Source organism: Bradyrhizobium sp. BLXBL-01, assembly GCF_051853025.1.
Taxonomy (GTDB): Bacteria; Pseudomonadota; Alphaproteobacteria; order Rhizobiales; family Xanthobacteraceae; genus Bradyrhizobium.
In genome coordinates this window covers 3,121,651-3,177,380 of sequence record NZ_CP182471.1, presented here as the reverse complement: position 1 = coordinate 3,177,380, position 55,730 = coordinate 3,121,651, and the positions used below count along the sequence as shown (strand labels likewise).

Annotated in this window: 54 protein-coding genes and 1 riboswitch (1 of these 55 running past the window's edge); of the genes, 24 read left to right on the top strand and 30 right to left on the bottom strand. The window is 64.1% G+C overall.

Translation table 11 applies throughout. The features are described from left to right. From murI to ACNJYA_RS14445, 7 genes are all read left to right on the top strand, one after another. A protein-coding gene (gene murI / locus ACNJYA_RS14475) for a glutamate racemase (protein ID WP_439366709.1) crosses the window boundary here: on the top strand, positions 1–70 show its end. Its footprint begins 728 nt before the window's first position; only the last 70 of its 798 coding nucleotides appear in the window; its start codon lies off the left edge, out of view; the stop codon is at positions 68–70. Between the two features lie 61 nt (positions 71–131). Continuing rightward, positions 132–905, top strand: coding sequence for an HpcH/HpaI aldolase family protein (locus ACNJYA_RS14470; RefSeq protein WP_271507513.1), 774 nt, complete (start codon positions 132–134; stop codon positions 903–905). Positions 906–1,123: 218 nt separating this feature from the next. After that, positions 1,124–1,891, top strand: a complete 768-nt coding sequence (locus ACNJYA_RS14465; RefSeq protein ID WP_439403143.1) for an acyltransferase — start codon at positions 1,124–1,126, stop codon at positions 1,889–1,891. Positions 1,892–2,112: 221 nt separating this feature from the next. After that, positions 2,113–2,730, top strand: a complete 618-nt coding sequence (gene rpsD / locus ACNJYA_RS14460) for a 30S ribosomal protein S4 (protein ID WP_439366707.1) — start codon at positions 2,113–2,115, stop codon at positions 2,728–2,730. A gap of 69 nt (positions 2,731–2,799) precedes the next feature. After that, positions 2,800–3,015 carry a hypothetical protein gene (locus ACNJYA_RS14455; RefSeq protein WP_210268087.1) on the top strand — a complete coding sequence of 72 codons (216 nt, stop codon included), beginning with the start codon at positions 2,800–2,802 and terminating at the stop codon, positions 3,013–3,015. Continuing rightward, on the top strand, positions 2,993–3,304 hold the full coding sequence (locus ACNJYA_RS14450) for a type II toxin-antitoxin system RelE/ParE family toxin (RefSeq protein ID WP_246571517.1): 312 nt from the start codon (positions 2,993–2,995) through the stop codon (positions 3,302–3,304). The genes ACNJYA_RS14455 and ACNJYA_RS14450 overlap by 23 nt, the downstream gene beginning before the upstream one ends. Before the next feature lie 20 nt (positions 3,305–3,324). Further along, positions 3,325–4,392, top strand: a complete 1,068-nt coding sequence (locus ACNJYA_RS14445) for a threonine aldolase family protein (RefSeq protein ID WP_439403142.1) — start codon at positions 3,325–3,327, stop codon at positions 4,390–4,392. Positions 4,393–4,455: 63 nt separating this feature from the next. Here ACNJYA_RS14445 and ACNJYA_RS14440 read toward each other — a convergent pair whose 3' ends face one another. The 4 genes from ACNJYA_RS14440 to grxD are packed head-to-tail and all read right to left on the bottom strand — an operon-like array spanning position 4,456 to position 7,930. Further along, positions 4,456–5,715: a serine hydrolase domain-containing protein gene (locus ACNJYA_RS14440; protein WP_439403141.1), complete on the bottom strand. Its 1,260-nt coding sequence runs from the start codon at positions 5,713–5,715 to the stop codon at positions 4,456–4,458. A gap of 1 nt (position 5,716) precedes the next feature. Next, the gene (locus ACNJYA_RS14435) at positions 5,717–7,003 is read right to left on the bottom strand and encodes a serine hydrolase domain-containing protein (protein WP_212258028.1); all 1,287 of its coding nucleotides are present in this window, start codon (positions 7,001–7,003) and stop codon (positions 5,717–5,719) included. Positions 7,004–7,045: 42 nt separating this feature from the next. Beyond that, positions 7,046–7,600 carry an O-acetyl-ADP-ribose deacetylase gene (locus ACNJYA_RS14430; protein WP_212258027.1) on the bottom strand — a complete coding sequence of 185 codons (555 nt, stop codon included), beginning with the start codon at positions 7,598–7,600 and terminating at the stop codon, positions 7,046–7,048. Between the two features lie 3 nt (positions 7,601–7,603). Next, complete coding sequence (gene grxD / locus ACNJYA_RS14425; RefSeq protein WP_212258026.1) at positions 7,604–7,930, bottom strand: Grx4 family monothiol glutaredoxin; 327 nt, start codon at positions 7,928–7,930, stop codon at positions 7,604–7,606. Positions 7,931–8,169: 239 nt separating this feature from the next. Between grxD and egtB the strand changes: the two genes are divergently transcribed. Beyond that, positions 8,170–9,468, top strand: coding sequence for an ergothioneine biosynthesis protein EgtB (gene egtB / locus ACNJYA_RS14420; protein ID WP_439403140.1), 1,299 nt, complete (start codon positions 8,170–8,172; stop codon positions 9,466–9,468). 49 nt (positions 9,469–9,517) lie between these two features. Beyond that, positions 9,518–10,489 carry an L-histidine N(alpha)-methyltransferase gene (gene egtD, locus ACNJYA_RS14415; protein ID WP_172782962.1) on the top strand — a complete coding sequence of 324 codons (972 nt, stop codon included), beginning with the start codon at positions 9,518–9,520 and terminating at the stop codon, positions 10,487–10,489. A gap of 190 nt (positions 10,490–10,679) precedes the next feature. Here the strand turns inward: egtD and ACNJYA_RS14410 are convergent, their stop codons facing one another. Next, complete coding sequence (locus ACNJYA_RS14410; protein WP_439403139.1) at positions 10,680–11,873, bottom strand: low temperature requirement protein A; 1,194 nt, start codon at positions 11,871–11,873, stop codon at positions 10,680–10,682. A gap of 41 nt (positions 11,874–11,914) precedes the next feature. After that, entirely contained in the window at positions 11,915–12,151 is a 237-nt protein-coding gene (locus ACNJYA_RS14405; RefSeq protein WP_011088461.1) for a BolA family protein, read from the bottom strand. A gap of 195 nt (positions 12,152–12,346) precedes the next feature. Here ACNJYA_RS14405 and ACNJYA_RS14400 point away from each other — a divergent pair, with 195 nt between their 5' ends. Beyond that, on the top strand, positions 12,347–12,706 hold the full coding sequence (locus ACNJYA_RS14400) for a DUF427 domain-containing protein (protein ID WP_260371385.1): 360 nt from the start codon (positions 12,347–12,349) through the stop codon (positions 12,704–12,706). A 124-nt stretch (positions 12,707–12,830) separates the two neighbouring features. Here ACNJYA_RS14400 and ACNJYA_RS14395 read toward each other — a convergent pair whose 3' ends face one another. Further along, positions 12,831–13,004 (bottom strand): DUF1328 domain-containing protein, encoded by a 174-nt coding sequence (locus ACNJYA_RS14395; protein WP_172782960.1) that lies wholly within the window; start codon positions 13,002–13,004, stop codon positions 12,831–12,833. A gap of 154 nt (positions 13,005–13,158) precedes the next feature. Between ACNJYA_RS14395 and ACNJYA_RS14390 the strand changes: the two genes are divergently transcribed. Continuing rightward, entirely contained in the window at positions 13,159–14,346 is a 1,188-nt protein-coding gene (locus ACNJYA_RS14390; RefSeq protein WP_172782959.1) for an acyltransferase family protein, read from the top strand. Between the two features lie 121 nt (positions 14,347–14,467). Here the strand turns inward: ACNJYA_RS14390 and purL are convergent, their stop codons facing one another. Next, a complete protein-coding gene (purL, locus tag ACNJYA_RS14385; protein ID WP_439366699.1) occupies positions 14,468–16,678 on the bottom strand; it encodes a phosphoribosylformylglycinamidine synthase subunit PurL in 2,211 nt (736 codons plus the stop codon). Positions 16,679–16,863: 185 nt separating this feature from the next. Between purL and ACNJYA_RS14380 the strand changes: the two genes are divergently transcribed. Both ACNJYA_RS14380 and ACNJYA_RS14375 read left to right on the top strand, forming a co-directional pair. After that, entirely contained in the window at positions 16,864–17,343 is a 480-nt protein-coding gene (locus ACNJYA_RS14380; RefSeq protein WP_439366698.1) for a PaaI family thioesterase, read from the top strand. A 74-nt stretch (positions 17,344–17,417) separates the two neighbouring features. Then, on the top strand, positions 17,418–18,383 hold the full coding sequence (locus ACNJYA_RS14375; protein ID WP_439366697.1) for a DMT family transporter: 966 nt from the start codon (positions 17,418–17,420) through the stop codon (positions 18,381–18,383). Between the two features lie 7 nt (positions 18,384–18,390). Here the strand turns inward: ACNJYA_RS14375 and ACNJYA_RS14370 are convergent, their stop codons facing one another. Beyond that, positions 18,391–19,128 (bottom strand): tetratricopeptide repeat protein, encoded by a 738-nt coding sequence (locus ACNJYA_RS14370; RefSeq protein WP_439366696.1) that lies wholly within the window; start codon positions 19,126–19,128, stop codon positions 18,391–18,393. 143 nt (positions 19,129–19,271) lie between these two features. Then, positions 19,272–19,850: a TetR/AcrR family transcriptional regulator gene (locus ACNJYA_RS14365; RefSeq protein ID WP_439403138.1), complete on the bottom strand. Its 579-nt coding sequence runs from the start codon at positions 19,848–19,850 to the stop codon at positions 19,272–19,274. A gap of 160 nt (positions 19,851–20,010) precedes the next feature. Between ACNJYA_RS14365 and ACNJYA_RS14360 the strand changes: the two genes are divergently transcribed. Then, positions 20,011–20,409, top strand: coding sequence for a RidA family protein (locus tag ACNJYA_RS14360; RefSeq protein ID WP_212258017.1), 399 nt, complete (start codon positions 20,011–20,013; stop codon positions 20,407–20,409). A 48-nt stretch (positions 20,410–20,457) separates the two neighbouring features. Here ACNJYA_RS14360 and ACNJYA_RS14355 read toward each other — a convergent pair whose 3' ends face one another. Beyond that, entirely contained in the window at positions 20,458–21,447 is a 990-nt protein-coding gene (locus ACNJYA_RS14355; RefSeq protein ID WP_439366694.1) for a tripartite tricarboxylate transporter substrate binding protein BugD, read from the bottom strand. Then, complete coding sequence (purQ, locus tag ACNJYA_RS14350) at positions 21,444–22,145, bottom strand: phosphoribosylformylglycinamidine synthase subunit PurQ (protein ID WP_439366693.1); 702 nt, start codon at positions 22,143–22,145, stop codon at positions 21,444–21,446. The genes ACNJYA_RS14355 and purQ overlap by 4 nt, the downstream gene beginning before the upstream one ends. A gap of 165 nt (positions 22,146–22,310) precedes the next feature. Between purQ and ACNJYA_RS14345 the strand changes: the two genes are divergently transcribed. After that, complete coding sequence (locus ACNJYA_RS14345) at positions 22,311–23,327, top strand: magnesium and cobalt transport protein CorA (protein ID WP_260379884.1); 1,017 nt, start codon at positions 22,311–22,313, stop codon at positions 23,325–23,327. A 15-nt stretch (positions 23,328–23,342) separates the two neighbouring features. Here the strand turns inward: ACNJYA_RS14345 and ACNJYA_RS14340 are convergent, their stop codons facing one another. From ACNJYA_RS14340 to purC, 3 genes are read right to left on the bottom strand one after another with little or no spacing between them, the layout of a single operon-like run. Further along, positions 23,343–23,597: a hypothetical protein gene (locus tag ACNJYA_RS14340; RefSeq protein WP_439403137.1), complete on the bottom strand. Its 255-nt coding sequence runs from the start codon at positions 23,595–23,597 to the stop codon at positions 23,343–23,345. A gap of 12 nt (positions 23,598–23,609) precedes the next feature. Further along, entirely contained in the window at positions 23,610–23,852 is a 243-nt protein-coding gene (purS, locus tag ACNJYA_RS14335) for a phosphoribosylformylglycinamidine synthase subunit PurS (protein ID WP_036012950.1), read from the bottom strand. Positions 23,853–23,865: 13 nt separating this feature from the next. Further along, complete coding sequence (purC, locus tag ACNJYA_RS14330) at positions 23,866–24,633, bottom strand: phosphoribosylaminoimidazolesuccinocarboxamide synthase (RefSeq protein ID WP_172782948.1); 768 nt, start codon at positions 24,631–24,633, stop codon at positions 23,866–23,868. A gap of 320 nt (positions 24,634–24,953) precedes the next feature. On the opposite strand from purC, the gene ACNJYA_RS14325 reads away from it, so the two are divergent. Next, positions 24,954–25,277 carry a DUF1476 domain-containing protein gene (locus ACNJYA_RS14325; RefSeq protein WP_172782947.1) on the top strand — a complete coding sequence of 108 codons (324 nt, stop codon included), beginning with the start codon at positions 24,954–24,956 and terminating at the stop codon, positions 25,275–25,277. Between the two features lie 120 nt (positions 25,278–25,397). On the opposite strand, the gene cynS is transcribed toward ACNJYA_RS14325, so the two are convergent. From cynS to ACNJYA_RS14305, 4 genes are all read right to left on the bottom strand, one after another. Next, positions 25,398–25,886, bottom strand: a complete 489-nt coding sequence (cynS, locus tag ACNJYA_RS14320; RefSeq protein ID WP_025037304.1) for a cyanase — start codon at positions 25,884–25,886, stop codon at positions 25,398–25,400. A 16-nt stretch (positions 25,887–25,902) separates the two neighbouring features. Then, a complete protein-coding gene (locus tag ACNJYA_RS14315) occupies positions 25,903–26,826 on the bottom strand; it encodes an ABC transporter ATP-binding protein (protein ID WP_439403136.1) in 924 nt (307 codons plus the stop codon). Positions 26,827–26,831: 5 nt separating this feature from the next. After that, the gene (gene ntrB, locus ACNJYA_RS14310) at positions 26,832–27,671 is read right to left on the bottom strand and encodes a nitrate ABC transporter permease (RefSeq protein ID WP_439403135.1); all 840 of its coding nucleotides are present in this window, start codon (positions 27,669–27,671) and stop codon (positions 26,832–26,834) included. Positions 27,672–27,819: 148 nt separating this feature from the next. Continuing rightward, entirely contained in the window at positions 27,820–29,199 is a 1,380-nt protein-coding gene (locus tag ACNJYA_RS14305) for a CmpA/NrtA family ABC transporter substrate-binding protein (RefSeq protein ID WP_439403134.1), read from the bottom strand. Between the two features lie 160 nt (positions 29,200–29,359). Here ACNJYA_RS14305 and ACNJYA_RS14300 point away from each other — a divergent pair, with 160 nt between their 5' ends. Then, the gene (locus ACNJYA_RS14300) at positions 29,360–31,294 is read left to right on the top strand and encodes a sigma 54-interacting transcriptional regulator (RefSeq protein WP_439403133.1); all 1,935 of its coding nucleotides are present in this window, start codon (positions 29,360–29,362) and stop codon (positions 31,292–31,294) included. A 225-nt stretch (positions 31,295–31,519) separates the two neighbouring features. Here ACNJYA_RS14300 and ACNJYA_RS14295 read toward each other — a convergent pair whose 3' ends face one another. From ACNJYA_RS14295 to ACNJYA_RS14285, 3 genes are all read right to left on the bottom strand, one after another. Next, positions 31,520–32,398 carry a sulfurtransferase gene (locus ACNJYA_RS14295; RefSeq protein WP_439366684.1) on the bottom strand — a complete coding sequence of 293 codons (879 nt, stop codon included), beginning with the start codon at positions 32,396–32,398 and terminating at the stop codon, positions 31,520–31,522. 64 nt (positions 32,399–32,462) lie between these two features. Beyond that, positions 32,463–33,575 (bottom strand): acyl-CoA dehydrogenase family protein, encoded by a 1,113-nt coding sequence (locus ACNJYA_RS14290; protein WP_439366683.1) that lies wholly within the window; start codon positions 33,573–33,575, stop codon positions 32,463–32,465. 36 nt (positions 33,576–33,611) lie between these two features. Then, positions 33,612–34,154: an OsmC family protein gene (locus ACNJYA_RS14285; RefSeq protein WP_027576569.1), complete on the bottom strand. Its 543-nt coding sequence runs from the start codon at positions 34,152–34,154 to the stop codon at positions 33,612–33,614. 247 nt (positions 34,155–34,401) lie between these two features. On the opposite strand from ACNJYA_RS14285, the gene ACNJYA_RS14280 reads away from it, so the two are divergent. Both ACNJYA_RS14280 and ACNJYA_RS14275 read left to right on the top strand, forming a co-directional pair. Continuing rightward, the gene (locus ACNJYA_RS14280; protein WP_172782940.1) at positions 34,402–35,049 is read left to right on the top strand and encodes a TetR/AcrR family transcriptional regulator; all 648 of its coding nucleotides are present in this window, start codon (positions 34,402–34,404) and stop codon (positions 35,047–35,049) included. A gap of 158 nt (positions 35,050–35,207) precedes the next feature. Further along, positions 35,208–36,911: an amidohydrolase gene (locus ACNJYA_RS14275; protein ID WP_439403132.1), complete on the top strand. Its 1,704-nt coding sequence runs from the start codon at positions 35,208–35,210 to the stop codon at positions 36,909–36,911. Positions 36,912–37,047: 136 nt separating this feature from the next. Here the strand turns inward: ACNJYA_RS14275 and ACNJYA_RS14270 are convergent, their stop codons facing one another. Next, entirely contained in the window at positions 37,048–38,247 is a 1,200-nt protein-coding gene (locus ACNJYA_RS14270; RefSeq protein WP_439403131.1) for a TrmJ/YjtD family RNA methyltransferase, read from the bottom strand. A gap of 355 nt (positions 38,248–38,602) precedes the next feature. On the opposite strand from ACNJYA_RS14270, the gene ACNJYA_RS14265 reads away from it, so the two are divergent. Beyond that, a complete protein-coding gene (locus ACNJYA_RS14265) occupies positions 38,603–39,817 on the top strand; it encodes an NADP-dependent isocitrate dehydrogenase (protein WP_439366679.1) in 1,215 nt (404 codons plus the stop codon). A 124-nt stretch (positions 39,818–39,941) separates the two neighbouring features. Next, on the top strand, positions 39,942–40,442 hold the full coding sequence (locus ACNJYA_RS14260) for a DUF3455 domain-containing protein (RefSeq protein WP_439366678.1): 501 nt from the start codon (positions 39,942–39,944) through the stop codon (positions 40,440–40,442). Between the two features lie 4 nt (positions 40,443–40,446). Here ACNJYA_RS14260 and ACNJYA_RS14255 read toward each other — a convergent pair whose 3' ends face one another. Next, the gene (locus tag ACNJYA_RS14255) at positions 40,447–41,673 is read right to left on the bottom strand and encodes a cyclic nucleotide-gated ion channel (protein WP_439403130.1); all 1,227 of its coding nucleotides are present in this window, start codon (positions 41,671–41,673) and stop codon (positions 40,447–40,449) included. A 7-nt stretch (positions 41,674–41,680) separates the two neighbouring features. Then, positions 41,681–44,359, bottom strand: coding sequence for an alanine--tRNA ligase (gene alaS, locus ACNJYA_RS14250; RefSeq protein ID WP_439366676.1), 2,679 nt, complete (start codon positions 44,357–44,359; stop codon positions 41,681–41,683). Positions 44,360–44,593: 234 nt separating this feature from the next. Next, positions 44,594–44,684: riboswitch (glycine riboswitch) on the top strand. A gap of 145 nt (positions 44,685–44,829) precedes the next feature. On the opposite strand from alaS, the gene gcvT reads away from it, so the two are divergent. The 3 genes from gcvT to gcvP are packed head-to-tail and all read left to right on the top strand — an operon-like array spanning position 44,830 to position 49,239. Next, positions 44,830–45,975, top strand: coding sequence for a glycine cleavage system aminomethyltransferase GcvT (gene gcvT / locus ACNJYA_RS14245; RefSeq protein ID WP_439403129.1), 1,146 nt, complete (start codon positions 44,830–44,832; stop codon positions 45,973–45,975). A 10-nt stretch (positions 45,976–45,985) separates the two neighbouring features. Beyond that, positions 45,986–46,354 (top strand): glycine cleavage system protein GcvH, encoded by a 369-nt coding sequence (gene gcvH / locus ACNJYA_RS14240; RefSeq protein ID WP_172782933.1) that lies wholly within the window; start codon positions 45,986–45,988, stop codon positions 46,352–46,354. Between the two features lie 17 nt (positions 46,355–46,371). After that, positions 46,372–49,239 (top strand): aminomethyl-transferring glycine dehydrogenase, encoded by a 2,868-nt coding sequence (gene gcvP / locus ACNJYA_RS14235; RefSeq protein ID WP_439403128.1) that lies wholly within the window; start codon positions 46,372–46,374, stop codon positions 49,237–49,239. Positions 49,240–49,374: 135 nt separating this feature from the next. On the opposite strand, the gene ACNJYA_RS14230 is transcribed toward gcvP, so the two are convergent. The 5 genes from ACNJYA_RS14230 to recA form a co-directional block, all read right to left on the bottom strand. Beyond that, a complete protein-coding gene (locus ACNJYA_RS14230; protein WP_439403127.1) occupies positions 49,375–50,433 on the bottom strand; it encodes a hypothetical protein in 1,059 nt (352 codons plus the stop codon). A gap of 78 nt (positions 50,434–50,511) precedes the next feature. Continuing rightward, a complete protein-coding gene (locus ACNJYA_RS14225; protein ID WP_439403126.1) occupies positions 50,512–51,486 on the bottom strand; it encodes a hypothetical protein in 975 nt (324 codons plus the stop codon). A gap of 54 nt (positions 51,487–51,540) precedes the next feature. Next, positions 51,541–52,539, bottom strand: a complete 999-nt coding sequence (locus ACNJYA_RS14220; protein ID WP_439403125.1) for a hypothetical protein — start codon at positions 52,537–52,539, stop codon at positions 51,541–51,543. Then, positions 52,536–53,534 carry a hypothetical protein gene (locus tag ACNJYA_RS14215; protein WP_439403124.1) on the bottom strand — a complete coding sequence of 333 codons (999 nt, stop codon included), beginning with the start codon at positions 53,532–53,534 and terminating at the stop codon, positions 52,536–52,538. Before ACNJYA_RS14215 ends, ACNJYA_RS14220 begins: the two co-directional genes overlap by 4 nt. Before the next feature lie 100 nt (positions 53,535–53,634). Continuing rightward, complete coding sequence (gene recA / locus ACNJYA_RS14210) at positions 53,635–54,723, bottom strand: recombinase RecA (RefSeq protein ID WP_027577058.1); 1,089 nt, start codon at positions 54,721–54,723, stop codon at positions 53,635–53,637. Positions 54,724–55,730: the final 1,007 nt, after the last annotated feature.

Below are 55,730 nucleotides of genomic sequence, written 5' to 3'. Positions count from 1 at the left end.
TACATCGAACCGCGTGCATGGTCTCAGCGCCACGCTGACGGCGTTCTTCGGCGGACGCGCGCTGGCCTGAGCTTGCGCCCTAACGGCGCGCTGCTAGGCTTTGTCGTCGCCATCGTCCCGCAGGTTTTTCCATGTCGGTCCCCGCAAAGCCGCTGAACCGCCTCCGTCAATTGTGGCGCGAGGGCCGCCCCGCCTTCGGCGCGATCGCGACCATCCCGAGCGTGCAGATGGTGCAGATCATGGCGCGCTCGCTGGACTGGATCATCGTCGATCTCGAACACGGCCCGATTGGATTGACCGAAGCACATGCGATGATCGCCGCGACCACGGGCACACCGTGCACACCCCTGGTGCGGATCGCCGCGAACGAGCCGTGGCTGGCGAAAGCGCCGATGGACATCGGTGCCTTCGGCATCAACTTCCCGATGATCACGAGCCGGGCGGATGCCGAGAAGGCAGTGCGCAGCGTGCGCTACCCGCCGCGCGGCGACCGGCTCTGGGGCCCCTTCCACGCGCCGTTCCGCTGGGGCCAGTCGATGCCTGATTACATGGCCTCTGCCGACGAGGAGATGATCTGCATGATCACGATCGAGCACGTCGATGCGGTCGATCGCATCGACGAGATCATGGCAACGCCTGGTATCGACGTCGCGGTGATCGGTCCCGGCGATCTCGCCACCTCCATCAACAAGCGCGGCCAGATGGACGATCCGCAATTGCTGGACCTGATCGCGCGCGCCGAGGCCGGCATCCTTAAGAGCGGCGTGCCGATCGGCGGGGTGGCGCGCAGCGCCGACCAGGCCAATGCGCTGATCGACCGCGGCTACCGCGCGATCGCGCTGGGCTTCGACTGGTCGCTGTTCCAGCGCGGCATCATGGCGGCATACGAGGGGGTCAGGCGCTGAACGAGCCGATTGACTCATTACCGCGGCATCGCCAGGACCGCGCGCTCAAGATATAAACAATTGAAAATAGATGATTTTTTGGTCTAAGTGAGGTTCGTCTTTGGCGATGCCTAGTGCGGCGAACCGACCGGCCCCAAGCGGATTGGTTCATGCTAGAGCGAGCGGGCGGGCTCCGCTCGCTGCACATATTTTGATCTTTGATTTGGAACCGGAGGCCTATGCGCGGGACGCCCAAAACCATTTCGCTGCGGCGCCGTCTGATCTGCGACCTCATGCACGCCTCGATGGGCGTACCTTTCGTTTCACTGGCCCGTTCGCTCAATATCCGCCCCCTGCTGGAGGCCCGCGCGGGCGCAACCGCGCCCGCCGGTTGGGCCGCGATGTTCGTCAAGGCTTTCGCCCTGGTTGCAAAGGACGAGCCGATCCTGCGCACGGTTTACACAAAATGGCCCTGGCCGGCCCTCTATGAGCTGCCGAAGAGCGTGGCGACGGTCGCGATCGCGCGTGTCGATGATGGCGAGGAATATGTGCTGCCGCAGCGAATCGCCGCTCCTGAGGCTCTTTCGCTGGCAACCATCGATGCGGAAATCCGCCGCGGCAAGACGGCCCCGATCGAGGACGTCCCGATGTTCCGCAAGATCATGCGGGCGACGCGCCTGCCGCTGCCATTGCGGCGCCTGTCCTGGGCCGTCGGTCTGAATTTGGGCCGTCAGCGCGGCAACTGGTTCGGCAGCTTCGGGGTGAGCTCGGTGGCGGCCTATGGCGGCGGCGAGCTTCACCCGATCACGCCGGGCCCCTTTGTCGTGAGCTATGGGCTGGTCCTGCCGGACCAGACCATCCACGTCGTGATCCGCTGGGACCACCGCGTCACCGACGCCGCCCCGATCGCGCGGGTCCTGACCCGGCTGGAACAGGCCCTGAACACTGAAATTGCTGCCGAATTGCGGGCGGCGGGGTCAAAGCCGGTCCGGGCGGTCAGGACATAAGAATACCGTTGTCGCACGCCCAGGACTGACCGGCTAAAGAATTGACAGCCAACCCCAAACTCCCCTAAAAGCCGCCTGCTCGCGGGCCGTTTCGGCCCGCGAAGCGTTTCGCGACCCGTGGTCCTCTCCCTTAAGCTTTGGGGATCGGACCTGTCGGTGCCGGGACCATCCCGTCACACAGGAGGGCGCGTTTCCTCAAACCATGACCTGAAGAGGACGCGATGACTAAGCGCAGTGAGGCGAAGTACAAGATCGATCGCCGTATGGGCCAGAACATCTGGGGCCGCCCGAAGAGCCCCGTGAACCGCCGCGAGTACGGCCCCGGCCAGCATGGCCAGCGCCGCAAGGGCAAGCTCTCCGACTTCGGCGTGCAGCTGCGCGCCAAGCAGAAGCTGAAGGGCTATTACGCCAACATCAGCGAGCGCCAGTTCCACGGCATCTATGTCGAGGCCAGCCGCCTCAAGGGTGACACCGGCGAGAACCTGATCGGCCTGCTGGAGCGTCGTCTCGACGCGGTCGTGTACCGCGCCAAGTTCGTCTCCACGATCTTCGCCGCACGCCAGTTCATCAACCACGGCCACGTCAAGGTGAACGGCCGCAAGGTCAACATCTCGAGCTATCAGCTCAAGGTCGGCGACGTGATCGAGGTCAAGGAAAGCTCCAAGCAGCTCGCCCACGTGCTCGAAGCCAGCCAGCTGCCCGAGCGCGAGGTCCCGGACTATCTCGAAGTCGACCACGGCAAGATGACCGCGAAATACGCCCGCATCCCCGGCCTCTCCGACGTACCGTTCCCGGTGCAGATGGAGCCGCATCTGGTCGTCGAATTCTATTCGCGCTGATAGCTTCGGCAGAACGACATTCAAAGGCCCCGGTTTCCGGGGCCTTTTTGTTGTGGTATCGTGCTGTCGATGTCCCAGACGACCGACCAGCTCGCCAACATCAGCCCGTCGGCAACGCCTTCCGAGGCGGAGCTTGAAGCATGGGCTAAGCTGCCCCGCGACGAGCAGGTCCGCCGTTATCAAGCGCTGTTCGCTCAGGCAGATTGCAACAAGTTCACCTTGGACACCCCTGACGACATCCTCGCCGCCGCGCGCGAACGCGTTGCTCAACGCCGCCATGGCTGAGTACCGGTTATCGGAGCGCACCCGGGCCGATTTGATCGACATCTACGACTTCACCGAGAGCCGTTTCGGCAAATATCAGGCAGAGGCCTACTACGCGGGCCTGATCCGTTCCTTCGGACTTCTGGCCGACTTCCCCCTGATCGGCCAACAAGTGGACGAGCTTGCGGCAGGCTATCGACGTTTCCGCTTCCAATCCCATCTGATTTTCTACACGGTGCAATCCGACCACGTCGAAATCCGTGCCATTCTTCACGGCGCGCAAGACATCAGACCGCAGCTGTTCGACTAGATAAAATGACGAGACAAGCCATGCTCTACACCCCTCCCGCCGTCGATCCCAAGGCGCCGCCGGTGCGAATCAATCTGCTGTCGGACACGCAGACCAAGCCGACGGCGGGGATGCGCGAGGCGATGGCGCGCGCGGAGGTCGGTGACGAGCAGGTCGGCGACGATCCGACCGTGAACGCGCTGTGCGAACGCGTGGCCGATCTGCTCGGCAAGGAGGCGGCGGTCTACATGCCCTCGGGCACGATGTGCAACGTCACCGCGACGCTGGTGCATTGCCGCCCCGGCGACGAGATCCTCGCCCATGAGACCGCGCATATCATCGCGCGCGAAGGCGGCGCGCATGCGGCGATCGGCGGCTTCCAGGTCACCCAGCTCAAGGGCCCCGATGGCCAGTTCACGCCGGAGACGTTTCGCAAGGCGCTGCACCCGCGCACGCGCTACCAGCCGCCGCAGACCGTCGTCAGCGTCGAGCAGACCGCCAATATCGGTGGCGGCACGATCTGGAAGAAGGCGGTGCTCGACGAGATCGTCGCGATCGCCAGGCAGCACGGCCTCATCACCCATATGGACGGCGCACGCCTGCTCAACGCCACCGTTGCGAGCGGCATCTCGCCGCGCGACATGACCGCGGGCTGGGACTCGGCCTGGATCGACTTCTCCAAGGGCCTGGGCGCGCCGATCGGCGGCGTGCTTGCGGGCTCGCGCGCCTTCATCGACGCGGTCTGGCAGTGGAAGCAGCGCCTCGGCGGCTCGATGCGGCAGGCCGGCATCTGCGCCGCGGCCTGCATCTACGCCCTCGACCACCACGTCGCCCGCCTCGCCGACGACCACGCCAATGCGCGGGCGCTCGCGCGCGGATTGTCGCAGATCGCGGGCATCGAGGTGCAGGAGCCCGAGACCAATCTCGTGTTCTTCAAGCCCGACGGCGCCGGCATCCCCGGCGACAAGATGGTCGCAGCGCTGCGCCAGCGCGGCGTCACGCTCGCGATGATGGACGGCCGCATCCGGGCCTGCACGCATCTGGACGTCAATGCGAGCCAGATCGAGGAGACGATCGGCTACGTGCGCGAGATCGTGCGCGGGGCGTAATCGGAGCGTTTTCGAGCGAAGTGGATACCGGTTCGCGTAAAGAAAACGCGTCAAAACGAGAGTCTACCGCCCCATCGCCTGATAGATCAGCGTCTTCAGCGCGAGCTGGATCCGGCCGCGCTGCGAGGGGGTCTGCACCATGAAGATTCCGAACAGGTCGTCTTCGGGATCGATGAAGAAGAAGGTGCCGCCGACGCCGTCCCAGCGATATTCGCCCAGCGGCCACTTCGTGCCCGGCGGCACCGCGATACGCACGGCGAAGCCGAGGCCGTAGCCGCTGGTCTCACCCGGATAGTAGTTCTTGTCGCGTTCGATGCGGGTTTGGGGACCGATGTGATCCGACGTCATCAAGGCGATGGTTTCCGGCTTCAGGTAGCGTCGACCTTCAAGCGTGCCGCCATTGAGCAGCATTTGTGAGAAGCGCGCATAGTCGCCGACCGTGCCGACGAGACCGCCGCCGCCCGACTCCCATCGCAGCGGCTTCCTGATATCGCGAACCTGCGTGATCGGGCTGATCGCCCGATCCTGCGGCATCGGCTCGGCGATACGCGGCCATTTGGCGGGATCGGCGACGTAAAACGCCGTGTCCTTCATCCCGAGTGGGTCGAGCAGCCGCTTCTTCGCGAACTCGAACAGCGATTCCCCCGAGATCACCTCGATGATGCGCCCGAGCACGTCGGTGGAGTGGCCGTAGTCCCAGATCGTGCCGGGCTGTTCGGCGAGCGGCAGCGCGGTGATCTTCGCGACGAATTCAGCATTGGTCGAATTCCTGTCGAACAGTCCGGCGTCGGCATAGAGCTTGTTCACCAGGTCCCCGCCATAATAGCCGTAAGGGATCCCGGCGGTATGCCGCATCAAATCCTCGATCGTCACCGGACGGTTGAGCGGCTCCAGCTCCAGCGAGATCTTGTCGTCCTCGGCCTTCTTCTCGACGCCGACCTTCATGCCGGCAAAGGCCGGAATGTATTTCGAGACGGGATCGCTGATCGCAAGCTTACCCTCCTCGACCAGCATCATCGCCAGGACTGAGGTGATCGGCTTGGACATCGAATAGAGGCGGAAGATCGTATCCGCGCTCATCGAAAGTTCGGTCGCGACGTCGCGGACGCCGAAATTCTCGTAATAGACCGGCTTGCCGTGTTGCTGGAGCAGCAGAATCGCGCCCGGAAATTTGCCGGTCGCGATCTCGTTCCTGATGTAGTCGGAGACTTTTGCCAGGCCTTCGGGCGTGAAGCTGTGTGCGCGGCCCTCTGAGCCCGCCCGCGCACCTACGGCGCCGAACAAAAAGACGAGCGCCGCGAACAGCGCGCGGCGCCCGTTCATGTCAGTTCTCCATGGCTTCATAAACCAGCTGCTTCAATGTTCGCTGCACGCGCTGGCGCTCGCTCGGGGTCTGCTCCAGCAGCACGAAGAACATGTCCTGCTTGGGGTCGATCACGAAATAGCAGCCGGAGGCCCCGTCCCACTTCAGTTCGCCGAGGTTGCCGGGCGGCGGCGGCTTGGCGTTGCCGGGATCGGTACGGACCGCCAGCCCGAGGCCGAAGCCGAAACCGTCGCCGGGAAAGTAGAAATAGTCGCGCTCGACGCCGGAGCCCGGGCCGACCTGATCGGTCACCATCAGCTTGAACGTCTCAGGCTTGAGAATGGTCTTGCCATCGAGACTGCCGCCGTTGAGCAGCATCTGCGAAAAGCGCTTGTAATCCGCCATGGTCGTGACCATGCCGCCGCTGGCAAACTGGATTTTCTTGACGACCGTCGGATCATTGATGCGGCCGACGCGGAAATCGGAATCGTTCGGCACTGGCTGGGCCAGAATCTTCTGCTTCTCGGGGTCCGTGACCAAAAAGCCGGTATCGACCATGCCGAGAGGATCGAGCAGCTTCTCGCGCATGATGTCGATCAGCGGCTTGCCGGCAGCGATCTCCATCACCCGCGCCAGCACGTCGGTGGAGTGGCCGTATTGCCAGAGCGCGCCCGGCTGGTTGTGCAACGGCAGCTTGGCGATGCGTTCGGCGAACTCGGCCAGATCGAAATCGCCGGCATAGATGTTGGCCTCGCGATAGGCCTTGCGGACCAGGCTGTCGCCGTAGAAGCCGTAGGTGATGCCGGAGGTGTGCGTCATCAGATCGTGCACGGTCATCGCCCGCTTCGGCGGCACCAGCTCGAGCGACTTGGTGCCGTCCTCGGCCTTCTTCTCGACGCCGACCTTCACATTGGCGAAGGAGGGAATGTATTTCGAGACGGGATCGTCCAGCTTGATCTTGCCGTCCTCGACCAATTGCATCGCGACCACCGCGGTGATTGCCTTGGTCATCGAGAACAGGCGGAAGATGGTCTTGTCCGTGATCGGAGCCTTGCTGACCACGTCCTGCACGCCGAAGACTTCGTGATAGACCGGCTTGCCATGCTGCTGGATCAGCACGTTTGCACCGGCGATCTTGCCGGTCGCGACCTCGTTCTTGAAGAACTCGGTGATCCTGCCGAGCTTCTCCTGATTGAAATGGGCGCCGGCTGGAATCTCGTAAGTGCCCTCCGCGCGCGCCAGCGACATCGCGGCAAGCGACAGCAGCGCGCCGCAGGCGAGCACACGCAACCCAGATCGTGAAAACATATCCCCTCCCCGGAACATGGCGCTCGGAGTGTACTGACCAGCTCAATCGGCACAAGGGCCGCCGTGTTGCGCAAGCGTCTCGGCATGGAGCTTGGCGCTCGGCTCGGAGAAGCAGCAGAACACGACGCGAGCGACGGTCGGCGCCAAAGCCAGCCCTTCGATCGTCGTGCGCACGGCGATATCGGCCGCCCGTTCGGCAGGAAAGCGATAAATGCCGGTCGAAATCGCGGGAAATGCCACCGAGATCAGCTCGTGCTTCGCGCAAAGCGCCATGGACCGCCGATAGCAGGAGGCGAGCAGATCGTCCTCGCCCAGCGTGCCGCCATTCCACACCGGACCGACGGTGTGGATCACATGCGCGGCCTTGAGCCGATAGCCCCTGGTGATCTTCGCGTCGCCCGTCTTGCAACCGTTGAGCATGCGGCATTCGGCGACGAGCTCGGGCCCGGCTGCCCGGTGGATCGCGCCATCCACGCCGCCCCCGCCAAGGAGCGACGTGTTCGCGGCGTTGACGATGGCGTCAACACTCAATGTGGTGATATCGGCGACGATGACTTCGAGCTCCGCGCCGCCAATCCGGCGCGTCAGCACGGTCACGTGTCAGGCCGCGACGACGACGCCCTTCTCGGAGAGGAGCTGCTGCAATTCACCGGCCTGGAACATCTCGCGGACGATGTCGCAGCCGCCGATGAACTCGCCCTTCACGTAGAGCTGCGGAATGGTCGGCCAGTTCGAATATTCCTTGATGCCGTTGCGGAGCTCGGCGGATTCGAGAACGTTGAGGCCCTTATAGCCGACACCGATATGGTCGAGGATCTGGACGACCTGGCCGGAGAAACCGCACTGCGGAAATTGCGGCGTCCCCTTCATGAACAGAACCACGTCGTTGGATTTCACTTCATTGTCGATGAATTCCGCGATGCTCATATCCGTGTCCTTCTGGGGCAGAGCCCTCAACAATTGCTTCGGGCCGGCTCCGCCGATTTAACCCGATACCTGCCTATATATGTAGCCCAAACCGTTGTGCATCCAAAGTAAAATGGCGGCGACGGGTCCCTGGGCGGCCGGATTGAGCCCGCCGGGTCCATAGGCTGATGACATTAATATCATCGCCGCAGAGGACTTTCATACCGTAACGGAGCCCCTATCTAGGACGAACCTCGGTTTTGGAACCGGGCAACGCCAACAACGTTCTCTTGTCCTGTCTGGAGAAAAACGTGACGAAACAAGCCTCAGCCACGGTTGCGCCCCAGCTTTCGTCACCGTCCTCCCACCAGGACGACCTCGCCCAGCGCCTGGAAGCGGCGTTCCTCGGCGTTCGCAATGAGACCGAACGGCGGGCAGCGCCGCTGTCGCCCGAGGACCAGCAGATCCAGTCCATGCCCGATGCCAGCCCGACCAAATGGCACCGGGCCCATACCACCTGGTTCTGGGAGCAATTCCTGCTCGGCGAGCATGCTGCCGGCTACCGGCCCTTCCATCCCGATTTCGCGTTCCTGTTCAATTCCTATTACGTCAGCGCCGGGCCGCGGCATGCCCGCAATCATCGCGGCGACATCACGCGCCCCAGCGCCGACGAGGTCGGCGCCTATCGCAAATACGTCGATGCGGCCGTCAGCAAATTCTTCCGCGAGGCCGGAGCGGACAAGCTGCGCACAATCGCGCCGCTGGTGGAGGTCGGGCTCAACCACGAGCAGCAGCATCAGGAATTGATGTTCACCGACATCCTGCATGCCTTTGCGCAAAACCCGATCTACCCGGCCTATGATCCGGACTGGCGCTTCCCGGCCACCACGCGCGGCGGCGATGACTGGCTGACGCTGAACGAAGGCATCCACACCGTCGGCCATGTCGACGACGGCTTTCATTTCGACAACGAGAAGCCGGCGCACCGCGCCCTGGTCGGTCCGGTCAGGATCGCCCGCAATCTGGTCACCAATGCCGAGTGGCTCGCCTTCATGCAGGATGGCGGCTACCGGACCGCACCCCTGTGGCTGATGGACGGCTTTGCCGCGGCCGGCAAGGAAGACTGGCAGGCCCCCGGCTACTGGCGCGAGGTCGACGGCGCATGGCAGGTGATGACGCTGGCCGGCCTCAAGCCGGTCGATCCGGACGCGCCGGTCTGCCACGTCAGCTATTACGAGGCGGATGCGTTCGCGCGCTGGTCCGGCAAGCACCTGCCGACCGAGATGGAATGGGAAGTCGCGGCCCGCACCGGCCAGCTCAACGACGCCTTCGGCCTTGTCTGGCAATGGACCCGCAGCTCGTACGCGCCCTACCCCGGCTATCGCGCCGTCGAGGGCGCGCTCGGCGAGTACAACGGCAAGTTCATGGTCAACCAGTTGGTGCTGCGCGGCTCCTCGCTTGCAACTCCGGCGGACCACAGCCGTATCACCTATCGTAACTTCTTCTATCCGCACCACCGCTGGCAGTTCACCGGACTGCGGCTTGCCGATTACGACTGAAAAATTCCGACGACAGATGCGCGCCGGACAGCGCGTTCAGGAGAGTATCATGAATGTGCACGCCAGCGCTTTGGCCGAAGCCCATCTTCCCGACGAGCAGACCACCGCTTTCGCCCGCGAGGCCATCGAGGACCTCTCGCAGCAGCCGAAAAGGCTATCGCCGAAATACTTCTATGACGCGACCGGATCGGAGCTGTTCGAGGCGATCACCAAGCTGCCGGAATATTATCCGACGCGCACTGAGCTATCGATCCTCAAGGAGCGCGGCAGCGAGATCGCAAGAATCATCCCGGAGCACGCCGCGCTGGTCGAGTTCGGCGCCGGCGCGACCACGAAGGTGCGCCTGCTGCTCAATCATTGCAGATTCGCGGCCTATGTCCCCGTCGACATCTCCGGCGACTTCCTGAAGGCACAGGCGAGCGGCCTGAAGCGGGATTTCCCGGCGCTCGGCATCTATCCGGTCGCAGCCGACTTCACCACGCCGTTCGAGCTGCCGACGGCCGTCGCCTCCCTACCGAAGGTCGGCTTCTTCCCCGGCTCGACCATCGGCAATTTCGAGCCGCAGGAAGCGCAGGCCTTCCTGAGAAGCGCGCGCAAGATCCTCGGCAAAGGCGCGCAGATGATCATCGGCGCCGATCTCGAGAAGGACGAGCGGATCCTCTTCGACGCCTATAACGATGCGTCCGGCGTCACCGCGCGCTTTAATCTCAATGTGCTGGTGCGCATCAACCGCGAGCTCGGCGGCAATTTCGACCTGTCCGCCTTCACCCATCGCGCGATCTACAATCGCGAGCGGCACCGCATCGAGATGCACCTGATCAGCAAGAAGAGCCAGACCGTGCGCCTGCTCGGCACCAGCTTCTCGTTCCGCCCGGGCGAGAGCATCCACACCGAGAACAGCTACAAATACAGCATCGAGCGCTTTGCCGCGCTGGCCCAGGGCGCGGGCTGGCGCGTCCGCGAGAGCTGGACGGATGCGGCGAAGATGTTCTCGGTGCACGCGCTGGAGGTCGCGGGGTAAGAGCTCCGCTGTTTGAGATCTTCTTCCCTCCGCAGCACATCCTTCGAGACGCCCGCCTTAAGGCGGACCCTCAGGATGAGGACCGAGTGTGCGGCGACAGTTTCAACGTGCACCGATGCTGATGAGCCTCATCCTGAGGAGACCGCGGAGCGGTCGTCTCGAAGGACGAGGCGCTTGCGCAGGTCCGCGTTCAACGCTCCTCGGCCTCCTCCACCTTCGCCCCCAGCGACACCGACTCCCACACCGCCACCACGATCATGATCGCGCTCGTCGCCATTGACAGCCATAGCGGCGACAGTTCCGACGCGAACCACCACAGCACCAGCAGCAGGATGATGCCGATGCCGTGCGAAAGCTGGAGGAAGCCGCGGACCGAGTGCTTGAACAGGATGGTGCCGACCAGGAACACCAGCGGGCCGCCGATCGTGCTCAAAACCGTCCGGATGTCGGAATGGCCGGTCGGATGCTTCAGCACCAGCTCGTCCGACACCGCCGTCAGGATGATGCCGGCAACGATCGGCAGGTGCAGATAGGTGTAGGCGAGCCGCGCCAGACGGCCGGATTCGGTGGACTTCGAGATCCACTCGGACCCGGCTTCGGCGCCCTTGTGGAAATAGACCCACCACATCGCGATGGCACCGACCAGTGCCGAGACGAAGGCCAGGATGTTGGCCGCGGTCCATTCCAGCTCGGCGAAGGTCGCGCCGTTGACGACGACCGCCTCGCCGAGCGCAATGATGACGAACAGAGAGCAGCGCTCGGCCATGTGGCCGCCCTCGACGGCCCAGGCCTCGACCGACGAGAAGCCGAGCCTGGGGACCCAGAAGCGGGCCGCGGGCGAGATGTATTCGATCGTCAGGGCGGCGATCCAGAACCACAGCCGCGCCTCGTCATGGGCGAGGCCGCCGAGGATCCAGAAGATCGCGGAGACGGAGAGCCAGACCAGGATGCGGATCGCGTTGTGCCGTACCAAGGTCCTGTGCGCCGGCGTTGCGAACAGCCAGAACGCGGTACGTCCGACCTGCATGGCCGCGTAGGCGATCGCAAACCAAAGCCCACGCCCCTCGAAGGCGGTCGGGATCGTGGTCGACAGCACGAGGCCGCCCAGCATCATCGCAAACAGCAGCAGCCGGACCGGCGTCAGCTCGGGATTGAGCCAGTTGGTGACCCAGGCGGTGAAGACCCAGACCCACCACACCGCGAGAAACAGCACCGCGACGTGCACCGCGCCGAGCGGCGTGAAATGGTGCAGCAGCGCGTGCGAGATCTGCGTGACGGCGAAGACGAAGACGAGGTCGAAGAACAGCTCGGCATTGGTGACGCGGCTGTGCTGGTTCGGCGTGATGACGCGAAACATCGCGCCGTGCGGATTGTCCGCAGCCATCATCGTCCCCCGTGGCGCTGGTCAGGTCAGGTGCAGCTTCGTCAGGTACCTGGTACGCCGGTTTGCAGCGCCAGCGCGTGCAGCACGCCGCCCATCTGGCCACGCAGGGACTGGTAGACGATCTGGTGCTGCTGGACGCGCGACTTGCCGCGGAAGGATTCCGAGATCACGGTCGCGGCATAGTGGTCGCCGTCGCCGGCGAGGTCACGGATGGTCACCTCGGCATCGGGGATCGCTGCCTTGATCATCGCCTCGATATCGTGGGCGTCCATGGGCATTCGGGTCTTGCTCCTTATTTGGCTGCACAGCAGCCTCATCATCGATTCGCTGCCGGGGTCCCCTTGCCGGCAAGGCCAAACTTAGCGTGAACGGCCTTCTACGTCACGCTTTCCGGCACTATATCCCTGATCCCATCAGGACAAAGGCACGACAAAGTGCCGCGCGCGGCAGATTGATCGAAAAGGCGTGAAATCATGAAGCTTCCAGGGCCCGACCACCCGATCACCATCACCCCAAACCCGAGGCGCGTCCGCGTCACCGCGGGCGACATCGTGATCGCCGAGACCAGCAAGGCGCTGACCTTGAAGGAGGCCAGATATCCGGCGGTGCAATATGTGCCGCGGGAGGACACCAACATGGCCCTGTTGGAGCGTACCGACCGTGTGACCCATTGCCCCTACAAGGGGGACGCGAACTATTACAGCGTCAAGGCCGACGGCAAGACGCTGGACAACGCAATCTGGACCTACGAGACGCCCTTCCCCGCGATGACGGAGATTTCAGGCCATCTGGCGTTTTATCCGGACAAGGTGAAGATCGAGGAAGTGGGGTAGCTCTCGATGTTGTCATTCGGGATGGTCCGAGGGACCAGACCTCAGGTGCGCAATTGCGCACCGGGGAATCTCGAGCTTCCGGGTTCGGTCCTTCGGACCGCCCCGGACTGACGAATGAAATCAGCTACGCCCTGAAGATCGTGAGTCCCAATATCAGCAGCACCAGGAAGATCACGACGAAGACGTAGAACAGGAAGCGGGCGACGTCGGCCGAGGCGGCCGAGATGCCGGTAAAGCCGAGCACGCCGGCCACGATCGAGACAAGTAGGAAGATCAGCGCCCATTTGAGGATCGTCATCGCCAGCTCCGAACTGCCGCTTCTCACGGCCTTCGCCGTTTTCGGCGGACGCTAACTTCGCTGCGCGGAACTGGTTCCTAAGGGAGTCCAGGCTCTTGCTGAATCGAGTTCCCGGCGGCACAGTCCAGCCGGAATCAGGATCGGGGCGGCCACGATGACGATGTCACATTCAGCGACGATCGGCGCAGAGGTGCATGCCGCGCCGCAGAGCAAGGTGCGCAATTTGGCGATCGATCGCGCCCGCACCTTCCTCACTCTGGTCGTGCTGCTGCATCACGCGGTGATCCCCTATACCTATTTCGGTCATACCGATCCGACATATTTCTTCGGTTTCGACATGATCGTGCTCGCCACCGACAGTTTCTTCATGGCGATGTTCTTCTTCCTGTCGGGGCTGTTCGCCTGGTCTGGCATCGCCCGGAAGGGAGTGCGGGGCTATTTGGCAGATCGCCTGCTTCGGCTTGGCTTACCTTTCGCGATCTGCGCCTTCACGATCATTCCGGTCGCCTATTACGCGATCTCCCTGCGGCAGCATCCTGAGATCGGCTTTTCGGAATTCTGGTGGAATATGGTCACGAAGGGCCCGTGGCCGAGCGGGCCGATCTGGTTCCTTTGGGTCTTGTTCGCCTTCGACCTGGTTGCCTGCCTGCTGCACCGGCTGTCGCCCAATCTGCTCGATCCGATCAATCGCCTCTCGCTACATGGTCGCCGCCGGCCCGCGGTGTTCTTCGCGGTCATGCTGGCCGTCACCGCGGCGTTCTACATTCCCGGGCTGGTTCGCTACGGGCATAGCAGTTGGTTCGAGTTCGGGCCGTTCTCGGTCCAGCACGGGCGCGTGATGCTCTATGCGACCTACTTCTTTTTCGGTGCCGGCATCGGCGTTGCGCAAATGGATCGCGGGCTGCTCGCTGTCGACGGCCGCATGGCGAAGGTCAGCTGGGACTGGATGGTGCTGGCGATCGTTCCGTACTGCCTCTTGTGGGGGCTGATCTTCATCAAGCGCGAAATACTGGGCAACCCGTCACCGTTGCCGGACTGGTATGAAGCGCTCTATGCCATCTGCTTCACTGTCTTCAGCGTGGCCATCATGTTTCTGATCCTGGCCTTTTTCCAGAGGTTCAAGCAATCAGGCTCAGCCAGGCTGCTCGATCCAATGCAGGGCGACGCGTTCGGCATGTTCCTGGTGCACTATCCGATCGCACTGTGGCTGCAATACTGGCTGTTCGACTATGACCTGCCGGCGATCGTCAAGGCCACGATCGGGTTTGTACTGACTGTCGCGGCGAGCTGGGCGCTGACGCGAGCGTTGCGGCAGATCCCGGGCGCGTCGAAGGTGTTGTGAGGCATAGCCTCTCCGCCCGTCATTGCGAGGAGCCCTTGCGACGAAGCAATCCAGACTGCCTCAGCAGTGAGATTCTGGATTGCTTCGCTGAGCTCGCAATGACGGAGTGTGTGGCGGCAGTTCAGGCCGCCTTGCCGCCCATGTACTCCGGCAGCCAGCGCTCGAACGATTTGCGCAAGCTGTCGATCGTCACCGGCGCCTCGCCGGCGATCGCGATGGCATCGCCACCGGTGGTGCCGATCCGCACGCAGGGCACCTCGCAGCCGCGCATCTTGGCGAGCACGCGGCCGGCTTCGGTTTCCGGCACGGTGACGAGATAGCGCGCCTGGTCCTCGCCGAACCAATAGGCCTGCGGCACCAGCGCGGCCGGCGCCGCCAGCAGCTTGGCGCCGATGCCGCCCGCCATCGCCATCTCGGCCAGCGCGATCAGGAGACCGCCGTCGGAGAGATCGTGCACCGCAGTCGCAGTGCCCGCATGGATCATGCCGCGCACGACGTCGCCGTTGCGCTTCTCGGCGGCGAGATCGACCGGCGGCGGTGCGCCCTCCTCGCGGCCGCAGATGTCGCGCAAATAGACGGACTGGCCGAGCCAGCCGTGGGTCTCGCCGATCAGGAGGATCGCCTCGCCCTCGGCCTTGAAGGCGAGCGAGGCAGACTTGGTGAAATCGTCGAGCAGGCCGACGCCGCCGATCGAGGGTGTCGGGAGGATCGCGCGGCCGTTGGTCTCGTTGTAGAGCGAGACGTTGCCGGACACGACCGGGAAGTCCAGCGTGCGGCAGGCTTCTGAGATGCCCTTCAGGCAGCCGACGAACTGGCCCATGATCTCGGGCCGCTCAGGATTGCCGAAGTTGAGATTGTCGGTGATCGCGAGCGGCTTGCCGCCGACCGCGGTGATGTTGCGCCAGGCTTCCGCGACCGCCTGCTTGCCGCCCTGATAAGGATCGGCCTCGCAATAGCGCGGCGTGACGTCGACGGTGAGCGCGAGGCCCTTCGGCCCGTCCTGCACGCGCACCACGGCCGCATCGCCGCCCGGACGCTGCATGGTGTTGCCGAGAATGACGTGGTCGTACTGCTCCCAAACCCAGCGCTTAGAGCACATATCGGGCGTGCCGATCAGCTTCTCCAGCGCGCTACCTAAGCCCATCGGCGCCGGCACGTCGCGGGCATGCACGACCGGCAACGCGGCCGAGGGGACATGCGGCCGGTCATAGACCGGTGCCTCGTCGCCGAGCTCCTTGATCGGCAAATCGGCCATGACGTCGCCGCCATGCTTGACCACGAAACGCTTGCTCGGCGTGGTGTAGCCGACGACGGCGAAGTCGAGACCCCACTTCTTGAAGATCGCCTCGGCTTCCTTCTCCTTCTCGGGCTTGAGCACCATGAGCATGCGCTCCTGGCTCTCCGAGAGCATCATCTCGTAGGCGCTCATGCCGGTCTCGCGGGTCGGCACCGCATCGAGGTCGAGGTCGACGCCGAGGTCGCCCTTGGCGCCCATCTCCACCGCCGAGCAGGTCAGGCCGGCCGCACCCATGTCCTGGATCGCGATGACGCAGCCCTTTTCCATGATCTCGAGGCAGGCTTCGAGCAGCAGCTTCTCGGCGAAGGGATCGCCGACCTGCACGGTCGGGCGCTTCTCCTCGGACTTGTCGTCGAACTCGGCCGAGGCCATCGAGGCGCCGTGAATGCCGTCGCGGCCGGTCTTGGAGCCCAAATAGACGATCGGCATGTTCACGCCGGAGGCCGCCGCATAGAAGATCTTGTCGGCATCGGCGAGACCCACCGCCATGGCATTGACGAGGATGTTGCCGTCGTAGCGGGTGTGGAAGCGCACCTGCCCGCCCACCGTCGGCACGCCGAAGGAATTGCCGTAGCCGCCGACGCCCGCCACCACGCCGGAGACGAGATGCCGCGTCTTCGGATGCTCGGGCGCGCCGAAGCTGAGCGCATTGAGGCAGGCGATGGGACGCGCGCCCATGGTGAAGACGTCGCGCAGGATGCCGCCGACGCCGGTGGTCGCGCCCTGGTACGGCTCGATATAGCTCGGGTGGTTGTGGCTCTCCATCTTGAAGACCACGGCCTGGCCATCGCCGATGTCGATCACGCCGGCATTCTCGCCGGGGCCCTGGATCACCCAGGGCGCCTTGGTCGGCAGGCCACGCAGATGGATGCGCGAGGATTTGTACGAGCAGTGCTCGTTCCACATCGCCGAGAAGATGCCGAGCTCGGTGAAGGTCGGCTCCCGCCCGATCAGCTTCAGGATCCGCTCATACTCGTCGGGCTTGAGCCCGTGGGCGGCAACCAGCTCGGGGGTGATCTTGGGTTCATTCTTCATGGATTCGAGGCTTTCGGCGGCGGTTTGGCCGTTCTTAGGAACATCGGACGGCTTCGAAAAGCCCTTTATGGCGCATTTTCCCGCTGTCCCACGTTTTGCGCCGGGGAGCCCGCGGGAACGGGAATTGCACGGCGCGGTCGGATCGGATTTAAGGTCTAAAGACCCGCAATTGAAGGCCTATTTCCTTGCACGAATTGACCAAAGCGCCCCCGCCGCGCCGCCCCGAGCTCCATGTCGCCACCGAGGGCGAATTTGTGGGCTGGCGGACCTGGATTCGCGACAGTTTTGAGTCCCATGTCGGCCCCTTCTGGCACCGGATCGAGGCAGACGGCAGCGTCCGCAGCGCCTTCCGGGTCGAGAATAAGCATCTCAACGGCTCCGGGAACGTCCATGGCGGCTGTTACATGGCCTTCGCCGACTATTCGCTGTTTGCGATCGCCACCCATGTCCTGGACAGCCGGGCGGTGACGACCAATTTCGCCTGCGAATTCCTCGACGCGGCACGCGAGGGCGAGCTGATCGAATGCACCGGCGAGGTCACCCGCGCCGGCGGTTCGCTGATCTTCCTGCGCGGCAAGATGATGTCCGGCGAGCGGCTGCTGCTCACCTTTTCCGGCACGATCAAGCGGATGAAGCGGAAGGCACTCCCGCAGCCAGACGCATAGCTCGACGCTTCCCTTTTCGCGCACCCTCGCCCAGACTTCCGGCAAGCGCTTTTGGCGCCGGGGAGCAGAACAAGGTGCCGCAGAGCACATCCGAGGCGGGCCGCGCGAGGCCGGCCGCATCAGCGCCGTTGCCGTCCATGACCGCCAAAGGTGCGCACAGCTGGCGCGACTATGCGCTGCTGCTTGCGCTCGCCTGCTGCTGGAGCTCGACCTATCCGCTGGCCAAGCTGGCGCTCCCCACCATCCCGCCCATCACCTTCATCTCGGCGCGCTCACTGATCGCCGCCGCCTTCCTGTTCGCGATCCTGTGGATGCGCGGCACCAGGATCCCCACCGACGCGAAAGCCTGGAAGCTGTTCGCAACCCAGCAATTGATCAACTCGACCTTCCCGTTCCTGATCATCACGTGGTCGCAGCAATATGTGCCGGCATCGAACACGGTGGTGCTGGCCTCGACCACGCCGATCTTCGCCTTCCTGATCACCTCGCTGATCACGCGGCACGAGCCGGCGACGCTGCTCAAGCTAACTGGTGCGATTTTGGGACTCGCCGGCACCGTCGCCATCGTCGGGCTCGACGCGCTGCGCGGCTTCGGCAGCGAGATCGTGGCGGAGATCGCGATCCTGCTCGCCACCATTTCCTTTGCCTGCGCGACGATCTTCGGCCTCCGCCTGTCCGAATACGATCCGATGGTGGTGGCGGCAGGTTCGCTCTTGTTCGGCGGCCTCGTGCTGCTGCCGCCCGCGCTGATCATCGACCAGCCCTGGACGCTGCAGCCGACGCCCACCGCGATCGTGGCCACGATCGTCATGGGCATCGTCTCCAGTGCCCTCGGCCTGATGCTGTTCTACATCTGCCTCGGCCGGCTCGGCACGCTCACGACCAACGCGCAAGGCTATCTGCGCATCCCGATCGGCGTCGGCCTCTCGGTGCTGCTGCTCGGCGAGAGCGTGCCGTCGAACCTCGCGCTGGGGCTGGTGCTGGTGATGGCGGGCGTTGCGGCCATGACGGTGCCGGCGGAGCGGCTGAAGTGGCGCTAGCGAGCGGCTAGGTCGACAGCTGCTTCTCCGCGATCGACAGCCATTCCGCCTGCGCCTTGCGCAGATATTTCGGCGCGCGGCGCATCTGGATCAGCAGCTCGTTGAAGACCATGCGCGCTTCAGTGGTGCAGCCGACCGTTTGCAGCAGCATGCCGTAGCGCACCCGCGCTTCGGCGCCGGGGAAGTAGCCGACGAGCGCGTGGTATTCCTCCAGCGCCTCGTCGAGACGTCCGACCTCGGCGAGCGCGCGGGCATAGAGCAGATGCGCGTCGGCGGAATCGAAGTCGGGCCATTGCTTCTGCAGATCGTCCAGCGTGGCGAGCGCATCGGCCGGGCGGCTGGCGCCAAATTGCGCCTGAGCCTTGCGCAGCGCATAGGCGGGATCGTGGCCCAAGGGCAGCTTCAGGATATGATCATAATGCGCTTCCGCTTCGGCAAATCGGCCGATATTTGCGCACTCGTCCGCCAGCGCCGCGCGGTTGACGATGGTGTCGGTGCCGGCCAGCCGGTCGGACAGCTCGCGATAGCGCTTCTCGGGATCGAGGCGATTGGCGACACGCTGGCGCGCCTGCCGTGCACCGGGGCTGGAAAACCATTCGGGAATGAGCTCGACCGCGATATAGGCGATCGCGCCCATCATCGGCACCAGCAGGATGATGAAGGCCCAGGGCCGCAACCGTCCGGTTCGCGAGGCATGATAGATCAGCGTGATATCGAGCAGCAGAACGACCAAAGCGACGGGCATGTGACATCCGGAAAGCACTACGACAGCGCCGCTTCCTGATATCGCAATCGATGCAATGAAACAACTTTGAGTTGCTTCATCCGGCAAAAATCGGCGAACCTGATCGGCGCCATGATGGTGACGAGAGTCAGTCGCCTCAAAACCTATGCAGGTTCACGCGCCTCGCGCAGCAATCCACTCGCCAGCTCTCGAAACGCATCAACGGCCTTGCTCAACACACTCTTGGGATCGTCGGCGGCCGCGACCCACAAGGCGGCGCTGAGCGCAGCGCCGTTCAGCAACCGCCCCGCCGCTTCGACGTCGACCGGCTTCACGACCCCCTGCTCGATCAGCGCGCGGATCGTTCGCATGGTGATGTCGAGACAGGCGTTCTCGCCGGGCCATTTGGAGGGATCGCCGAGCACGGCAGGTCCATCCAGAAGCATGATGCGCTGGATCTCGGGGTCGAGCGCCATTTCGATATAGGCGCTTCCCTCCGCGAGCAGGCCCAGCCACAGGCTGGGCGCTTGCTCCCGGGCGATGCGGAGCCGCTCCGCCATCTCCCCATCGATCTGCTCGACGACGGCCCAGAGCAGCCCCTTCTTGTCTTCGAAGTTGTGATACAGCGCGCCCCGCGTCAGACCGACGGCGGCAGTGAGCTCGTCCATCGACGCGGCTGCATAGCCCTGCGTGGCGAATGCCTCGCGGGCGGCGCGGATAAGCTTGGCCCGATTTTCCGCCATGGCCGCGGCGCGCTTCCCCTTTGCCACTCGACCCCCTTGACATACGCCTCGTATGTGAGTGATACCTGACATACGAAACGTATCTGAAAATGCCGCGAAACGCCACCCATGGAGCGCCCACGTTCCATCCGCCCCATCCATCGATTGAAAGGCTCCTGCCATGCCCCAGCGAGAGGCAATCTTCCCCGAAAACCGCCACGCGCTCTATCAAGTGCATCGCTATTCCGCAGCGATCCGCTCCGGCGACCTGCTGTTCGTGTCGGGGCAGGTCGGCAGCCGCGAGGACGGCTCACCCGAGCCGGTGTTCGAGGACCAGGTCCGGCGCGCGTTCGCCAATTTGCGTGCCGTGCTCGCAGCCGGTGGATGCACGTTGGATGATGTCGTCGACGTCACCACATTCCACACCGATCCGGCGAGCCAGATTGAGACGGTGATGGCCGTTCGCACCGAGGAGATCGGCGATCCGCCCTATCCGAACTGGACGGCCGTCGGCGTGAATTGGCTTGCTGGCTTCGACTTCGAGATCAAGGTCATCGCCCGCATTCCTGTGCTCCAGTAAGCCTTCTGGGCGGCCATACGCCGGCCGCCGCCAGGCTCCTTGCGCAGGCTACTTGTTGGCGTCGTCTGCCAGCATCTTGCGGTACTTCTCGACGTCACGCGTCACGAGCTTTTGCAGCACTTCCGGCGTATGCTCGTCGGCATCGGGCGCAACGGTCGAGAGGTCGGCAAAGCGCTTCTTCACCGCCTCGGTCTCGACGGCCGTGCGCGCGGCTGCGTTCAGCTTGGCGATGACGGCCGGCGGCGTGCCCTTGGGCGCGAACAGGCCGTTCCAGCCCTGCGCCTCGAACTCGGGCAGGCCTGCTTCCGCCGAGGTCGGCAGATCCGGCAGCGTCGCGAGCCGAACGGTCGAGCCGACCACGAGGCCCTTCACCAGCTTGTCGTTGATTGCTTGGGACACCGAGGCGGCCGCGTCGCAGACGCCGTCGATCTGGCCGCCGATCGCGTCAGTCAGTGCCGGCGCGGCGCCGCGATAGCCGACCAGCGTCGCATCGATCCCGGCTGATGTGACGAAGCTCTTGCAGATCAGATAGTTGGAGGAGCCGACGCCGGCATGGCCGAGATTGATCTTGCCCGGATTGGCCTTGGCATAGGCGATGAACTCCTTGAGGTCCTTCGCCGGAAAGTCCTTGCGCAGCGCAATGATGCCGAACGTCTTCGCCACCATCGCGATCGGCACGAAGGACTCAGGGGTGAACGGCAGTTTTGGATAGATCGTATAGGTCGCCGCATTGGTGCCGGCATTGCCGATCGCGATGGTGTAGCCGTCAGGCTCGGCGCGGGAGGCACGCGCCAGCGCGGTCGAGCCGCCGGCGCCGGCAACATTCTCGATCACGATGGTCTGGCCGAGCGCAATCCCCATCTGCTCGGCAACCGCCCGCGCGATCACGTCCGAGGTTCCCCCTGCCGCGAACGGCACGATCATGGTGATCGGACGCTTGGGATAATCCTGTGCGGATGCGCAAGTCGCTACTGAAAATGTCGCGAGCGCGAGCGCCACGACGGCGGCGAGAGCACGCTTCATCACGAACGCAATCACGCCGCTTTTTCCAGATGCTGGGCAAGACCGGCGAACAGGCCGCGGCCATCGGTGCAGCCCATGATGTCTTCGACGTGGTTTTCCGGATGCGGCATCATGCCGAGCACGTTGCCCCTGTCGTTGACAATGCCGGCGATGGAATGTGCCGCGCCGTTGATGTTGGCGGCCTCGTCGACCACGCCATCGGCTGAGCAGTAGCGATAGAGCACCCGCCCATCGCCTTCGAGCCGCTTGATGGTCTCTTCGTCCGCCTCGTAATTGCCCTCACCATGGGCGACGGGCACGCGGATCACCTGACCGGCATTGTAGCCGCGGGTGAACGGCGTGTCGGAGCGCTCGACGCGCAGATGCACGTCGCGGCAGATGAATTTCAGCCGCGCATTGCGCATCAAGACGCCCGGCAGGAGGCCGGACTCGCAGAGGATCTGAAAACCGTTGCAGACGCCGAGCACGAGGCCGCCCTTGGCCGCATAGTCGCGCACCGCGTCCATCACCGGCGCACGTGCCGCAATCGCGCCGCAGCGCAGATAATCGCCGTAGGAGAAGCCGCCGGGCACGACCACGAGATCGGTGCCCGCAGGCAGCGAGGTCTCGGCGTGCCAGACCATCGCGGGCTCGCTGCCGGAGATCAGCCTCAGGGCGCGCGCCATGTCGCGCTCGCGGTTGATTCCGGGAAAGACGAGTATGGCGGCTTTCATGGCAGAGGTTCCGACGCGGCTGGGAATGAGGCTGGCCGACCGGCCAATTCGTGAACAGACATAACCATTTGACGGAGATTTTACCAGTGCTAGCGTGGCGAAGCGCCGTTGTACACAGGCCATAGCCACTCGCTTTGGTCACTCGATTTGCCCGGGATTGAAGCCATGAACGTCCCGTCGCTGCCCGCATTCCCCTCCGAACCGGTGTCCACCGAGGGCGTCGTTGCCGCCGGCGCTTATGTCGACGGCCGCCGCGTCGCCAATATCGCCATCAGCGAGGCCTCGAGTTGGCGAGCCAAGCCCGGCCACGTCGTGTGGATCGGGCTGCACGAGCCCGACATGGCGCTGCTCGGCGCGGTGCAGAAGCAGTTCGACCTGCACGACCTCGCCATCGAGGACGCCAACCACGCCCATCAGCGGCCGAAGATCGAGCAATATGGCGAGGCCCTGTTCATCGTCGCGCGCACCGCGCAATTGATCGAGGGACGCATTGCTTTCGGCGAGACCCACATCTTCGTCGGCGAAGGCTATCTGGTCTCGGTGCGCCACGGCGCTTCGACATCCTACACGCCGGTGCGCGAACGCTGCGAGAGCTGCCCGCGGGCGCTCGCGCGCGGCGAGGATTACATCCTCTACGCCATCCTCGATTTCATCGTCGACAATTACTCGCCCGTGCTGGAAAGCATTCACGAAGAGATCGAGAAGATCGAGGACGACGTGCTCGCGCACGCGATCACCAAGACGCAGATCGAGCGGCTCTACATGCTGCGGCGTGACCTGTTGCGGCTCCGTAACGCAATCGGGCCGCTGGTGGAGGTCTGCCGCCGTCTCGAGCACGATGAGCTGTCGATGGTGCGCGCGACGATGCAGCCTCTGTTCCGCGACGTCACCGACCATGTCCGCAACATCCAGGAGCGCATCGATTCCATGCGCGAGGTGCTGGCCTTCGCCTTCGAGGCGAGCCTGCTGGTCGGCCAGGCCCACGAGACCGCGGTGTCGAAGAAGCTCGCGTCCTGGCTCGCCATCATCGCCATCCCGACCGCGCTCGCCGGCATCTACGGCATGAACTTCAAGCACATGCCGGAGCTGGAATGGGAGTACGGCTACTTCATGCTGCTCGGCGTGATGCTGACCGCCTGCGGGTCGCTGTACTGGCGCTTTCGGCGGGTGGGATGGCTGTGACGCTCTGAACCGAGGCTATCGAACAGGCGCCTCGTTCAGTTCTAGCCTGCGCTCGATCCGGTCAAGCCTGCCCTCATGCCGCACCAGCGTGGCATGAACCGCCGCAATCTCCTGAAAGACACTTGTGACATTCTGGCGAGCGGCATTTTGGGACGTTCGCAACGCCAGAATTTCCTGCCTCATCTCATCGATCTTGCCATCAACCTGCACCAGTCGCGCCTGGATCGGCTTCAACACCTCGAACATGAGCTCGGCCGTCACGTCGGGCATTTGGCTTAATCCCTACGCTTTCATCTCGATCGCATAATTCTCGATCACGGTGTTCGCCAAGAGCTTGTCGGCGGCTTCCTTCAGTGCTGCCTCCGCCTTGGCCTTGTCGGCGCCGGCGAGCTCGATGTCGAACACCTTGCCCTGGCGGACGCTGGCGACGCCGTCGACGCCGAGCGACTTCAGCGCGCCTTCGATGGCCTTGCCCTGCGGATCGAGGATGCCCGTCTTCAGGGTAACGGTGACACGTGCCTTCACGTCAAAGTCCTCTTCAGCTCTTCACCAGCACCGGGCCGGTGCCCTGGGGACGCTCGTTCTCCATGAGGATGCCGAGACGCTTTGCAACTTCCGTATAGGCTTCCAGCAGACCACCGAGGTCGCGGCGGAAACGATCCTTGTCGAGCTTCTCGTTCGACTTGATGTCCCACAGACGGCAGCTGTCCGGCGAGATCTCGTCGGCGACGATGATCCGCATCATCTCGTTCTCGAACAGGCGGCCGCACTCCATCTTGAAGTCGACGAGGCGGATGCCGATGCCGAGGAAGAGGCCGGTGAGGAAGTCGTTGACGCGGATGGCGAGCGCCATGATGTCGTCGATCTCCTGCGGCGTCGCCCAGCCGAAGGCGGTGATGTGCTCTTCCGACACCATGGGGTCGTTGAGCTGGTCGTTCTTGTAATAGAATTCGATGATCGAGCGCGGGAGCTGCGTGCCCTCCTCGATGCCGAGGCGCTGCGACAGCGAGCCGGCGGCGACGTTCCGCACCACCACTTCCAGGGGCACGATCTCGACCTCGCGAATCAACTGCTCGCGCATGTTGAGGCGGCGAATGAAATGGGTCGGCACCCCGATGTCGTTGAGGTGCTGAAACAGGTACTCCGAGATCCGGTTGTTGAGGACACCCTTGCCCTCGATCACCTGATGCTTTTTCGCATTGAACGCGGTGGCGTCGTCCTTGAAGTGCTGGATCAGGGTACCGGGCTCCGGGCCTTCGTAAAGAACCTTTGCCTTGCCTTCATAAATGCGACGCCGACGGCTCATGGGGATGTACCGTGTTTTGTTGAAATCCATGAATTTGGTGTGCTCCGGTTGACTTGGATTACGACCCACAGCGGAGCTGCCGTGAACGGCCAGGAACCCATCCATAACCCTTTGGAAACAGAACGGGAACCAAGCCTCAGGCAACCTATCCGATTGGCTGTCCGAGCACAATCGATCCGGCCGTCCGGCACCAACTTATACCGTCTTGCCTGCGGCTTAACGGCCCGTTGTTTTGCCGATTCGTGCTATCTATGTAGGCATGCAGCCGGGTCGCCGCAACGGAAGGCTCCGCTCCATTCAGCGAGGATTTGGAACAAGGTATGAGCGAGTTCGATAAGCGCCAGGAAGGCTTCGAGAAGAAGTACGCCCTCGACGAGGAGCAGAAGTTCAAGGCGGAGGCCCGCCGCAACCGGCTGCTCGGCCTGTGGGCGGCCGAGAAGCTCGGCATCACCGGCGATGCCGCCACCGCCTATGCCAAGGAGGTGGTCGCGGCCGATTTCGAGGAGGCCGGCGATGCCGACGTCCTGCGCAAGCTGACGGCCGATTTCGCCGCCAAGAACGTCGCCGTCACCGAGCAGGCGATTCGCGCCAAGATGAGCGAGCTGCTCGCGGTTGCCGCCGCCGAGGTGAAGGCGGGGAAATGACGCTAAGCGTCATTCCGGGGCGCTCCAACGGCGCGAACTCAGGTGCGCAATTGCGCACCTGAGAATCTCGAGATTCCGGATCGCCGCTGCCGCGGCGTCCGGAATGACGGAAAAACCAAATCACTCCTCCTTGAAGCCGTATTCCGGCACGTTGCCGCTGGCGCCGTAATATTTGTACGGCAGGAACTTGCCGCTCATGGTGATCTTGACGCGGTCGCCCTTGGGGTTGGCGACGCGCTCGATGCCCATGTCGAAGTCGATGGCCGACATGATGCCGTCGCCGAATTCCTCCTCGATCAGCGCCTTCCAGGCCGGGCCGTTCACCATCACCATCTCGTAGAAGCGGTAGATCAGCGGGTCGGTCGGCGGCATCGGCGTGCCGGTGCCGCGCATCGGCACCTCGTTGAGCATGGCAACTTCCGCCTTCGACAGGCCGAACAGCTCGCCGGCATTGGCCGCCTGCGGCTTTGTCAGTTTCATCTGGCCCATGATCGCACCGACGATCAGAACCTCGGAATAGCCGCCGATCTTTTCGCAGATGTGCTTCCAGCTCCAGCCCTTCTCGCGCTTGATGTCGAGCAGCTTCTCGGTGAGGTCTTCGCGCTTCATTGTCGGGGTCTCCTTGCTAGGCGCTCAATCCGGGATTTGTCCCCGGCATCCAGGTCTGTCGCGGCTCTTCGCCGGTCGATGCGATCGAAAGGCCGGGCTTGCCGATCTGCACCGTCGGCACGTTGCGCGGATCGTGATCGGGCCTTTCAGTGGTGAAGGTCTTGCTGCGCGTCACCAGGAAATCAATGATGTGGTTGCGCAGCGCGTAGTAGAGTGGATGGCGGTGCAGATCGGTGCGCCCGCGATCCCGCGGCAGCGGGTTCTCGACCACCTCCGCCAGCACCGCGCCGGGACCGTTGGTCATCAGGAAGATCTTGTCGGCGAGATAGATCGCCTCGTCGACGTCATGGGTGATCATGAACGCGGTCTGCCCGGTCTCCAGGCAAATGCGCCGCACCTCGTCCTGCAGCGTGCCGCGCGTCAGCGCGTCCAGCGCCGAGAACGGCTCGTCCATCAGCATCATCTTCGGCGTGATCGACAGCGCCCGCGCGATGCCGACGCGCTGCTTCATGCCACCCGACAGCTCCGATGGGCGCTTGTGCTCGGAGCCGGAGAGTCCGACGAGATCGATGAATTCTTGCGCATGCGCCCTCACTTTGGCCCGGTCCCAGCTCCGCCATTTCGAGCTGACGGCATAGCTGACGTTGCCAAGCACGGTGCGCCAGGGCAGCAGCGCATGGCTCTGGAAGATCACGGCGCGGTCGAGGCTGGTGCCCGAGATCGCCTGCCCGTCGACGATGACCGCGCCCTCGCTCGGCGCATCGAGGCCGGCGAGGATGTTGAGCACCGTCGTCTTGCCGCAGCCGGAATGGCCGATCACGCAGGCAAACTCGCCGCGCGCCATCGAGAGCCAAAGGTTCTCGAAGATGGTGGTCGTCGCGCCGCCCGCGCCGGGATAGCGCTTGGCAATGCCCTCGATCGAGATGAACTTGTCGGCCATCGCCTCTACTCCGGAAACGTGACCATGCGCGTGAAGCGCGCCAGGATCTGGTCGAGCAGCATGCCGACGATCCCGATCAAGAGGATCGCGATGATGACGTTGGTGATCGACAGATTATTCCACTCGTTCCAGACGAAGTAGCCGATGCCGGTGCCGCCGACGAGCATCTCGGCAGCGACGATCACGAGCCAGGCGATGCCGATCGAGATGCGCATGCCGGTCAGGATCGTCGGCGCCGCTGCCGGCAGGATCACGGTGAAGGCGCGCCTGACCGTGCCGACCTCCAGCGTCCGCGCCACGTTGATCCATTCCTTGCGCACGGTCGCGACGCCGAACACCGTGTTGAGCAGCATCGGCCAGATCGAGCAGATGAAGATGACGAAAATCGCCGAGACCGAGGAATCCTTGATGGTGTAGAGCGCGAGCGGCATCCAGGCCAAGGGCGAGATCGGCTTTAGCACCTGGATGAACGGATCGAGCGCCTTGCTCAGCAGCGGCGACATGCCGATCAGGAAGCCGAGCGGGATCGCCACCAGCACGGCCAGCAGATAGCCGGTGCCGACGCGCGCGATGGAGTAACCGAGCTGGATGCCGAGCCCCTTGTCGTTCGGCCCGTTGTCGTAGAACGGCCGCTTCAGGTGGTCCCACAGCTTGGCGCCGACATCGAGCGGACCGGGCATCGCCGATTTGCCCTGCGTGGCCGTGAGGCCCATCAGCTTGGCGTATTCCGGGCTCATCGCCGTCACCGGCGCGGTGGAGCGCGTGGCGAGATGCCAGATGCCGAGAAAGGCGGCGAGCAGCACGATCGAGACGAGGCCCGCGCGAAGGCGAAGGGAGGTGGTCATCATGCATATCCCCGGTATCGTGTCCCGGGCGCGGCGCAGCGCGAAGCGATGCGACGCAGAACCGGGACCCATGCGGCAGGACTGGGTCCCGGCCCTGCGAAGCAGCACTGCGTGCTGCATCGCGTCCGGGACACAAGAGTGCCCATCATCACGACGCCTTCCGGATCTTGAAGCTCGCGACATAGTCCTCGGGCTTGGCCGGATCGAAATTCTTGCCCATCACCGCGAACGACTTGTAGCTGCTCGCCGGCGGCGTGAGTCCCATCTCGGTCATCAGCTTCTTGGTATCGGTCGCCAGATAAACCTGCTCGGCCACCGCCTTGTAATCGACGTCGCCCTTGATCTGGCCCCAGCGCTTCATTTGCGTCAGCATCCACACCGCAAAGGACTGCCAGGGGAACGGATCGAAATCGACGCGCTTGGGATCGGTCTTCACCCCGCCGAGGCCGTCGGCATAGGTGCCGGTCAAAACCTGCTCCAGAACGGTGACCGGCGCGTTGATGTAGTTCGCCGGCGCGATCGCCTCGGCGATCTGCTTGCGGTTCTCCGCCTTCGAGGCGTAGGCGGTGGCATCGACGATGGCGCGCGTCAGCGCCGCGAAGCTGTTCGGCGCCGTCGTGATGAATTCGCGGCTTGCAGCAAAGCTGCAGCAGGGATGGCCGTCCCAGATCTCCTTGGAGAGCAGATGCATGAAGCCGACGCCGTCATAGATCGCGCGCTGGCAGATGTTGTCGGGCGCAAGGAAGCCGTCGATGTTGTCGGCACGCAAATTCGCGACCATCTCCGGCGGCGGCACCGAGCGCAGCTGCACGTCGGTATCGGGGTCGAGACCGTGCTCTGCGAGATAGTAGCGTAGCAGGTAGTTGTGCATGGAATAGTCGAAGGGGATGGCGAATTTCAGCCCCTTCCAGTCCTTCGGATCGCGCTTTTCCTTGTGCTTGGTGGCGAGCACGATGCCCTGCCCGTTGATGTTCTCGATTGCAGGCACGGCGAAGGGAATGGCGTTGGCGCCAAGGCCAAGCGAGATCGCGATCGGCATCGGCGCCAGCATGTGCGCGGCGTCGTATTCCTTGTTGATGGTCTTGTCGCGGATCACGGCCCAGCCGGCGGTCTTCACCACTTCGACGTTGAGACCATGCTTGGCATAGAAGCCCATTGGCGCCGCCATGATGATCGGCGTGGCGCACGTAATCGGGATGAAGCCGACCTTGAGGTCCTTCTTCTCGGGCGCGCCGGCTTGCGCGAACACCTCGGTCGCCGTCTTGAGCGGGAAGAACTGCGACAGTGCCGCGAGCGCGGTCGATGCACCGACCGACTTCAGGAAAGCGCGCCGCGCCACGTCCTGCGGAAACATCGCGCGCATCACAGCGGAAGCGACCACGCCCTCGTAACGCTTCTCTTCGCTTGCGACCGGCTCGCAGTGCAGCGCCGTCGCCTGCTCGTGCTCAGCCGCGGAACGATGCTGGCCGCAAACACAGCCGGCTCGAAGGTTGCGATCGGGATCAAACGGATTGTCGAACGTGGACATCGGCCCTCCTGCGCGTCGTTGCGAGGAGCAATTACGCAAGGAGCATGCCATGCCCCTTCGGCCGGCCAGTGCCTTGATGACGCAGCACTTTCACCCGCACTTGGCCGCTACGAAAACTCGTGATAAACGAGATTTCGTAGTTCAATTACGAGATTTCGCAATGGCAACGACGCCAATGCCCGTCCACGACGATGTGGCCCCTGTCATCGACCCGCGCATCGCCGCCTTCGAATCCTCGGTCGAAGCGACCCTGCTGGTCGATCCCTACGGCGACCAGATCGTCGATGCCAATCCCGCCGCCTGCGCCCTGCTCGGCTACGATCGCGCCCTGTTGCGACAGACCAGGGCCAGCACGCTCCACGCCGGCGAGCTTGCCGCCCTCACCGTCTTCACCCAGGCCGTGCTGCACAAGGGCGCCTACTGGACCACGGCGCTCAATCCCCGCCACGCGACCGGGCAAGATCTCCGGCTCGAATATGCCGGCTGCCTGCTGCCGCATGACGGCCGCACGCTGCTGCTGCTGACGCTGACCGACCTCGAAGCGCGCCGCCGGCGCAATGTCGATGCTGCCGCCGAAGACCATATGCGTGGCGGCATCTCGACCTGGCAGCGGGTCGAGCGCGTATTCCAGGACATCGAGCGCGAGAACCAGTTGATCCTGCGCGCCGCCGGCGAAGGCATCTATGGCGTCAACGCCGAAGGCAAGACCACCTTCGTCAATCCCGCGGCCGAGCGGATGCTGGGTTGGACCGCCGAGGAGCTGGTCGGCAAGGAGATCCACCCGATCGTCCACCACACCCACCACGACGGCCGGCACTATCACAATCATGATTGCCCGATCTATGCGGCGTTCCGCGACGGCGCCGTGCACCAGGTCGACGGCGAGGTGTTTTGGCGCAAGGACGGCTCGCCCGCCTGGGTCGAGTACACCTCGACGCCGATCCGCGACCGCGGCGTCGTGGTCGGCGCCGTCGTGGTGTTTCGCGACGTCAGCCAGCGCCGCGAGGCCGACGAGAAGCTGCACGCCGCCCTTGCCGAGGTCGACCGGCTGCGCGAGCGGCTCGAGCTGGAGAACGCCTATCTCCAGGAGGAAATCCGCATCGAGACCAATCCGCGCGGCATCATCGGCGGCAGCGAGGCGATCCAGAAGACACTGCGCCAGGTCAAGCTGGTGGCGCCGACCACCGCGGCGGTGATGATCACCGGCGAATCCGGCACCGGCAAGGAGCTGATCGCGCGCGCCATCCACGAGGATTCCACCCGCAGCGACCGGCCGCTGATCCGGGTCAACTGCGCCGCGATCCCGCGCGAATTGTTCGAGAGCGAATTCTTCGGCCATGTCCGCGGTGCCTTCACCGGTGCAACGCGCGACCGCATCGGCCGCTTCGAGCTTGCCGACGGCGGCACACTGTTCCTCGACGAGGTCGGCGAGATCCCGCTCGAGCTGCAAGGCAAGCTGCTGCGCGTGCTGCAGGAAGGCCATTTCGAGCGTGTCGGCGAGGCGCGCACCCGCGCGGTCGACGTTCGCGTCATCGCCGCGACCAATCGCGATCTCAAGCAGGAGGTCCAGCGCGGCCGCTTTCGCGAAGACCTCTATTTCCGCCTCAACGTGTTCCCGATCGAGACTGTCCCTTTGCGCGAACGCCGTGAGGACATTCCCCTGCTCGCGCAACATTTCCTGACGCGCGAGAGCAAGGCGCTGAAATCCAACCTGCGTCTGTCGGAGGGCGATGCACGGCGGCTGACCCGTTACGACTGGCCCGGCAATGTCCGCGAACTGCAGAACGTGATCGAGCGCGCTGCGATCCTGTCGCAGAACGGCCGCCTGCGCATCGATCTACCGGACACTTCAGGCGCACAAGCCCCGGCCGGCGCCGCCCGTCAGAAGGCCGACGCGCGCCCCGCCGTGATGACGTCGTCGGAAATGCGCGACCACGAACGCGCCAACATCCTGGCCGCGCTCGAGGCCTGCGCCGGAAAAGTGTTCGGCCCCGGCGGCGCGGCCGAGATGCTCGACATCAAGCCGACCACGCTGGCCTCGCGGATCAAGGCGCTGGGAATTACGCCTCGTCCGTGGGCGGGTCTCAACGGTTAGAGGACAACGCGACGAAGCACGGTCCGCGCCCCCCGGTCCACCTCTCCCCAGCGGGGAGAGGTCGGATTGCGCTCGGCGATGCGGAGCATCGTCCGAAGCAATCCGGGTGAGGGGCCGCGGCATACTGTGAGGCTGTAACCCCTCACCCGGATCGCATCTTGCGATGCGATCCGACCTCTCCCTACGGGAGAGGTGGACCGAGACCTGTCGGCCGTCCTTGCGTTGCTACGCCGCCTTGGTCGTCACATCAGCTGCGATCGGCAGGCCCTGCTCGATCGGCAGCGAGGGATCGCGCGACCATTCGTTCCAGGAGCCGAAATACATCCGCACGTCCTTCACGCCGGCGTTCTTCAGCGCCAGGAAGGTGTTCGAGGCACGAGCACCCTTGAAGCAGTAGAGGTAGACCGGCGTCGTCTGCGAGATGCCGACGGTGGCGCATTCGGCCAGAATCTCGTCCTTGGACTTGAAGCGCGGGCCTTCGGCGGTCGGCTTCATCATCCGATACCATTCCAGCCAGACGGCGCCGGGAATGCGGCCCTTGCGCGGGCAGAAATCCTTGCCGTACGGAGACGAGCTGTCACCGATCCACTCGTCGACGTCGCGCACGTCGAGGATCGCGATACCCGGCTTGCCGACGGCGGCGAGCATGGTCTTGGCATCGATCAGGATCTCGCCGGCCTCAGGCACGATCGCGAACGAAGCCTTCGCCGGCGTCGGCACGTCCTTGGTCACCGGGAAGCCCGCGGCCGACCAGGCATCGAAGCCGCCATGCAGCACCTTCACCTTGGGATAGCCGAGCATGGTGAGCAGGTAATAGCCGCGGCAGGACTGGCCGAAACCTGAGTTCATCGACTGCTCGTAGATCACGGCGGTTTCCTTGCCCGAAAGGCCGGCACCGCCGAACGCATCGGCGAATTTCGTCTTGAGCTCGGCCATGCCTTCCGGTGTCGAGGTCGCCAGGAACGTAAAGATCTCGTGCACGTTCACGGCGCCCGGCAGGTGCCCGGCGGCGTAAGCATCGGGATTGCGGGTGTCGATGACGACACACGGCTCGGTCTTCAAGAGATCGGCGAGTTCGACGGCAGTGATCAGAACGTCAGTCATGGCAGCCTCTCCGTTGAGGTTGGGGGGTCTTCGGGTGGACTCGTGAAACTTTAAGGCTCGGAACTCAGAAATCGGCGAGCATCTTGCGCAGCTGCTTGGTGGCGGGCGTGACGATCGCGACGAAATAGGCCTCGCGCAGGCGCCGCTGCGCGCGGTGACTTTTGAGATAGCCGCGGGCGCCACAATGCAGCATCGCCGCATGCGCCGCCGCGACGCTGGCTTCGCCGGCGCGAAGCCGCATCGCGATCACCTTGCGCCAGTAGGTCTCCTCCTCGTTGTAGGGATCGCGCGCCAGCGCCATGGCCTCGGCCTCGAGCTCGGCGGCGAGCTCGCGGAAGTGCACCGGCTGCTGCGGCAGATAGCGGTTGATATGGCCGAGGGGATTGTCGACCTCGTCCATGATGTTGATGCAATCCTTGATCACCCCGAGCGCCATGCCGGCCTGGAGCAGGATGAAGCCGGCGCGGATCTTCTTGACGAAGGGCGCGGCGGGATCGGCGAGGATCAGCTCATCAGGCACGAAAGCGTCGCGGAACTGCACGCCATAAGTGCCGGTTCCGTCCATGGCGAGGAACGGCTTGCACGGCGTCAGCGTGATCGCCGGGTCCGAGCAATCGGCCAGGAACATCACAGTGCCGGGTTCGTTCTCACGCTCGAAGATGGTGCCGAAATAATGGTCGGGGCCGAGATTGGAGACCCAGGGCAGCGCACCGCGCACGATGTAGCCGCCCTCGACCTTGCGGCCCTTCAGCTTCAGCTTCTCGATGCCGAAAAAGCTCTTCATAGGATTGGAGAGCCCGGTGCCGCCGAGCACGCGACCGGTCGAGAAGGCATCGCCGAAGCGCTTGGCGAGCTTCACATTGGTGGAATTCGCCGCATACCACACCAGCGTGTTCTGGCACCAGGCCATGAAGGCCGTCGCCCCGCAGACCTCGCCGATCGCCGCCATCGCCTGGATCGCGCAGCGCAGATCGGCGGGGCCTTCGTGCGGCATGTGGCTGCCCCACGCTCCGACCGCGCCGAACTTGCGCAGCACCTCGGCCGGATACACCGACCCCTCGTCGATGCCGGCGGCCAGCGGCGCGAGCTCTTCGCGCGCGATCCGCGCCACCTCGCCCGCAATGGACGGTGCGGGCTGATCCAGAACGTCGGCCCGCGATAAAGCCAGTGAACCCATGATCGTCTCCCGCACCCTGTCCTGATTGCCGCTCTGCTAGATGCCGACCTCGAGATTGACCGGCCGGGTGAAGGTGTTGGCGACCGGCGACCATTTCTTCACATGGGCGACCAGCGCGTTGATCTCGTCCGGCGAGATGCCCTCGCATTCCATGTCGACCTTGACGCGGACGTCGGTGAATCCGACCGGCTTGTCGGAGGTGTCGCCGGTGCCCCAGACCGCGGTGATGTTGAGATCGCCTTCGAGCTCGAGTTCGAGCTTGTTGACGATCCAGCCGCGATGCACGGCGTTGGCATGCAGGCCGACCGCAAGGCACGAGCCGAGCGCGGCCAGCGAGGCTTCCGACGGATTGGGCGCGGTGTCGTCACCGAGCAGACCCGGCGGCTCGTCGACGATGTAGGGCGGCAGGTTGCGGATGTAGTTGGCGTGGCGGAACTTGCCCTCCGCGACCGTCTTGCACTTCAAGGTCTTGATGACCTTCGGATTTGCCTTGCCGTTGGCAATCAGTTGCTCGAGCCCGTTCTTGTCGATGGGCGCGAGGCACCCCGTCAGCACTGTCTTCTGAACGACGGCAGTCATCAGTCTTCTCCCTGGCAGAAGTGGAAATCGGCAGGATACCGAACGGTCTGTTTCCTTGCATGGAGCGTGCCAGAGCCCGCGAAAAACAAAAGGCGAAGCTTTGGAGCCGCTTAAGCCTTCCTGCCTGCGGATTGGTCAGCCGGTCCTTGCTCAAAGGCGATGCAGACCGGCCAGGCTCTGCGAATCTTTTCAGCGCGAAACAGATGCGGCTTGCTGATGCGGCACGGCTGCGGGTAAGTTTGAGTCCATGGCAAAGACGTCATCGAGAAAGAATTCGCCCCATACTGCCGCCGCCGAGGACGAGTCGGCACGCGGTCGCCTCTTGAGCGCGGCGACGCATCTGTTCTGCAAGAACGGCATCAACGCCACCGGCATCGATGCGATCATCGAGGAGGCCGGCACCGCCAAGACCACGCTCTACAAATTGTTCGGCTCCAAGACCAACCTCGTCAACGCGGTGCTGGAGAGCGAAGGCAAGCAATGGCGCGAATGGTTCATCGGCGCCATGGAGCAAGGCGGCGGCGATGCGCAGGCGAAGCTGACGCGCATCTTCCCCGCACTGAAGAGCTGGTTCGCCGAAGAGCGCTTCTACGGCTGCCCCTTCATCAACGCCGTCGGCGAGCACGACAAGGACGCAAAACAGTTCCGCAACATCGCGCTGAAGCACAAGAAGATCGTGCTCGGCCACATCGAGAAGCTCGCCGGCGAGCTCGGCTCAGCCGAGCCCGCGGTGCTGGCGCATCAGCTCGGCCTCATCATCGACGGCGCCATCGTCGCCGCGATGATCTCGCGCGACCCGGGCGTCGCGGATACGGCGGCGCTCACGGCCGGCCCCCTGCTCGGCCAGGCGAAGGCGAAGAAGAAGCGCGCGGCGGATCAGCTCGAGGCGGTCTAACGGTTCTCACTTCGTAGCCCGCATGCAGCGAAGCGGAATGCGGGGACGCTGTCCCGGATTCGCTGCACTGCCAAGCCTCGAGAAGCGTTGAACCCATACTCGATCAAAGCTACCCTTGAAAATCTTCGTCCAGCAAAAACAAGATTCAAGGGGACGTCATGGCTCGCAAGATAGCGGCATTTGCGATCGTTGCCACGAGCATGTGGATCGCTGGCATCGCGGATGCCGAGGCGCAGCAGCCGGAGCTCAGCGCGCCTGACCTGGTCCTCATCAACGGAAAGGTTCTGACGCTGGACGAGCGATCGACGGTCACGGAGGCGGTGGCCGTCGCAGATGGAAAGATCCTGGCAACCGGATCCAGTGCTTCGATAAGGGCGCTTGCGGGCGCCCGGACCCGCGTGATCGATGTGTCGGGCAAGACCGTCGTCCCTGGATTGATCGATACACACGCTCACTTCAAGGCCGCTGGTCTGGGCGACTACGTCGTCATCATGGGCCGAGCCAAGACGGTCGCGGAAGCACTCGAGGCTATCAAGGCATTTGCTGCGAAGAAGAAGCCGGGCGAGTGGATTGTAGGTGGCGCGTGGCATCCGCCTTCCCAATTGGCCGAGAAGCGTTATCTCACGAGGCAGGAAATCGACAGCGTCGCTCCAGGCAATCCGGTCTATCTGCGCACTGTCGGGCACTTCTCGATGGCGAATACGATGGCTCTACAGCGGGTCGGAATCGACAAGACCACCGAGGACCCGAGTGGGGGAAAGTTCGAGCGCGACGCCGCCGGCGAATTGACGGGCCTGCTTATGGAGACGGCGATCGATCGGGTCGAGAAGGCCGTACCGCCCTGGACAGAAGACGACGAAATCCGACAATTCACCATTGCCGAAGGCGTATTGAACAGCTTCGGCATCACCAGCGTGGTCGAGGGCGCGACAGAGGCGCGCGACATCCGCATCTTGCGGAAGCTTGTCGCGTCCGGAAAAGCCACTTTGCGCACCGGCGCGATGTTTCGGCCCGAGCCCCCGGCCGATCTGACCGCCTGGGAGGCGATCATCGCAGGCAACGGAGCCTCCTCGGGTTTCGGCGACGATTGGCTCAAGTTCGCCGGCATCAAGATCTTCTACGACGGCGGCATGACGCTGAAGACGGCGCTCATGCGCGACGTGTATCCCGATTCACATGACAACTACCGTGGCATTGCGCAGCAAACGCCCGAGCGGCTGAAGCAACTCATCTCCATCTGCAACCGTTATGACTGGCGTGTCGGTGTTCACGTGGTGGGTGACCTCGGTATTGACCAGGTGCTCGATGCATTCGAGGCGGTGGACAAGGAAAAATCGATCCGCGACCGTCGCTTCGTCCTCATTCACGCCAGCCTGATCCGGCCAGAACAGATGGAGCGCGCGCAAAAGCTGGGAGTGCGCATCGATTTCCAGAACGTTTTCATGTGGGACAAGGCAGCCACCGTCGAACGATTTCTCGGGAAAGCGACCGCTGACCGCGCCGTACCGACCCGGACGTTGATCGAAAAAATGGGGCTCAACAGCCTCGGCGCCGGCACGGATTTTCCCGTGAACCCGATCAATCCCTTCCTCAACATGTACATCATGGTCACCAGGAAGGACCCCAACGGAAACGTCTACGGCTCGGCAGAAGCCATTACGCGCGAGCAGGCCCTGCGGCTCTACAGCAGCGCGGCTTCGCGCTACACGTTCGACGAGGAGCGCAAGGGGACCATCGAGCCCGGAAAGCTTGCCGACATCGTGGTGCTCTCCGCCGACTACACAAACGTGCCGGAGGAGCAGATCAAGGACATCAAGGCGGACATGACGCTCGTGGGCGGCAAGGTCGTGTTTCAGCGCTGAGGTCATCACTGCAAAGAAGGAAGTGCCGTAGGGTGGGCAAAGGCGCGGAGCGCCGTGCCCACCAATCTTCAACGCATACAAAGATGGTGGGCACGCTCCGCTTTGCCCACCCTACGACAGCTGCGCGTGACGAAACTTACGTACCCTGCTCGATCATCCCCTGCAGCCGCACCAGCTCCGCCTCGAGATCGCGCTCCACATCCGCCGCGCGAATGTCGAGCACCCGGTAGTCGCGCGCTTCCAGCCACGCCCGCCGCCCCGCCCGGTCCGCCGCGATCGCCTCGCCCTCGCCCGGGTTCACCAGCTCGATCGCGATCCGGTGCGGGAAGGAGACGAAGTCGGGGATGTGGCGCCCCACCGGGGTCTGGCGCTTGAACCCACCTGCGAAGCGGCGGTCGCGGGTGAGCGCCTGCCACAACAGTCGCTCGGCGTCGGTCGGGTTGCGGCGGAGCAGGCGGGCGAGGCCGCGCACGGTCGAGCCGCTGTCGGAGACGCCACCGCCCTGCCCGTGCTCGGCCAGCAGCGCGCGCAGGCGCGTGGCCTGCTCGCCGTCGAGCACGCCGCCCTTGGCCGGACCCTTGCGCCCCTCGGCGATCGCCATGATCACGCCGTGCAGCGTGTGCATGTCCTGCTTGGTCGGCTCCATCCGGGTGAAGATGTTGCGCAGGTTCACCAGCATGGTGTCGCGCTTCTCGGCCGGGCGCAGGAACTCGACCTTGTCGAGCTCGCGCACGAGGTTGTCGAAGAAGGCCTGCATCTGGTGCTGCGAGGCGCGCTCGGAACGCTCCGGCATGGCGTGCGGCAGTTCACCGGATGTCGCCCGCTTGAACCATTCATAGCCGACCAGCAGCACGGCCTGGGCGAGGTTGAGCGAGGCAAAGCCCGGATTGACCGGAAAGGTGATGATGCGGTTGGAGAGCCCGACCTCCTCGTTGGTCAGGCCCCAGCGCTCGCGGCCGAACAGGATGCCGGCCCTGCCGCCGGTCGCGACGTGCCCGGCGATCTCGGCCGCTGCAGCATCCGGCCCGACCACGGGCTTGGCCTGGTCGTGGGGACGCGCGGTGGTGGCGAACAGCAGGTCGAGGTCGGCGACCGCCTCTTCGACCGTGCTGAACAATTCGACCGTTTCCAGGATGTGGTCGGCGCCGGCCGCAGCCCGCTGGGCCGCGATGTTGGGCCAGCCGTCCCGGGGGTTGACGATGCGCAGGGCGCCGAGGGCAAAATTGCCCATGGCGCGCGCGGCCATGCCGATGTTCTCGCCGAGCTGCGGCTCGACCAGGATCACGATGGGACCGTCGAGGGAAAGGCCGGCCTTGCTCTTGTCAGTCCCCGACATCTCGCTCTGCTTTCACACTGTCTCTCAAGGCCTTGGCGAGGCCATCTTCAGGAATTGATTCAAGCCGGTCGTTCGAACTGGTCTTGGGCCGGCTCGGGCGCTGTCAGCCTGTCGTTTGCCTGTCCTGACAAAATTCTCAAGGGAAATAACGGCTTGGATTCGACTTTTGAAACTCGCCTGGAACGTGAGGCCGGCCCCGGCAGCGGCCTGGCCCGCCGCTTCCCGCCTGCGCAAGCTGGATGAGCTAAAAGTGCATAATCCCTTGGCTTTCGCCCGCCGCGCGGCGGTGCTAAGAGGCGGCGGATATTCACGTTGGCGCGCCAAAAGCGCCGTTCCCAAGAGGGCTTCCCCGATCATGGCAAAAATCAAGGTATCCAATCCCGTCGTCGAACTCGATGGCGACGAGATGACCCGGATCATCTGGCAGTACATCAAGGACAAGCTGATCAACCCGTTCCTGGATGTCGAGCTGCTCTATTTCGACCTGGGCATGGAATACCGCGACCACACCAACGATCAGGTGACCATCGACGCCGCCGAGGCGATCAAGAAGGTCGGCGTCGGCGTCAAGTGCGCCACCATCACCCCCGACGAAGCCCGGGTGAAGGAGTTCAACCTCAAGCAGATGTGGAAGTCGCCGAACGGCACCATCCGCAACATCCTCGGCGGCGTGATCTTCCGCGAGCCGATCATCTGCAAGAACGTGCCGCGCCTGGTTCCCGGCTGGACCAAGCCGATCATCATCGGCCGCCACGCCTATGGCGATCAGTACCGCGCCACCGACATCAAGTTCCCCGGCAAGGGCACCCTCTCGCTGAAGTTCGTCGGCGAGGACGGCACCGTGATCGAGAAGGAAGTGTTCAAGGCGCCCGGCGCCGGCGTCGCGATGGAGATGTACAATCTCGACGATTCCATCATCGACTTCGCCCGCGCCTCCTTCAATTACGGCCTGCTCCGTAATTACCCGGTGTACCTGTCGACCAAGAACACGATCCTCAAGGTCTATGACGGGCGCTTCAAGGACATCTTCCAGGACATCTTCGACCGCGAGTTCAAGAAGGAGTTCGACGCCAAGGGCCTGACCTACGAGCACCGCCTGATCGACGACATGGTCGCCTCGGCGCTGAAATGGTCCGGTGGCTATGTCTGGGCCTGCAAGAACTACGACGGCGACGTGCAGTCCGACACGGTCGCGCAGGGCTACGGCTCGCTCGGCCTGATGACCTCGGTGCTGCTGACCCCCGACGGCAAGACCGTTGAGGCCGAAGCCGCCCACGGCACCGTGACCCGTCACTACCGCGAGCACCAGAAGGGCAAGGAGACCTCGACCAACTCGATCGCCTCGATCTTCGCCTGGACCCGAGGCCTGTCGCACCGCGCCAAGCTCGACAACAATGCCGAGCTCGCCAAGTTCGCGGCCACGCTGGAGAAGGTCTGCGTCGACACCGTCGAGGCCGGCTACATGACCAAGGACCTCGCGCTGCTGGTCGGCGCCGACCAGCGCTGGCTCTCGACCACCGGCTTCCTCGACAAGGTCGCCGAGAACCTGACCAAGGAGCTGGCGCGGTAAGCTACCTGCCCACCCGTCATTGCGAGCGCAGCGAAGCAATCCAGGATCCCTCCGCGGGGACAGTCTGGATTGCTTCGTCGCAAGAGCTCCTCGCAATGACGAGACCGTTGATCGAGGACCGTGCATGCCATCATTCAAGAGCGTTGCATTCGCGGTCTTCGCGCTGGCGAGTGCCCCTGCGCTGGCCGCCGAGCCGCTACCCAACGCCATCGCCGCCCCCGGCGAGACCATCGTGCTCAGCGTCCACGCCGAGGGCGCGCAGGTCTATGAGTGCAAGTCAGCCCCCGACGGCAAGCTCGCCTGGACCTTCCGCGAGCCCGTCGCGACGCTGCTGTCTGAAGGCAAGACCGTTGGCCGCCACTATGCCGGCCCGAACTGGGAGCTCGCCGACGGTAGCGCCGTGGTCGGCAAGGCCGTCGGCAACGCACCGGGCGCAACGCCTGCCGATATCCCGTGGCTCAAGCTGGAAGTCGCCGCCCGCCGCGGCAGCGGCACGCTGACGCCGGTCACCACGGTCCAGCGCATCAACACCCATGGCGGCAAGCTCGACGGCGCTTGCGACAAGGCCGGCGAAATCAAAACCGCGCCCTACGCGGCCGATTACGTCTTCCTGAAGAAGGGCTGACCGCTCAGCGGTCGGTGCCTTCCTTCTCCGCCTGCGCAAGCTCCGCGAGCGCGAGGTCGCCGGTGTCGGCGAGCCGCGCCTTTGCGGTCTCGTGGACGTGGGCGGCCAGCGTCGGCATGCGCGCGATCAGGGCATGGAAGTCCTGCGCGTCGAGCACGAGCAGCCGCGTCTTGCGCGTTGCCGTCACCGTGCCGCTGCGCTTGGTCTTGTGCAGCAGCGCGATCTCGCCGAAGAAGGTGCCGTCGGCGAGGCGCACATGCTGGTTCGGCAGCGCTATCTCGACCTCGCCGGCGGTGATGAAATACATCGACGAGGCGACATCGCCCCGTCGCACCAAAATCTCGCCCTGCTCGATGGTGCGCGCCCGCAATAGGCGCATGATGTCGGCGATCTCCGCGGCGGAGAGGTGCGAGAACAGCGGCACCCGCGCCAGCATGCCCCAGGTGACGACGAAATCGCGCCGCTTGACCTCTTCGGCGAACGCCGAGGAGATGATCGCGACCGGCAGCGCGATCATGGCAAAGCCCGAGATGATCGCGAAGGTCGAAACGAACTTGCCGAGCGGCGTCACCGGAACGACGTCGCCATAGCCGACGGTGCCGAGCGTCACGATCGCCCACCACATCGCCTGCGGGATGGTGCCGAGCTTGTCGGGCTGCACGTCGCGCTCGATGGCGTAGAGCAGCGAGGCGAAGGTCAACACGGCGCCGATCAGGATGACGATGCAGCCGATCAGCGCGCGCCGCTCGGCATGCACGGCGGCGAGCAGCGAGCGCATCGCCGGCGAGTACCGTATCAGCTTGAAGAACGGCAGCACGCCGAGCGCTGCCAACGTCGCGTGCCGTCCCGTCGCGAGCACGATTGCCGCCGGCAGGAACGCCATCAGGTCGATGATGCCGAGCGCCGAGAAGACGTAGCCCAGCCGGTCGGACAGCGCCGAGCCCTTGCGCGGCGTATGGCCGGCCACGGTCCACAGCCGCGCCGCATATTCCAGCGCGAACACGATCACCGACAGGATGGTGATGCCCGCGAACAGCGTGCCGAACCGCGCGTCGAGCTCCGGCACCGAGGCGAGGATCATCGCGGCGACGTTGAGCACGATGACGCCGATGATGACCTGGATGAAGCGCGACCCGACCGAATAGGCCAAGGGGTCGTGCTCCAGCAATTCGTAGAGGCGATCCCTCAAGTCCGGATCGGAAAGCCCACGTCCTCGCGGAACGAGGCGCATGGCGGCCTTACGCGCCTGCCATCGCTTTTTCGATCGCGCTCAAGGCCTCGGACGCCTTTGCGCCATCGGGGCCGCCGGCCTGGGCCATGTCGGGCCGGCCGCCGCCGCCCTTGCCGCCGAGCGCCTCGGAGGCGATGCGCACGAGATTCACGGCGTTGAAGCGCGCGGTGAGGTCCTGCGTGACGCCGACCACGATTCCGGCCTTGCCGTCCTCGGTGACGCCGACGATGGCGACGACGCCCGAGCCGATCTGCTTCTTGCCGTCGTCGGCAAGGCTCTTGAGATCCTTCATCTCGATGCCTTCCACCGCGCGCGCCATCAGCTTGACGCCGCCGGCCTCGCGCACACCCGACGCTGCGCCGTTGCCGGCGGAGGCACCGCCGCCCATCGCCAGCTTCTTGCGGGCGTCGGAGAGCTCGCGCTCGAGCTTCTTGCGCTCCTCCATCAGGGCGGCGATGCGCGCCGGCACGTCGTCGAGAGAGGTGCGCAGCTCGTTCGCCGCGGTCTTTGCCAGCGCCATGGTGTCGTTGGCGTGTTTTCGCGCGTAGTTGCCCGTTAACGCCTCGATACGGCGCACGCCGGAGGCGACCGCGCTTTCGCTCGTGACCGTGATCAGGCCGATATCGCCGGTGCGCTTGACATGGGTGCCGCCGCAGAGCTCGACCGACCAGCCGAGCGCGTTGGCGCCGCGCTCGCGCGCGGTCCTGCCCATCGAGACGACGCGGACCTCGTCGCCATATTTCTCGCCGAACAGCGCGCGCGCCCCGGCCTCGCGGGCCTCGTCGACGCCCATGACGCGCGTGGTGACCTCGTCGTTCTCCAGCACCACGTCGTTGGCGATGTCCTCGACCCGGGCGAGCTCCTCGGCCGTGATCGGCTTCGGATGCACGAAGTCGAAGCGCAGCCGGTCCGGCGCGACCATCGAGCCGCGCTGGGCGATGTGATCGCCGAGCACCTGGCGCAACGCCTCGTGGATGATATGGGTCGCGGAGTGATGGGCGCGGATGGTCGAGCGCCTGGAATGATCGACCTCGAGCTGCAGCGCCGTGCCGAGCTTCAACTCGCCACTCTCGACCGTGCCGATATGGACGAAGAGATCGCCGAGCTTCTTCTGCGTATCGGTGACGCGGACCTTGATGCCGCCCTCGCCCGAGAGCACGCCGGTATCGCCGACCTGGCCGCCCGACTCCGCATAGAACGGCGTCTGGTTCAGCAGAAGCGCGCCCGTCTCGCCGGCCTTGAGGCTCGCAACCTCGGCGCCGTCCTTGACCAGCGCGGAGACCACGCCTTCGGCGCTCTCGGTCTCGTAGCCGAGGAATTCGGTGGCGCCGAGCTTCTCGCGCAGCGGGAACCAGATCGCTTCGGACGCGGCCTCACCCGAGCCTTTCCAGGACTCGCGCGCCTTGGCCTTCTGGCGCTCCATCGCGTCGGTGAACGCCGCCTGGTCGACGCCGATGCCGCGCGACTTCAGCGCGTCCTGCGTCAGGTCGAGCGGGAAGCCGTAGGTGTCGTACAGCGTGAAGGCGACGTCGCCGTCGAACATGTCGCCTTTCTTCAAGGACGCGCTCTTCTCGTCAAGAATGGCCAAGCCGCGCGAAAGAGTCTTGCGGAAGCGGGTTTCTTCCAGCCGCAGCGTTTCCTCGATCAGCTTTTCCGCGCGCATCAATTCCGGATAGGCCTGGCCCATCTCGCGCACCAGGGCCCAGACCAGCCGATGCATCAACGGCTCCTTGGCGCCCAGGAGCTGCGCATGGCGCATCGCGCGACGCATGATCCGGCGCAGCACATAGCCGCGGCCCTCGTTCGAGGGCAGCACGCCGTCGGAGACGAGGAAGGCCGAGGAGCGCAAATGGTCGGCGATGACGCGGAACGAGGCGGCATTCTGCGCGGTCGGGCCGCTGCCGAGCGCGGACGCGGTGGCGTCGATCAGGTTGCGGAACAGGTCGGTCTCGAACACGCTCTCGACGCCCTGGAGGATGCAGGCCATGCGTTCCAGGCCCATGCCGGTGTCGATCGAGGGACGCGGCAGACCGACGCGCTCCTCCTTCGTCACCTGCTCGTATTGCATGAACACGAGATTCCAGAATTCGAGGAAGCGGTCGCCGTCCTCTTCCGGCGAGCCGGGAGGACCGCCCCAGATGTGCTCGCCGCGGTCGATGAAGATCTCCGAGCACGGGCCGCACGGCCCGGTGTCGCCCATCGCCCAGAAATTGTCCGAAGTCGGAATGCGGATGATGCGGTCCTCGGAGAAGCCGGCGATCTTCTTCCACAGACCCGCCGCCTCGTCGTCGGTGTGGTAGACGGTGACGAGCAGCTTGTCCTTCTTCAGCCCGAACTCCTTGGTGATCAGCTTCCAGGCGAGCTCGATCGCGCGCTCCTTGAAGTAATCGCCGAACGAGAAATTGCCGAGCATCTCGAAGAAGGTGAGATGGCGCGCGGTGTAGCCGACATTGTCGAGGTCGTTGTGCTTGCCGCCGGCGCGCACGCATTTCTGCGAGGTGGTGGCGCGCTGATAGGGCCGCTTCTCGACGCCGGTGAAGACGTTCTTGAACTGCACCATGCCGGCATTGGTGAACATCAACGTCGGGTCGTTGCGCGGCACGAGTGGCGAGGACGGCACGATCTCGTGGCCGTTCTCAGCAAAGTAGTTCAGAAAGGTCGACCTGATCTCGTTGACGCCGCTCATGTTCATCCAATCGGGTATGCTTGGGCCCGCTTCTCGCCGTCCAAACCGGACCGTTAAGGCTGATATCTGCGGGCCAAAGCGCTTTTAGACAAGGCCAGCTTCGCTGTCCAGAAACTGTGCAGGGAGATCAGAGGGTTGCCGCAGGCGCTCAATCCCCTTGCAATCCCGTTGGATAGGACGTGCGGACGCGTTGACAGGCTTGGCTCCCCTGTGGTCTCTACCCATTTGTATCGTACGGCCACGTCGGGAGAGACCGGCTACTTTTAGCCGGCGCCGAAGGAGCAACCGCCCCGGAAACTCTCAGGCAAAAGGACCGCGTGGCTTTGACAGCATCTGGAAAGAGGCGCCGACGGGTGTAGACCCGGACAGCGTCCGCCGACGGGATAATACTCTCAGGCACAGCGACAGATGGGGCTTCGACTGGTGTCCATCGGGGAATCCTCCCCGGGGAACCGCCGAGGGCCCTCAAGATGCTAGCACACGACCAAGACTCCCTGAAACGCACCCCCCTCTACGACCTCCATGTGTCCCTGGGCGGCAAGATGGTGCCGTTCGCGGGCTATGACATGCCCGTGCAGTACCCCGCGGGCGTGCTGAAGGAGCACCTCCATACCCGCACCAAAGCCGGCCTGTTCGACGTCTCCCACATGGGCCAGCTCCGCGTTCTGCCGAAGTCCGGCAAGGTAGAAGACGCTGCCCGGGCGCTGGAGCGGCTAGTGCCGCAGGATATCGTGGCGATCGCCGCGGGGCGGCAGCGCTACGCCCAGTTCACCAACGAAGACGGCGGCATTCTCGACGACCTCATGGTCGCCAATTTCGGCGATCACCTGTTCCTGGTGGTCAACGCCGCCTGCAAGGCCGAGGACGAGGCACATCTGCGCGCCAACCTGTCCGACGACTGCGTGATCGAGCAGCTTGCCGACCGCGCGTTGATCGCGCTGCAGGGTCCGAAGGCCGAAGCGGCGCTGGCGAAACTCTGTGCAGAGGCGCCGGCCATGACATTCATGGACGCCGGGCCGCACGAGGTCGCCGGCATCAAGTGTTTCGTCTCGCGCTCCGGCTACACCGGCGAGGACGGCTTCGAGATCTCGGTTCCATCAGGCGATGCCGAACGCCTCGCAAAAATGCTGCTGGCAAATCCCGACGTGCTCCCGATTGGCCTCGGGGCCCGCGACAGCCTGCGGCTGGAAGCCGGGCTCTGCCTGTACGGCCACGACATCGACACCACGACCACGCCGGTCGAGGCCGCGCTGGAATGGTCGGTGCAAAAAAGCCGCCGCACCGGCGGAGCGCGCGCCGGCGGCTTTCCCGGCGCTGCGAAGATCCTCGCCCATTTCGATAACGGCGCATCCCGCCGCCGCGTCGGCCTGCTCGCCCTGGGCCGCGCGCCGGTGCGCGAGGGCGCGCTGCTGTTTGCCGACGCTGCGGGTGGCGAGCCGATCGGACAAGTCACGTCGGGCGGTTTCGGCCCGAGCCTGAGCGCGCCGGTCGCGATGGGCTACGTGCCTGTGAGCCTCGCTGCGCTCGGCACAAAGCTCTTCGCCGAGGTGCGCGGCCAGCGGCTGCCCTTGCAGGTTGCTGCAATGCCCTTCGTCAAAAACACCTACAAACGCTGAGGACGAGACAATGACCACGACGCTGTACACTTCCGACCATGAATGGCTCGCCATCGACGGCGACACCGCCACGGTCGGCATCACCGACTACGCGCAGCAGCAGCTCGGCGACGTCGTGTTCGTCGAATTGCCCAAGGTCGGCCGCAGCTTGAAGAAAGCCGAAGCCGCCGCCGTCGTGGAGTCGGTGAAGGCCGCCTCCGACGTCTACGCGCCTGTTACCGGCGAAGTGCTCGAGACCAACGAGGCGCTGGCCGCCGAGCCGGCGCTGATCAATTCGGATGCGCAAGGCGCGGCCTGGTTCTTCAAGATCAAGATTGCCGACAAAAGCGAGCTCGGCGGCCTCATGGATGAAGCCGCCTACAAGGCGCATACGGCTTAAGGACGATGGAGCAAGCGATGACCGCGCACCGCAAGACCAACGGCGACACCGCCGCCAGTTTCGTTCGCCGCCATATCGGCCCATCCGCGCGCGACGTCACCGCAATGCTGGAGGCCGTCAGCGCCAAGAGCGTCGATGCACTGATGGCGGAGACGCTGCCGGCCTCGATCCGGCAGACCTCCCCGCTCGATCTCGGCAAGCCGCTGAGCGAGACCGAGGCGATCGCGCATATGGCCGAGCTCGCAAGCCAGAACCAGGTCTTCACCTCGCTGATCGGCCAGGGCTATTCCGGCACCATCCTGCCCGCGGTGATCCAGCGCAACATCCTGGAGAACCCGGCCTGGTACACGGCCTACACGCCCTACCAGCCCGAGATCAGCCAGGGCCGTCTGGAAGCGCTGTTCAACTTCCAGACCATGATCTGCGACCTCACCGGGCTCGACGTCGCCAACGCCTCGCTGCTCGATGAAGCCACCGCGGCGGCCGAAGCCATGGCGCTCGCCGAGCGCCACTCGCAGGTCAAGGCCAAGGCCTTCTTCGTCGACAAGGACGTGCATCCTCAGACGCTGGCGGTGATGCGCACCCGCGCCGAGCCGCTGGGGTGGTCTCTGGTCGTCGGCGACCCCCTCACCGATCTCGACAAATCAGACGTGCTCGGCGCGCTGCTGCAATATCCGGGCTCTTCGGGCGCGCTGCGCGACCTCAGGCCCGCGATCGCCGCGCTGAAGGCCAAGGGCGCACTCGCCATCGTTGCCGCCGACCTCTTGGCGCTGACCTTGCTCGCCTCGCCCGGCGAGTTAGGCGCCGACATCGCCATCGGCTCGGCGCAGCGCTTTGGCGTGCCGATGGGCTATGGCGGACCGCACGCGGCCTATATGGCGGTGCGCGATGCACTGAAGCGCTCGCTGCCCGGCCGCATCGTCGGCCTGTCCGTGGATTCGCGCGGCGCGCCGGCCTACCGCCTCGCACTGCAGACCCGCGAGCAGCACATCCGCCGCGAGAAGGCGACCTCCAACATCTGTACCGCACAGGTGCTGCTCGCCGTGATCGCGTCGATGTATGCGGTCTATCATGGCCCCGAAGGCTTGGCGCAGATCGCGCGCAACGTGCATCGCCGCGCCGCCGTGCTCGCAACCGGCTTGCGCAAGCTGGGCTTTGCGCCTGACAGCGACACCTTCTTCGACACGCTCAGCGTCGATGCCGGCGGCAAGCGCGAGGAGATCGTCGCGCGCGCGCGCGCCGAGAAGATCAATCTCGGCGTCGGTGATACCGCACTTCGCATCGCGCTCGACGAGACCACGACGCCCGCGACGGTCGAAGCGGTCTGGCGCGCCTTCGGCGGCAAGCTTGTCTATGCCGAGATCGACGCCGAGACGCGCGAGGCGCTGCCGGACGAATTGAAGCGCGCCACGGCCTTCCTGACCCATCCGGTCTTCCATGCGCATCACTCGGAGACCGAGATGCTGCGCTACATGCGCAAGCTCAGTGATCGCGACCTCGCGCTCGACCGCGCCATGATCCCGCTGGGATCGTGCACCATGAAGCTGAATGCGACCACCGAGATGATGCCGCTGACCTGGCCGGAATTTGCCACGCTGCATCCGTTCGCCCCGCGCGAGCAGGCCAAGGGCTACCACGCGCTGTTCGCGCGGCTGGAGAAATGGCTCTGCGATATCACCGGCTATGACGCGATCTCGCTGCAGCCGAACTCGGGCGCGCAGGGCGAATATGCCGGGCTTTTGGCGATCCGTGGCTACCATGCCGCGCGCGGACAAAGCCATCGCAAGATCTGCCTGATCCCCTCCTCCGCCCACGGCACCAATCCGGCTTCGGCCGCGATGGTCGGCATGGACGTGGTGGTGGTGTCTTGCGAGAAGAACGGCGACGTCGACGTCAATGACCTCCGCGCCAAGGCGGAGAAGCATTCGAACGATCTCGCCGCGGTGATGATCACCTATCCCTCGACCCATGGCGTGTTCGAGGAGCACATCCGCGAGATCTGCGACATCGTGCACGGCCATGGCGGCCAGGTGTATCTCGACGGCGCCAACCTCAACGCGCAGGTCGGCCTCAGCAGGCCCGGCGATTACGGCGCCGACGTCAGCCATCTCAACCTGCACAAGACCTTCTGCATCCCGCATGGCGGCGGCGGCCCCGGCATGGGCCCGATCGGCGTCAAAGCGCATCTTGCCCCGTTCCTTCCCGGACACCCGACGACGCAAGCGGATGCGCCGGTCGGTCCGGTCTCGGCCGCGCCGTTCGGCTCGGCCTCGATCCTCACCATCTCCTACATCTACATCCTGATGATGGGCGGTGAAGGCCTGAAGCGCGCCACCGAGATCGCGATCCTCAACGCCAATTACATCGCAGCGCGTCTCGATCCGCATTTCCCGGTGCTCTACAAGAACGAAAAGGGCCGCGTCGCGCATGAGTGCATCGTCGATCCGCGTCCGCTGAAGACGACGAGCGGCGTCACCGTCGACGACATCGCAAAGCGCCTGATCGATTACGGCTTCCACGCTCCTACCATGAGCTTCCCGGTGCCGGGCACGCTGATGATCGAGCCGACCGAGTCGGAATCCAAGGCCGAGCTCGATCGTTTCTGCGATGCCATGATCGCGATCCGGAAGGAGATTGCGGAGGTCGAGGCCGGCCGCTTCAAGATCGAAGCCTCGCCCCTGCGCCACGCCCCGCACACCGTGCACGACATCGCCGATGACGATTGGAAGCGCGCCTATACCCGCAGCGAGGGCTGCTTCCCCGACGGCGTCTCGCGCACCGATAAATATTGGTGCCCGGTCGGCCGTGTCGACAACGTCTATGGCGACCGCAACCTCGTGTGCTCCTGCCCGCCGGTCAGCGATTACGCAGAAGCCGCGGAGTAGGATTTGTAGGGTGGGTTAGCGGGCGGTCGCGCGAAGCGCAGGCCGCCCGCGTAACCCACCACTTCAGCTTTCGCGGAGATAAACAGCGGTGGATTACGCCTTCGGCTAATCCACCCTACAACACCGAATGTGCCTCTACGGCGCAACCAGCAACCGGCGCTCGCCATCCCACCGCCACAGCCGCTCGTTGGTGAGAAGCGTGCCGCCCCACCATCGTTTGATCGGGTTGTGACTGCGAAAATCTTCCCGGCCCGCCAGGACCGCTTCGCCAAATTCAGTCAGCGACAGCCGGCTCCGGCGAAAGGCAGCATTGCGGCTTCTCGCGTTGTCCGGATCGAGTGTCGCCAGCTTGCCGTCCAGACCCGCGACCGCTGGCGCCGGGCCAAAAGCGAGCCCTTCGAGCAGCGCGCCCAGCTCCCACTGATCGAACACGCGTGTTCCCAGCGCGCCCGGCCGAAACAGCTCATCGGTACGATTGTGGCCGCCCGCAATCCGCTCGAGAAGCCGCGTCTCCGTCGCCCCCAGTCCCGTCGCCGGCGACGGCAGTTCTGCGAGCAGGTCCTTCATGGCCGGCTTCAGGAAAGACAGCTTGCCGAGCGGCCTGCCGAGCAGACCGGCGCAAAGCTCGGGCGTCGGCGCGCGGTAGGCCTCCCAGGCCATCCTGGCGATCTCAAAATCGCTTTCTGCGATATCGAACTGCTGCACATCACGACGGCGAAGCTCTGAGGGATCTGCTTCGCGCAGGTCGAAATCGACGCGTCGCAATCTCAGCTTCTCTGTGATGGATGGTTCGGAACGCAGGTAATCGAGGATCCAGATCAACTGCAATTGACTATTGGGTTCGGGATCGAACCATAGTTCGATGAGATCGACCCCATAGGTTTCGCAGACCCAGAGCAATCCACCCGCCCGGTCCGGGCGCCTGATAAGGGGCGATTGACGGACGCGGACGCAATCCGACCAGTGCGTTGCGTCAAACCACGACTCGCGCGCGCCGAGATAACTGTTGAGGTGGTCAGGCGTGGGAAGTGGCCCCGAAACGAAACGGTAGATGAACGGGACGACCATGTCGGCGCGATCGGCGAGGGCAAGGCCGACGCCCGACGAACTGGTCAGGATCACACGCTTCATCGTCGACGCGCCCTTGTTCACCGGCAGCATCAGGCCGGTACAATAATCATGCAGCGGCCTCATCCGCGCTGCCTGACCGATAACACTTCTTGCGGCGCGGCCGAATGACTCAGCAAGACTAGTCCACCCTACGAACCTGCCCTAGGGCGCCACCAGCAACCGGCATTCGCGATCCCACCGCCAGAGCTGCTCGTTGGTCAACTCGGTCCCGCCCCACCATCGTTTGATCGGGTTGTGACGCCACATGTCGTCTTCACGGGCGAGAAGTGAACCTCCGAGCTCGGTCAGCGTGAGCCTCCACTCACTCCTGCCGAAGTAGCGGTCCTCATTGTCGAACGCCGGATCGCCCAACAAGAGCGGCGGCGCCGAATACGCCCCCAGTTCGAGCAAAGCGTCACGCGCGTCGTTTTCGTCGAATACATCGCGAAGCCATCTCGCATCTTCGACGAGCCTCGGGTCGGTTTGCCCGTCGTTCACAAAATCCAGCAGATCCATTTCAGTTGCACCGAGTCCCGTCACGCTGTCCGGAAGCTCTTCAAGCACCGCAATCAGCGCCGATCGAAGTCTCGGCAAGATCATCAGATCCGTCATCAACAGATCGAAACAGGGTTGTGGCGTGTCAGCCCGATAGGCCCGCCAGGCGCGGCTTGCCGTCACCAAATGATTCTCGGTCACCTTGAAGGTCGGAAGTTTCCATTTTGCGACAGACTCCGGGGCATAGTTGGCAACAGTGTCGTCCGCATGCACAAGGCTCAGCTTCGTGGTGATCTCCTTGTAGGGACGGAGCAGGTCCAGCAGCCAGACGAGCACAAGCTGATCATTCGGCCGAGGATCAACCCATATTTCAATCGAGTCGAACTTCGCACACAGCTCGAACAAACCGATATCGCGCGTGCCGAAGCCGTCGAGCGCGCCGCTACAAACGTCATCGAGCCAATGATCGCCGGGATTGCAGTGCTTCTCCGATCGGCGCTCCAGCCCCCTCAAAAGCCGCTCGTCGGAAGGCAGTTTCCTCCAGACAAAACGCGGATAGAACCCGAGCGCGACGTTCGCAACGCCGGACCGGCGAAGTGTATCCTCCGCACGATCGTTCGTTGCCAGGATCAAATGTGACACGATTGCCTCTCGAAATAATACGCAATAAGAACACTCTGAGCGAACAGGTACGTACTAATCAGGTGCGATGAGTGAGAGGGCCTCGGGGTCCCACTGCCACAGCCGGTCGTTGGTCAGGTGGGTGCCGCCCCACCAGCGATCGATGCGGTTGTACCGGCAAAACTTTTCATCGCCACCAAGCATCGCTTTGCCGAACTCGGTGAGCGACAAGCGGGATTGCTTGTACCGCTGGAGGCGGCTTGAATTCTCGTGCATCTCCAGGGAAAACGGGCCTTCGTCCAGTCCAGCGACCGCTGGCCTCTCACATCGCGCGAGACCATCAAGCAGCGCGCCCACCTCCCAGTAATCGAAGACGCGACGCTCGTTGGGCTTCTGATATCCCGGGAAGACGTCAAAGGGCGGTACCTCACCCGGCGCGATCAGCTCCAATATCCTCATCTCCGTGGCTCCAAGGCCGGTCGTGACGCTCGGAAGTTCTTCGAGGAGATCCGCAACGCAACGCTGCGCTTGCGGAAACAGACTTAAATCGGCTTTGAGGAGGTCGAACCAAGGCTGCGCCGTCGGTGCGCGATAGGCCCGCCACACGCGGCCAGCCAGCTCCAGGTGAGCTTGCGCCAGTTTGATAACAGGCAGATCTAGCTTAGCGAGATGCTCCGGCTTGATACCGCCGACGGCCACGTCGAGGTGACGCATCACGAGTTTGGAGATCGCCGCTTTCTCGCTGCTGCAATGGTCGAGCAGCCAGAACAGAAACAATTGCGCATTTGGTTCTGGTCCCATCCACAATTCAGCCGAATCGCATTCCGACAGCAGCTCGGTCAATCCCTGCCCGCGAACTCCCGATTTCTCGATACGCCAGGCTGGCGTATCGTCCAGCCAATGGAGCCCGGGTGGCTGCGTCGCACGCGGCGCGAAGAACGCCTTGAGCTCCGTGTCGAACGGCAATAGTCCCCAAACCAACCGACGCTCGATCGCAATCACGAGGTCGGCTAGGGCCGCTCCTTGAATGGCGCCGGCCATGGACGAGTCGGTCGTGACGATGAGCCGTGTCATGTCCGCTGCCTCAGGGCTTCGTCAAAACCGCGCCGTAGCGCCACAGACGGTCGTTGGTCAGATGCGTGCCGCCCCACCAGCGGTCGATCGGATTGTGACGGCTGAAATCTTCCTGATGAGCCAGGACGGCCTTGCCGAACTCTGTCAACGACAGCCGGCTGCGGAGATAAACCTTGTGCCGGGCTCTGAGATTGCCAAGATCGATCGATGGTGCGTAATTCGTCGCCCAGCCCGGCCACGGCTGGCTTGGGGCCGAGGGCAAGGCCTTCGAGCAAATATCCCAGTTCGACCTCACCCCACACGCAAGTGCCCCGTAGCGAGCGTAGATGGAACAACGGATTCGTGTTTGCAAACCAGTCGAGCATCTCCAGAAATCGAATCTCGGTCGCGCCTAGCCCTGTCAAAGGCGACGGGAGCTCTGCCAGAAGCTGAAGCAAGGCTGGCCGCAGCATCAGCAAGGCGCTCAGATCGCGGTGAAGCAGATCGATGCAGGGCTCCGGGGTCGGCGCGCGGTAGGCCGACCAGGCCAATTTGGCAATCTCGAACTCCTCCGCACCGATATCCCCGACGGTAATATAGCGTTCGCCCTCGGCGAAATCATATTCGGGGCCGAAAAACAGGTCGGAGTCCAGCAATCGCAGCCCGACCTTCTGCGCCAATGCAGGATGGTTGCCGAGGTGATCGAGCAACCAGACCAGTTGCAATTGGTCGCGGGCAGTCGCTCCGAACCAGAGTTCGATCTCGTCGTACGGCTCGCAAAATTCAGCCAGCGACAATTTGCGGCCCTTGGCGCCGCGGGGCCAGCGGACCCAATCCGACCAATGTTCGGCATGACCAAGCTCTGCGGTGTAGGCAGCCAGATAAGCTGAGAGCTTTTCCGCCTGCGGGAGCGGCCCCCACTCGAATTGAAAATGGAACGGGATGACGATCTCGGCCAACCCCGATCGAGCGAAAGCACTCCCGCCGCCCCATCCAGTCAAGATCAGACGCTTCATCGCACCACCTGATCAACGCAACGCAAAACAAACGGGCACCGAAGACGTCGGCAACTCAACGTCCTCAGTGCCCGCTCCTCGCGAACTTTTACTTGAAGGCTTACTCGTCCGCCGGCTCCTCGCCGTCGGCGTCGCGCTCGGGCGTGCCGGCCAAAATCTGCTCGGCAATCAGACCGGAGTTTTGGCGGATCGCGGTCTCGATCTTGGCGGTGATGTCGGGGTTGCCCTTCAGGAACGCCTTGGCGTTCTCGCGGCCCTGGCCGAGGCGCTGGCTGTCATAGGAGAACCAGGCGCCGGACTTCTCGACGATGCCGGCCTTGACGCCGAGATCGAGGATCTCGCCCATCTTGGAGACGCCCTCGCCGTACATGATGTCGAACTCGACCTGCTTGAAGGGCGGGGCCAGCTTGTTCTTGACCACCTTGACGCGCGTGGTGTTGCCGACCACCTCGTCGCGCTCCTTGATCGCACCGATGCGGCGGATGTCGAGGCGGACGGAGGCGTAGAATTTCAGCGCATTGCCGCCGGTGGTGGTTTCCGGCGAGCCGTACATCACGCCGATCTTCATGCGGATCTGGTTGATGAAGATCACCATGGTGTTGGACTTGTTGATGGAGGCCGTCAGCTTGCGCAGCGCCTGGCTCATCAGGCGGGCCTGCAGGCCAGGCAGCGCGTCACCCATCTCGCCCTCGAGCTCGGCCTTCGGCACCAGCGCCGCCACCGAATCGACCACCAGAACATCGACGGCGCCCGAGCGCACCAGGGTGTCGCAGATCTCCAGCGCCTGCTCGCCGGTGTCGGGCTGCGAGATCAGGAGCTCGTCGATGTTGACGCCGAGCTTGCGGGCATAGACCGGATCGAGCGCGTGCTCGGCGTCGATGAAGGCGCAGATGCCACCCTTCTTCTGCGCTTCCGCCACCGTATGCAGCGCGAGCGTGGTCTTGCCCGAGGATTCCGGCCCGTAGATCTCGACGATGCGTCCCTTCGGCAGGCCGCCGATGCCGAGCGCGATATCGAGCCCGAGCGAGCCGGAGGACACCGCCTCGATATCCATGGAGCGGTCGTTCTTGCCGAGCTTCATCACCGAGCCCTTGCCGAACTGCCGCTCGATCTGGGAGAGCGCGGCGGCCAGAGCTTTACTCTTGTCCATGGAAGATCCTTCGACGATACGCAGGGCAGTTGCGGACATTGGGTCGTGCTCCTTATGGCGAGGATTCGCGTGAGGGACAAACGGTTGCGAGGCAGCTCGGCGATAAAAGCAATGTACCCCATTTGTTCTCAGTTCGCAATATGTTCTTTGTGGATTTTGCTGCTGTCCGTATGTGCCCCCGGTGTCCTAGGTAGAAATACCGAGTGCCCTGATTTCCCGGAACTAGGGCTCTGGCAGGTGACTTGATAGCAGCCTCACGCCTCGACAACGTGACGGTGACACGAAGGCCTCAGCTCGGTGCCAGCCCCGGAGCTGAGGCCTCCTATCGCTTGCGTGCATTTTTGTACCGAGCATCGGAACGGAATTGGCTGTTCCAGACTCTTCCCTGCACTTGATCCATGTAGGGAATGCCGTGGTTACGAAGAACACCCGAGAAGTAGCAGCGACGCTACTTAAGCTGGCCAAGACGAGTTCCGACCCAGCAGTGGCGGCTGGCTTCATTGAGAGGGCCGCCGATCTCAAGGAGCGGATAGACGACGAAGGGCTGCCCAAGGCCGACGGGAATCTCCCTCCCAGCATCATTCAACGGCAGTAAGGCCGCCTCAGTTGGCGGCCCGGGCGCCGTCCGCATTCGATCCGGGTGATTGCAAGAATCCCGAACCTTGGTGCCGCAAAAATCAGCCGACGTGCAGCAAGCGCTGACCAAATGATGGGAGCTGGTCGAGCCGGCATGAACCATCGCGGAGCGTCCGGATTATCCGCTCATGCATCGCCTATGGTATTTCGTGGCCTTCCTCGCCGTCACCGCAACCGCATTCGGTGCCTTGGTGGCTTTTGACAAGCTCCTGGGATGACCTGGGGCCGCCTCGCGAGCCGGCCCCATTGGTTGATGGAGCCGACCTCTGCGGCCCAACAAATCAGCCATGCTGGATCGTCACCCTCCCCGCTTTGCACTGAGTGCACAACTGAACAGACGCGGATCCATTTCCGGATCCTAATGCATCATCACCGCGCGGATCTTGGCCACTATCGGTGATGAGAACGCT

What these genes read in the sequence shown, in the direction of transcription:
- ACNJYA_RS14470 (WP_271507513.1), top strand. Translation starts at nt 132, where the DNA reads ATGTCGGTCCCCGCAAAGCCGCTGAACCGCCTCCGTCAATTGTGGCGC.
- ACNJYA_RS14465 (WP_439403143.1), top strand. Translation starts at nt 1,124, where the DNA reads ATGCGCGGGACGCCCAAAACCATTTCGCTGCGGCGCCGTCTGATCTGC.
- rpsD (WP_439366707.1), top strand. Translation starts at nt 2,113, where the DNA reads ATGACTAAGCGCAGTGAGGCGAAGTACAAGATCGATCGCCGTATGGGC.
- ACNJYA_RS14455 (WP_210268087.1), top strand. Translation starts at nt 2,800, where the DNA reads ATGTCCCAGACGACCGACCAGCTCGCCAACATCAGCCCGTCGGCAACG.
- ACNJYA_RS14445 (WP_439403142.1), top strand. Translation starts at nt 3,325, where the DNA reads ATGCTCTACACCCCTCCCGCCGTCGATCCCAAGGCGCCGCCGGTGCGA.
- ACNJYA_RS14440 (WP_439403141.1), bottom strand. Translation starts at nt 5,715, where the DNA reads ATGAACGGGCGCCGCGCGCTGTTCGCGGCGCTCGTCTTTTTGTTCGGC.
- ACNJYA_RS14435 (WP_212258028.1), bottom strand. Translation starts at nt 7,003, where the DNA reads ATGTTTTCACGATCTGGGTTGCGTGTGCTCGCCTGCGGCGCGCTGCTG.
- grxD (WP_212258026.1), bottom strand. Translation starts at nt 7,930, where the DNA reads ATGAGCATCGCGGAATTCATCGACAATGAAGTGAAATCCAACGACGTG.
- egtD (WP_172782962.1), top strand. Translation starts at nt 9,518, where the DNA reads ATGAATGTGCACGCCAGCGCTTTGGCCGAAGCCCATCTTCCCGACGAG.
- ACNJYA_RS14410 (WP_439403139.1), bottom strand. Translation starts at nt 11,873, where the DNA reads ATGGCTGCGGACAATCCGCACGGCGCGATGTTTCGCGTCATCACGCCG.
- ACNJYA_RS14405 (WP_011088461.1), bottom strand. Translation starts at nt 12,151, where the DNA reads ATGCCCATGGACGCCCACGATATCGAGGCGATGATCAAGGCAGCGATC.
- ACNJYA_RS14400 (WP_260371385.1), top strand. Translation starts at nt 12,347, where the DNA reads ATGAAGCTTCCAGGGCCCGACCACCCGATCACCATCACCCCAAACCCG.
- ACNJYA_RS14395 (WP_172782960.1), bottom strand. Translation starts at nt 13,004, where the DNA reads ATGACGATCCTCAAATGGGCGCTGATCTTCCTACTTGTCTCGATCGTG.
- ACNJYA_RS14390 (WP_172782959.1), top strand. Translation starts at nt 13,159, where the DNA reads ATGACGATGTCACATTCAGCGACGATCGGCGCAGAGGTGCATGCCGCG.
- purL (WP_439366699.1), bottom strand. Translation starts at nt 16,678, where the DNA reads ATGAAGAATGAACCCAAGATCACCCCCGAGCTGGTTGCCGCCCACGGG.
- ACNJYA_RS14370 (WP_439366696.1), bottom strand. Translation starts at nt 19,128, where the DNA reads ATGCCCGTCGCTTTGGTCGTTCTGCTGCTCGATATCACGCTGATCTAT.
- ACNJYA_RS14365 (WP_439403138.1), bottom strand. Translation starts at nt 19,850, where the DNA reads ATGGCGGAAAATCGGGCCAAGCTTATCCGCGCCGCCCGCGAGGCATTC.
- ACNJYA_RS14360 (WP_212258017.1), top strand. Translation starts at nt 20,011, where the DNA reads ATGCCCCAGCGAGAGGCAATCTTCCCCGAAAACCGCCACGCGCTCTAT.
- purQ (WP_439366693.1), bottom strand. Translation starts at nt 22,145, where the DNA reads ATGAAAGCCGCCATACTCGTCTTTCCCGGAATCAACCGCGAGCGCGAC.
- ACNJYA_RS14345 (WP_260379884.1), top strand. Translation starts at nt 22,311, where the DNA reads ATGAACGTCCCGTCGCTGCCCGCATTCCCCTCCGAACCGGTGTCCACC.
- ACNJYA_RS14340 (WP_439403137.1), bottom strand. Translation starts at nt 23,597, where the DNA reads ATGCCCGACGTGACGGCCGAGCTCATGTTCGAGGTGTTGAAGCCGATC.
- purC (WP_172782948.1), bottom strand. Translation starts at nt 24,633, where the DNA reads ATGAGCCGTCGGCGTCGCATTTATGAAGGCAAGGCAAAGGTTCTTTAC.
- ACNJYA_RS14325 (WP_172782947.1), top strand. Translation starts at nt 24,954, where the DNA reads ATGAGCGAGTTCGATAAGCGCCAGGAAGGCTTCGAGAAGAAGTACGCC.
- cynS (WP_025037304.1), bottom strand. Translation starts at nt 25,886, where the DNA reads ATGAAGCGCGAAGACCTCACCGAGAAGCTGCTCGACATCAAGCGCGAG.
- ACNJYA_RS14315 (WP_439403136.1), bottom strand. Translation starts at nt 26,826, where the DNA reads ATGGCCGACAAGTTCATCTCGATCGAGGGCATTGCCAAGCGCTATCCC.
- ntrB (WP_439403135.1), bottom strand. Translation starts at nt 27,671, where the DNA reads ATGACCACCTCCCTTCGCCTTCGCGCGGGCCTCGTCTCGATCGTGCTG.
- ACNJYA_RS14305 (WP_439403134.1), bottom strand. Translation starts at nt 29,199, where the DNA reads ATGTCCACGTTCGACAATCCGTTTGATCCCGATCGCAACCTTCGAGCC.
- ACNJYA_RS14300 (WP_439403133.1), top strand. Translation starts at nt 29,360, where the DNA reads ATGGCAACGACGCCAATGCCCGTCCACGACGATGTGGCCCCTGTCATC.
- ACNJYA_RS14295 (WP_439366684.1), bottom strand. Translation starts at nt 32,398, where the DNA reads ATGACTGACGTTCTGATCACTGCCGTCGAACTCGCCGATCTCTTGAAG.
- ACNJYA_RS14290 (WP_439366683.1), bottom strand. Translation starts at nt 33,575, where the DNA reads ATGGGTTCACTGGCTTTATCGCGGGCCGACGTTCTGGATCAGCCCGCA.
- ACNJYA_RS14285 (WP_027576569.1), bottom strand. Translation starts at nt 34,154, where the DNA reads ATGACTGCCGTCGTTCAGAAGACAGTGCTGACGGGGTGCCTCGCGCCC.
- ACNJYA_RS14280 (WP_172782940.1), top strand. Translation starts at nt 34,402, where the DNA reads ATGGCAAAGACGTCATCGAGAAAGAATTCGCCCCATACTGCCGCCGCC.
- ACNJYA_RS14275 (WP_439403132.1), top strand. Translation starts at nt 35,208, where the DNA reads ATGGCTCGCAAGATAGCGGCATTTGCGATCGTTGCCACGAGCATGTGG.
- ACNJYA_RS14270 (WP_439403131.1), bottom strand. Translation starts at nt 38,247, where the DNA reads ATGTCGGGGACTGACAAGAGCAAGGCCGGCCTTTCCCTCGACGGTCCC.
- ACNJYA_RS14265 (WP_439366679.1), top strand. Translation starts at nt 38,603, where the DNA reads ATGGCAAAAATCAAGGTATCCAATCCCGTCGTCGAACTCGATGGCGAC.
- ACNJYA_RS14260 (WP_439366678.1), top strand. Translation starts at nt 39,942, where the DNA reads ATGCCATCATTCAAGAGCGTTGCATTCGCGGTCTTCGCGCTGGCGAGT.
- ACNJYA_RS14255 (WP_439403130.1), bottom strand. Translation starts at nt 41,673, where the DNA reads ATGCGCCTCGTTCCGCGAGGACGTGGGCTTTCCGATCCGGACTTGAGG.
- alaS (WP_439366676.1), bottom strand. Translation starts at nt 44,359, where the DNA reads ATGAGCGGCGTCAACGAGATCAGGTCGACCTTTCTGAACTACTTTGCT.
- gcvT (WP_439403129.1), top strand. Translation starts at nt 44,830, where the DNA reads ATGCTAGCACACGACCAAGACTCCCTGAAACGCACCCCCCTCTACGAC.
- gcvH (WP_172782933.1), top strand. Translation starts at nt 45,986, where the DNA reads ATGACCACGACGCTGTACACTTCCGACCATGAATGGCTCGCCATCGAC.
- gcvP (WP_439403128.1), top strand. Translation starts at nt 46,372, where the DNA reads ATGACCGCGCACCGCAAGACCAACGGCGACACCGCCGCCAGTTTCGTT.
- ACNJYA_RS14230 (WP_439403127.1), bottom strand. Translation starts at nt 50,433, where the DNA reads ATGAGGCCGCTGCATGATTATTGTACCGGCCTGATGCTGCCGGTGAAC.
- ACNJYA_RS14220 (WP_439403125.1), bottom strand. Translation starts at nt 52,539, where the DNA reads ATGACACGGCTCATCGTCACGACCGACTCGTCCATGGCCGGCGCCATT.
- ACNJYA_RS14215 (WP_439403124.1), bottom strand. Translation starts at nt 53,534, where the DNA reads ATGAAGCGTCTGATCTTGACTGGATGGGGCGGCGGGAGTGCTTTCGCT.
- recA (WP_027577058.1), bottom strand. Translation starts at nt 54,723, where the DNA reads ATGTCCGCAACTGCCCTGCGTATCGTCGAAGGATCTTCCATGGACAAG.